Raw genomic sequence first — 57,671 nt, 5'->3', positions numbered from 1 at the left:
TTTCTACAAGAGGATTTGCATTGGGTTATATTGGAAGTACGATTCCTTTTATCGGGTGTATTGCTCTTATTATTCTTTCTCAAAAAGGAACTATTCCCTTATCAGTCGGCATTGCTAGTCAAATTTCCTTTGCGATAACAGCTCTTTGGTGGGGGTTATTTACAATTCCAATGCTTAAAAACGTAGAGCAAACACACTATATTGAGCGTCATCCAAGACCGATTAGAATGAGCTTCAAACGTCTTGCTGCTACTTTTAAAAATATTAAAGAATATAAAACTGTATTTATGTTTCTAATCGCTTACTTTTTCTATATTGACGGAGTCGATACAATTATTACGATGTCTACAGCTTACGGAACCGATCTCGGTATCAGTGCAACTAATCTATTAATCATATTATTTGTAACACAAATTGTCGCTTGTCCATTTGCTTTACTATATGGAAAACTATCCGAAACATTTACTGGTAAAAAAATGCTATATGTCGGTATCATTATTTATATCATAATTTGCACATATGCCTATTTCTTAAAAACGACACTTGATTTTTGGATTTTAGCAATGCTAGTTGCTACATCTCAAGGTGGTATTCAAGCACTAAGTCGCTCATACTTTGCAAAACTAGTACCAAAAGAATCTGCTAATGAATTCTTCGGATTTTATAATATCTTTGGCAAGTTCGCCGCAATTATGGGCCCAGTATTAGTCGGTGTTACAACGCAATTAACAGGAAAAACGAACGCTGGTGTTCTTAGTATTATTGTATTGTTTATTATCGGTGGATTTTTATTAACTAAAGTCCCTGAAAATGCTACATCCGTTACATCACCTACTCCAAAAACTAAAACGCTATAAGAAAAAGATCCTCTTCATACGAGAAGGGGATCTTTTTCTTATAGCGATAACGCCTTACAATTAAAGACTCTACAGCTTATATAAAAATAGTTTATCAACAGTTGTTCCTAATACTTCAGCCAAACGGAATGCTAACGCTAAGCTTGGATCATATTTATTATTCTCAATTGCATTTATCGTCTGTCTAGAAACCCTACATTTATCAGCTAATGCGCCTTGTGAAATATTATTTTCAGTGCGTAATTCATAGATTTGATTTTTCACACTATTTCTCCTAACCTGTAAAATCATTTTTACATCATCAGTATATAGTTGGGACATTTTATTGTCAAAAGATTGCCATGAAAAAAGGGAGCAGTTCTGCCCCCTTACAATAGCTATTTCGAAACCAATGAATTCGTCATTTCCTCTCGATTCACAACATCTTCTTTCTTTATTTGCATACGTAAAACCGGTCCTATTGCTAATAAAATAAGTGACATTGCTATACAAAATACAGTAACTAGTGAAGTTAATTCCTTTAATCCTCCAGCTAGTGAAGTTCCAATTAGCATTGCCCCCATAAACAGTGGTAAAATCGTCCCATTTACTCTTCCAATCATATTTTCTGGTACAAGTTGAATCATAAGCGTACCGACAACGATATTAACACAAGCTAAACAAATACCTGTTCCAAATCTCATGAAACTAGTAATCCAAAATGATGTAGATAGCCCTTCTACTAAAAACGACATCGCTAATATGCCCATACCGAATACAAACATCTTTTTCGGATTCACTTTTGAAGCGAAAACTGCAGCAACAATACCACCGATTAACATACCTATTCCGTCAGCTGCTGCTAAATATTGAACAGCTTCTTTGTCCATGCCTAAACGTTCAATTACAAGGAATACTTCTAATGGATTCGTTAATCCAACAGCTAAACCCATAATTGTAAAAGTGATTGTAATCATGCGTAAATTTTTCGTGTGAAGAACGTATTTCCATCCTTCTTTTATATCATTTTTTAATGAATCTCTTGTCACTTCTTCTTGTTCAACCCATTTCGGTAAAAATGAAAGAGCGATAGCAGATAACAAAAATAAAATGATTAAGCTATATAGTGATGTAAATAAGCCGAGTTGTGTATACACAATTGATCCTACAACTGGCCCAAAAATCATAAATAAGGACTGTAATGTTTGATTAAATGCAATAGCACTTGCTACCTGTTCTTCCTTTACATAGCGCTTAAATATACGGGACGATGACGGCTGAGAGAACTGACCTACAATTGCGGAAACAAGTGTTGCAAAAAATATTGCCTGCCAGTAATCAACCTTTAACAATAAGACAATTCCTATAATAGACAGTACACTTAACACATCTCCAGCAACCATTGTTCTTTTCGGATTCCAACGATCTGCTAATGCACCACCAATGAACGAGAATATAAAGATAGGTGCATATTCCATGACAGATAATAGCGACACTGAAACTGGATCATTATTCGTTCGCTCCATGATGAAATACAAAAGAGCCATATTTCTAATCCAGATTGCAAATTGTTGTAAAATATCAGATGCCATAACGAGCATAAATGCTCTGTTTTTAAATAAAGCGTTCATTTTCATTCCCCTTTCACAAACCGACCGTTCGGTCTAATTTGTTTTGTAAGAAAAGCAACTGACTTATTATTCAGCTGCCATTCCATTTAACAATACATCTATTGCCTTTTTATAAATACGTTTTAACTCTTTATAATCTAATTCGTAGTAAAGCACTCCAAGCCCTGATAATAATCCGTTCACAATATACATAAGATCACGAGTATTATCTTCACGGAACTCTCCAGATTGTATACCTGTTTCAATTAATTTCTCAAAAATAACATATGATTCTCTTGTTAAAGCTAGCATTTCATTCAAAATCTCTTTGCTTACAACTTGGCTCATAGAAAATTCTTCTATTGCATTAGAAATAGGTTGTTGTATATCCTCTACATGATATTCTGCAAAGCCATATAATTTCTCAGTACTAGTACTATACAACTTCTCTTTTTCATTCCATTTCTCAATCCAATCATACGTATGCTGTTTCACTACAAATAAAAATAATTCTTCTTTACTTTTAAAGTGGTAATAAATACTTCCTTTACTTCGCTCTGTAATTTCACATATGTCTTCCATGGATGTAGCTGCATAGCCTTTTTGTGAAAACAGACTTTCTGCTTTATATGCAATTTCTTTCTTTATTTCTTCTGCGCTTCTTCTCATATTTACACCTCACTAAACCGACCGTTCAGTCTAATAATAACAAATAAAAAACCTCTATCGCAAGAGGCTATATTCTTTATTTACGAAAACGTATTTTCAAACCAAGTTCGAATCATATGTATTGTTCCAAATTTAAATCCTAGTTTGACGAGAAACATCCCTCCCGCAACCAATAAAAATAATACTACTTTCCCTTTGTTTTTCACTTTCGGTTCCCTTCCCATTTCCATTCCCCTTAGTATGTTCAAAACATTAATCAAACGTTTGTTTAACTGTTTTTATGCATATGTAAGCCAACTAATCAAACGTTTGTTTAAAAAGAAATACGCCTATATAAGGCGCATTTTCATCAATCACCGCCACCGCAGCTGCCTCCACTATCTCCACCAAAAGATCCTCCACAATCATGTGAACCGCCATCATGCGAGCTATCATTATCCGATCCAGCAAAGAAAAATAATGGCGATGAGCTATTAGATGAATTATGTATGTTATTTTGTTTCGTCAAGTTTACTTTCTTTTTGTTCGATCGAGCTGCTGTTACAATTGTCCCAATTACAACAAATACTAGTATTATAATAATAAATTCCATATAGAGCCCTCCCTTAATCTTCGAATAATTGGATGATTTTTTCTAGATTCTTCAGTGAAATAAAGCGCGATTCGCGAAGAATCTCTTTTCCATTATGAAATAATAAAATTGTCGGTCCTGTAAATACTGCATATCGTCCCGCAACCTCCTGCATGTCTTGTAGTAATATCTCAATTTTCTCTACGTAATCATAATTCTCTAATACGTAATTTACTTTCCTTAACATGACATCACAAACACCACAATTTTCCGTTTTAATAAACAGAAGTACTAATGGTTGTTCTTCAATATATGTCGCTAATTCTTCTATCGTTTCAAATTTATTCATCTTATCCCTCTTAACGCAATTTATGAAATACTCTATCTTGATACATACGAAATGCTGAACTATCTTTCATTTTTCTCTTTTCCATTAACTGCTGAAAACGCAATGTTTTTGTTGTTAACTCTTCTTGTAATTTTTTCTCTCTTCTCCATCATAACAGCAAGCAATTAGATCCTCTATTTTTAATATATCCTTTTGTAATTCCATTTCTAGTGGAATCATTCCCGCATTTTTTAAAATTTTATAACTCATCCTTAGCTCTGGAGGTACCATTGAAAGATCTTCTAATTGTAGTGGTTTTCCTTGTCCCGGAATATTATCGAGATCCCCATTCCGTATTGCTTGTCGAATTTTTTCTTCAGCAATGCTCAAAAACACATCCACACTATCCCCTCCTTTACATATTTTTACTATTATTTTACATGATATTTTCTCATCTTGCTACGTCATTAATGATTGGCTTCATACAATTTTTTCTCAAATTTATTTATAATGAGCTATTTCCTCCCTTACCGATCTTTCGCTTTCATATGTAGTTTGTATTCAAGCCTTTTTGTATTGAGAAAGTCTTTTTTAACTCAATAAAGCGTTTACACTAAATCTTACATTTGTTACGATTTAATCACCCCCAGCTCCCTTGTATAGACTTCGTGATGTCTGATCATTTTATCTAGACGTTTCATACGTCTAGATTCATTTTGATTTATTGGCGTATGCCTTTAAATATATCTTTTATTTTGAAAGGAGAAATGGCTATGAGGTCTAAAAAATTCACACTGCTATTACTATCTCTACTACTGTTCTTACCTCTTTTTCTCACAAATTTTATTACTCCAAATCTCGCATTAGCAGATTCACCAAAACAAAGTCAAAAAATTGTTGGGTACTTTCCTTCGTGGGGCATTTACGGACGTAATTACCAAGTTGCAGACATTGATGCATCAAAACTTACTCACCTTAACTATGCTTTCGCGGATATTTGTTGGAATGGAAAACACGGAAACCCTTCTACTCATCCTGATAATCCAAATAAACAAACGTGGAACTGTAAAGAATCTGGTGTACCACTGCAAAATAAAGAGGTTCCTAATGGTACTCTCGTACTCGGTGAACCATGGGCTGATGTTACCAAATCTTATCCTGGCTCAGGGACAACTTGGGAAGATTGCGATAAATATGCCCGCTGCGGAAATTTCGGGGAACTGAAACGATTAAAAGCTAAATCTCCTCACTTAAAAACAATTATTTCCGTTGGTGGCTGGACTTGGTCTAACCGCTTTTCTGATATGGCCGCTGATGAAAAAACAAGAAAAGTATTTGCTAAATCTACAGTAGCTTTTCTTCGCGAATATGGGTTTGATGGTGTGGATTTAGACTGGGAATATCCAGGCGTTGAAACGATTCCTGGTGGTAGTTATCGTCCTGAAGATAAGCAAAACTTCACCCTACTCCTTCAAGATGTTCGAAATGCATTAACTAAAGCTGGTGCAGAAGATGGTAAACAATATTTACTAACAATTGCGTCAGGCGCAAGCCAACGCTACGCTGATCATACAGAGCTAAAGAAAATTTCTCAAATACTCGATTGGATTAATATTATGACATATGATTTCCACGGCGGATGGGAAGCTACTTCTAATCATAATGCAGCTCTATACAAGGATCCAAATGACCCAGCAGCAGATACGAAATTCTACGTAGATGGTGCTATAGACGTTTATACAAATGAAGGTGTTCCAGTGGATAAACTAGTATTAGGCGTACCTTTTTACGGACGTGGTTGGAAAAGTTGCGGCAAAGAAAATAACGGACAATATCAACCTTGCAAACCAGGTAGTGACGGAAAACTTGCTTCTAAGGGTACTTGGGATGATTATTCTACCGGTGACACAGGTGTGTATGATTACGGCGATTTAGCAGCCAATTACGTTAATAAAAATGGTTTTGTACGCTACTGGAATGACACAGCTAAAGTACCTTATTTATATAATGCGACTACAGGCACATTTATTAGCTACGATGACAACGAATCTATGAAATATAAAACAGACTATATAAAGACGAAAGGTTTAAGTGGAGCAATGTTTTGGGAACTAAGCGGGGATTGCCGTACAAGTCCAAAATATAGTTGTAGTGGTCCAAAATTACTTGATACGCTAGTAAAAGAACTACTTGGTGGACCTATTAGTCAAAAAGATACTGAGCCACCAACGAACGTTAAAAACATTGTAGTTACGAATAAAACTTCAAGCTCAGTTCAATTAAACTGGACTGTATCCACTGATAACGTAGGCGTTACTGAATACGAAATTACTGCCGGAGAAGAGAAATGGAGTACAACAACAAATAGCATTACAATTAAAAACTTAAAGCCTAATACGGAATACACATTTTCAGTAATTGCCAAAGATGCTGCTGGAAATAAATCAAAACCTACTGCTCTTACTGTCAAAACGGATGAAGCTAATACGACACCTCCTAACGGAAATGGCACTGCTACATTTTCAGTCACTTCGAATTGGGGCAGCGGTTATAACTTCTCAATTATAATCAAAAATAATGGAACGGCTCCTATTAAAAATTGGAAATTAGAATTTGATTATAGCGGCAATTTAACACAAGTTTGGGATTCTAAAATTAGTAGTAAAACAAATAATCATTATGTAATTACGAACGCAGGATGGAATGGCGAAATTCCTCCTGGTGGATCTATTACAATTGGTGGTGCAGGAACAGGCAATCCTGCCGAACTTTTAAATGCCGTCATTAGCGAAAACTAGACGTAATATCAATTAATTATTTCACTAAAGTTTGAATTTAGGTTTGAACAATACCTCCTAAATTCAAACTTTTAATTTTGCGAAAAATCATAAATATAATAATAACTTATTATATTTATATTTAATATTTAATTTCTAATATGAAGTTTATATGAAGTTCATTTGAAGTTTACATGAATTTCCTTTAATTTCTATTGTCTTCCTATAATATCCAGATTATCCTTTACATATAGGAATTGTTTTTATTCCATTTCAAACTATCTATATATACAAAGAAAGATAGTTTCCTATTAGGGAAAGGCTTTAATATTACTATAAATATAAACATAATAAAAGAAAAAGCACGCTTATAAGCGCACCATAAGAGTGCTTCTTCATACAATTCTCATGTAAGAGTTCTCGAAAATCATGTTAATTATAAAGAAAAGGCATNNATGCCTTTTCTTTATAATTATTGCTCAGCGTTCCAATCTTCTATATTCCATACTTTTGTTATCCACGATTCATAGAAAGAAGGTTCATGTGAGACAATTAAAACTGTTCCCTTGTATTGTTGTAAAGCTTCCTGTAAAGCCATCTTAGTTTCTACATCCAAATGATTAGTCGGTTCGTCTAAAATTAAAACATTGCTTTTCGTTACGATAAGTTCACATAAGCGCACTTTCGTTTGTTCTCCACCGCTTAATAAACGAATAGGTTTTAACACGTGTTCTTCTTTCAATCCACACTTCGCTAATGCTTGGCGCACTTCTTTCTTTGTCATATCTGGTCGTTCTGTCCAAACTTTCTCTAATGGTGTTATTTCTGGAGCAAACTCTTCCTGTGCAAAATAAGCAGGACTTACTCGTTCCCCAATAAAAATTGAACCGCTTAGCGGATTTATTTGACCTAATAACGTTTTTAACATCGTCGTTTTTCCGATACCATTATGACCAACAATAGCTATCTTTTCTCCTTTTTTCACTTGTAAATTCAATTCTGGAAATAACGGATCACTATAGCCTACTCTTAGTTTCTCAGCTTGTAATATACGACTTACTGGCTCATTATAAACAGTAAAAATAAAACGAGACCGAGGTACATTGTTAACCTTTTCAACCCTTTGCATTTTCTCCAATACTTTCTCTCGACTTTTTGCCTGTTTTGCTTTTCGAATTTTATTTTTTTGAATAAATGTTTCTAACTGAGCAATTTCTTTTTGTTGTTTCACATACGCCGATTGTAATTGTTTCCTTTGCAATTGATAACTTTGTAAAAACTTTTCATAATCTCCTACATACCGCTTAACTTTCCGTTCTTCTAGATGGTAAATGACATTCGTAATATTGTTCAAAAATACTTCGTCATGCGAAATGATAATATAGGCTTTTTCATACAGTTTCAAGTACGATTGCAACCATTCTATATGTGCTGTATCTAAATAATTTGTTGGTTCGTCTAGCAATAAAACATCAGCTTTTTCTAGAAGAAGCTTTCCTAATAATAACTTTGTCCGCTGTCCTCCACTTAACTTTGAAACATCCTTTTCCAATCCTATTTCAAACAACCCTAAACCAATTGCCACTTCTTCAATTTCTGTATGAATTTGATAAAAATTGGAGTTTTCCAATATAGTTTGTAACTCTCCATACCTTACTAACAATTTTTCTACTTCTACTGCTCCAGCCATCTCTTCTGCAATTTTTAACATTTCGTATTCAATCACATACAAGCTAGAAAATGCACTTTGCAAGTATCCTTCAATTGTTATCCCTTCTTGTAAATCTATATGCTGCTGTAAAAATCCAACCTTCACATGTGGAAACCATTCAATGTTCCCATCATCATGTATAAGTTCTCCTGTTAAAATTTTTAACAGTGTTGATTTTCCAATCCCATTTTTCCCTACTAACCCAACATGCTCCCCCTTTAATAATCGAAAGCATGCATTATATAAGATGGTTTTCTCACCATACGAATGACTTAAATTTTCTACTGTTAATATACTCATTTTTTTCTCTCCTTTACTTATCGTCCATAAGCTAAATAGAGAGACCAACAGTATGAAACCTTATTTAATTGTGCATATAAAAATGGGTAAGGTGAATACACCTTACCCATTACATATTATCGTAAAAAAGGATTAAGGTTCTTTACCTGCTGTCTTCAATTTAGCTTAATCTTAAAAAATGGGCAGACTTCTCCCGTATCAAGCTAAAACCATTTGAAGAACAGTTGATAAAGTCATTTTATCCTTTCACTCCTTTAACATTTGTTATATTAAGAGTATAAACTACTCTGTTATATTCTATTCTCTATTTTTTCTTTTGTTCCTTCTCCGTTTTTTCATATTCTAAAAAAAGTCTCTTAACAGCAATTATAATACAAACTGTTAAGAGACTTTTTCTATTTCTTCATATAAGGAGCTAATACACTTAAAATCTCTTCCTTATCCTTTTTTAATTCGAGTGATGTTAACATATCCATCGTTCGTGGCCGAGGCAATTTCACTTGTACCTCTCCCACTATCGAGGCTGGCCTTTGAGATAAAATAAATACACGGTCCGAAAGTAAAATCGCTTCATCTAAGTCATGTGTAACCATAACAATTGTTTGCTTTTCTTGATGCCAAGAATTTAAAAGCCAACTGTGTACTTCCATTTTCGTAAATGCATCTAACTTTCCAAAAGGCTCATCAAGCAGCATAATTGGCTTTTCACATAAGTATGTGCGAAGAAAACTAATTCTTTGGCGCATCCCACCAGACAATTCATCTGGATAATGATTTGCATATTCATCTAACTCAAACTGCTTTAATGCTTCCATTCCTTCTGTTAACCTTTGTTTTTTCGGTTTCCCTTCAATCTCCAATGGTAGAACGATATTTTGCAAAGCCGATCGCCACGGTAGTAATAAATCTTGTTGCGGCATATAACTGACAACATCTTGCTCTTGTACTTGCTTATCGTTATATGTTACGTTCCCACTTGTTGGATTTTCAACATTTGCAATCATATTTAATAATGTGCTTTTCCCGCAACCACTCGGGCCTACAAAGGAAACAAACTCTCCCTCTTGTATAGAAGCACTAATATTCTCTAATACATTCTTTCCATCGAAAGATTTCACTATATTTTTTATTTGTAATCCGCTCATTTTTCACTTGGAAGGAATTCATTTGTAAAAGCGTCTTTTACATCAATTTTCTTTTTAATAACTTTGTTGTCATATAAGAAATTCATGTAATTTGTCCAAATTTCTTCCTTCTGTACTCCCCATGCTTTAGCATCATCTTGATACTTCGTACTTAACCATTTTTGACTTTCTTGAACTAAATCTTTATTTACATCTGGAACAGCTTTAATTAAAATATCAGCAGCTTCTTTCGGTTCCTTAATTGCAAAATTATAACCTTCTGTCGTTGCACTCATAAACTTTTTCACAAAGTCTTTATCTTGCTTCGTATGTTTTTCACTCGTAATAATAACAGGACTATAGAAATCAAGCGCTGGATCTAAGTCCTTCACCATAATCGTATTTAACTCTTTTCCTTGACGCTTCGCTTCAATACCATCCCAACCGTAATAAATCCATTCGAAATCTGCATCACGGCCGATCGATTTAAAGAAATCTGTTTGTCCTAAGATGATTTTTTCAACTTTATTAAAATCAGCTTGATGTTTATCCATAATAGTCTTTAATGTCGCTTCTTCTGCTGGTCCTCCCCAGCCGCCGTAACGTTTACCTTCAAACTCTTTCGGTGACGTCATATTATCTTTCTTAAGCGATGCAAACGCTGAAGTGTTATGCTGAATAATCGCTCCTACAGACACAACAGGAATCCCTTCCACACGAGCTAACGTTACATTTTCTTGTGCGCTTATTGCGAAGTCAGCTTTTCCTGATGCTATCATTTGCTCTGCTGTTACATTGTCACCTGGTTGAATAATTTCTACATCTAATCCTTGCTTTTTGTAATAATCTTTCGTTTGTGCTACATATAAGCCAGTATGATTCGTATTTGGAAACCAATCTAATACTACTTTTACTTTTTGATCTTTACTTGCACTTTCTTCTTTCTTCGCCGGATTACATCCAGCCACACCTACTGCTAATAAGGCAGCTAACATAACTTTTAAACCTTTTTTCATTTTCTGCCGTCCTTTCTATATATCCATGGTGCTGTTATTCTTGCCATAAACTCTACGATAAAATACAGGCATAATGTCACCATGACGATGATGGCTGCAACACCAAATACTCGGGCAGTCAAAAAGGATTTTGTAGCCCTCGTAAGCATAACCCCTAACCCTTCACTTGCACCGAGCCATTCTCCGATAATTGCCCCCATTACGCTATATGTAACTGCAATTTTTAAACCTGAGAAAAAGTATGGGAGCACTGCTGGAAACTTTACTTTCTGGTAAACTTGCCATTTCGTCGCCTTCATTGTTTGTAACAGCTTCAACATGTTTTTATCTACTGTTTGAAAACCTTCTAAAATACTAAGCGCAATTGGGAAGAAACAAACGAGGATGACTACCATTACTTTCGGCAACATCCCATATCCAAACCAAATAATAAATAGCGGTGCAAGTACAACGATTGGAATTGTTTGCGAAATAACGAGCAATGGATTTATTAAAATACGAAATAAAGGTATAACGTCCATAATAATTGCGATGCTCGTCCCCAGTAAAATTGCAAAGAATAGTCCAATTATAACTTCCTGCAGCGTTTGCATCGTATTTGGTAATAGTAAGTCTTTCATCCCAATTAACTCTTGAACAATGGCAGAAGGCTTTGGTAAAATCCACGGTTCGATTTTAAATAATGAAACAGATCCTTCCCATATCGCAATGAGAAGGATAAGCCAAATAGTTGTAATAAGTTTAGATTGCTTCTGGTTTTTCATATTCATCACGGTACTTCCAAACCTTTTCATCTATCGTTACACCAGTGCTTGGGCGATAATGGATTTTAATAGAAGTAATCACTTCTTCTGCTCCAGCATCGACGCAAGCTTGTTGCGCACGTTTAACGACATCAAGAAGTACATCTAATTCTCCTTCCAGCGTTGTTTCCATTGCCCCTACTTCATAACGAACTCCCGATTGTTGTACAACCTCAATTGCTTTATCGACAACAGAATATACATCTTTCGTTTTCGCTTGTGGTACTACTGAAAATGACATTGTAACTTGTTGTGACATAATAAAATCCCCCTTATAAAATTAAATTTCAAAAACAAGAAAAGGCTTTCCTACTGCGTAGGAAAGCCTTGTATGCAAGTTATTATAGAATAACATATGCTACATCACTTTAAGTAACTCCCTACGCTGGCATTATCCAGATCAGGTTGAGGGTCGATGTTTACTTACATCCTCTCAGCCAATTGGCTCCCCGGTCCTTAATTCGTTTTCATTGTAGCATGATTTATTTTATTGAACAAACAAAAGCATGCATAATCATTTCATTACTTTTGGAAAATATCCAACTTTTTCACCATGAGCTAATAACTGCTGTATAAATTCTTTATTAATCGCTGGTACTACCAATTCTTTTTTCTTAATCCATTCATTCGTTCTACGCGTACCCATTACAATTTCAGATTGCTGCGCTCCATCTCCCGCAACTTGAGAAGCAATTAATTCTGCTACTACTTCATCTTCCTTCGCTAACATAAGACCCTTATTTATATATTGTGAAAGTGGAACTATTTCAAGATTGTATCCACATTCCTCAATTAGCTGTATAAATTGTTCAAACTCAATTTGATGTGGATGACAGATATGCAACGTTTCTCCATCTATTTGTGAATCTTGTACATACGTTACAATTGATTTACTAGCAAAATCAATTGGTGTGAAATCGATTCCCCATTTCACATTAGGAGCTTGTCCAATGAGTAGCATCGCTTTAATAAGACGATAGAATGCGTTTCCTTCGATATTTTGTTGGAATACACCTGTCTCTGAATGACACGCTAAGTTACCTGCACGATAAATATTTCCACGGACACCCTCTTGTATCGCTTTACGAACAAGGTTTTCTGCCTGTAATTTGCTATCAGAGTACACATTCTCTAACTCTACATCGTAATTAAAATCACCTGTTTCTACATATGTTTCCCATTGCTCTATTGCTAATTCTATTGGAATACCAATTGTTGAAATAAAGTGGAATGTCGCTCCCTCTTCCGCTAGGGCTAACATACGACTCGTTCCTTGCACATTCACATTTTCAAACTGGGCTACATCTCCAAAATGTCTTACATCTGCACCGCAATGAATCACCGTATCAACTTTGGAGCGAATAAATTTAAATTTATCCTCATCCATACCAAGATACTCTGCCCCAAGATCACCAGGTACTGCTGTTATGCGTTGCAACCATTCTTGACTTATATCTTTAAAGTAATTTGTTAATGTATTAACAATTCTTTGTTGTATATCTTGCGTCGGTCTTACTAAGCAATAAATATGTGCTGTTGTATCTTTTAATAATTCGTACAATATATGTGAACCTAAATAGCCTGTAGCTCCCGTTAAAAAGATATTTGAAACTTTTCTGTTTGTCACTTCATTTATACGGGAAATTGGCTCTGGCTCATGAATTACTTTATATTCACGGAATACTTCTTCTTCCTCAATTTTTAATTCTCTTTGAATTTGCGCTAACCCATATATCGTTCGTTCCTGGAAGAAGTCTTGAATTGTTAAATATGGGAAGTCTTCTTTCAATAAAGTTAAAACTCGTAATACTTTCAATGAATGCCCACCAATTGTAAAGAAATCATCATGAACGCCAATTTTCGAGATTCCTAATACATCAATCCAAGCTTTCGCTATTTTTTTTTCCATTTCAGTAGATGGTGCAATATATTCTTGTAAACGAATTGGTTCATAGTCTGCTTCTAGTTGTGCTAATCGCTTCAAATCAACCTTTTTATTCGGTGTAAGTGGCAGTTCATTAATATAAATTAATTTAGAAGGTACCATATAATCTGGTAATTGTTCTCTTAAATCATGTATTAAATTTTCCATAGCAACTTCATTACTAGTTGTATAGAAAGCAACTAAGTAATGACTACCTTCTTCACTTTTCTTCGTAAATACAGCTGCATCTTTTACCATTTCATATTTTGCAATTGTATTTTGGATTTCACCCAGTTCAATTCGATGTCCTCTAATTTTTACTTGATTGTCTTTACGATGTAAAAACTCAATATTTCCGTCTTCCAATATTTTAACAATATCACCTGTTTTATATATCTTACTATTGTGTTTTTTATGATGTGGAATAAATACTTCTTCTGTTTTTTCCGGCTTATTAAAGTAACCTTTTGCTAAACCTACTGACTCTATATATAATTCTCCTGGAATACCAATTGGACAAAGCTTCATATTGTCATTTAATATCCAAACTTTATAATTATCCGCTGGCTTCCCGATTGGGATACTAGCAAGTTTATCATTTAACTCCACTGGAATTGGATATGTCGTTGTTGTAATTGTACATTCTGTCGGGCCATACGCGTTATTTAACTGAACGTGAGTTCCAATTCTCTCACGCCATAGTTTCACCACTTCAGCAGTAAGCATTTCTCCACCAACTGCAATCCTCTTTAATGAATCGAGCTTGTACTTACTTTCATCTGGAAGATATGTTGCTACTTGTTGTAGAAAAATTGTAGCTAAGCCTAAAATAGATGTTGCCTTTGCTTTATAAATTACATTTGCAAAAGCTTCTACCGAAAGTCTTTGTTCATCCAATAACACATATATATTTCCACCACAGAATAATGACGCGAATAACTCCCAAATAGATGCGTCGAAACTAAATGAAGGAAACTGTGCGAAAATATCTTCTTCACTTAATTCATAATGCCTTTGCATCCATGTACATAAATTTACTACTCCGCGGTGTGCAAGCATTGTTCCTTTCGGATTTCCCGTAGAACCAGATGTATAGATCATATATGCGATATCATCAAGATCAATTGCCACGTTCACATCTGTTTCTGAAAACTGTTCAATATCGTAAAGAGATAATTCTCGAATATCCTCAAACGGTACTTTCGCTTCTTTCGTTAAAACTAATTTTGCTTGGCTATCTTCAAGAATATATTGCACGCGATTTGCTGGATAATCTGGGTCAATCGGAATATATGCTGCACCTGTTTTTAAAACTGCTAATATACTGACTACCGTATCAATACTTCGCTTCATAAAGATACCGACATAATCACCTTGTTTCACCCCATGATGTAGTAACATGTGAGCAATTTTATTACTTTTTTTATTTAGTTGTTCATATGTTAATGTTCCCTCCACCGAAGATAAAGCTATACGCTTTGAAAATTCCCTTACTGTTTCATAAAACATATCCGCAATACTTTTATTCGGGTATAGCACTTCTGTGTCATTTATTTCTTTATATATCACTAATTCTTCTTCTGTAATAATATTCATATCTACAACACATTGCGTCTCTTTTTTTATACCTTGCTGAATTACATACTGAATTTGCTTTATATAGCGACGTGCTGTTTCCTCTTTCAATTGCTTTTCATTATAAAAAACTTCAAAACAACTATCCTTTAATTCAATAAAGTTTAATTGACTATTTCTATTTTCTTTTCCTACTGTAACTGCAGGTTTCCCCCATTTTTCTTCATCATATTGTAACAATATCTTTCGTACTTCTTCCATACTTTCTAACTGCAGGATTTGATCATTAATCTCTATCCTTAGCTCTTCATAAGAAAGTTCTTGTTCAATTGTAATACATAACGGATAACTATCATGTCCCATGTAATAAGGAATCACTATACGCTTTTCATTACTAACATGATATATCCATACAAAAGTAGCTGCGATTAAATCTAATTTATTTTGTTCAAATGATTGTATATCCTTAATTTTCATTTGACTATATTCATTTACTTGAATATCTTTTGGTATCATAAATGGTTCATAATTTTGTTGCGAAAATTGTTCATACCTCTCCACATATGAACGTTTTAAAAAAATACTCATACTAAATCCTCTCACTCTCCATAATATAAAAATGAAATTTTAATCATTGGAGGACATATTCCCCCGATGATTAAAATCACACTACAACATCCTTAAATATAGATATATAATTATCAATTAAAGAGATAAAGGTGCAGATTAACTCTGCACCTTATATTACTCTATTAACTTTTAAATTCTCCGATTAACTCTTGCAGCTCCTGTGCAAGCCAGCTTAAAGAAGTAGCTAATTCTGCAATATCTTGTACTGACATTTCCTGTTCTTTCATACTCTCTTCAATATTACCACTACTATTCGCATACGTATTTGCAATATGTGATAGTTCATTTACAACTTGGACAATATTTTGGCTATTTTGCAAAATATCACCTGAGTTGCTAGAAACCGCCTTAACTTGGTCCGTAACAGAATGTGCTGATTTTGAAATTTTCTCGAAGAACGCACCACTACTTTGAACAAGAGTAATTCCAGATTCTACTTCTTTTGAACCTTTTTGCATTGAAACTACAGCCTCTTCAGCTTCAGCTTGTGTTTCCCCAATTAATTTAGCTATATCTTTCGCTGATGTTTCAGTTTGCTCCGCTAATTTGCGTACTTCATCAGCAACAACTGCAAACCCTCTTCCAGCAGCTCCAGCACGTGAAGCTTCAATAGAAGCATTTAACGCAAGTAAATTGGTTTGATTTGAAATACCTGTAATTACGGTTACGATATCACTAATTTCCTTCGATCTTGTTTCCAAGGAATAAATAATCGAAGATAAATCTTTTACTGCATTTTGGATTAAATTCATTTGATTAATAATTTGTCCAATTACTTCATTACCTTCAATTGAATGTTGCTCCATACCTTCTGAGGCAACCGCAACCAGTTTCGCAGCCCCAGTTATCTCTTCCACCTTATTTTCCATTCCGTGCACAATTCCTAAGCATTGTTGTACTGAAGTTTCTTGAGACTGTGCTCCTACTCTTAAACCTTCCATGGAACCTGCAATTTCTTGAACTGCCATACTGTTTTCCTCAGTGCTTGCCGATAATTCTTGTGATGAAGAAGAAACTTGCTCTGCAGTTTGTTTTACTTTATCTATAATTCCTTTAAATTTCTCAATCGTTGCATTGAAATAAGTATTAATAATACCAATGTCATCTGGTCTTTCTTTTAATTTAATACTTAAATCACCCTCACCAACTTTACGTAATCCCTCTCTTAGGTCTTTTAATGGGGCTAACGAATTACGAACAATAAAGAATTGAATAACAGTCGCAATAGCTAATGAAATACAAATGAATAGTAAACCTTGCATCATAAATTTCTTCTTTGTATCTGGAATAACAGAAGCATCTACATCTGCCGCAACAATTGCGACTATATTTTTTTCTCCATCCGTAATGGGCTCTAATATTGTCACCCATGAGCCTAGTTCATCTTCATATACTTCTGTCATTTGTGCCTTTTTCGTATCTATCACTTTATCGTATGCCTTCATCCAATGAGCTGGTTGTTCATAATAGTCACCTGGCTTTACAGGTACTGCATTTGTTAACTCTGTAGTCAAACCAACGATTTGCAATTCTCGTTTGTCATTGGGTTTTGCTCCCGTAATATACGTTTGTCCAACACTTTTTAAATCTTTTGTCACTTCATCTAATTGCTCTTTTAACTTTTCCTTCTTCTCCCTTTGGGCTGTAGGATCTTTCGCAAGATCTTTCACTAATTCTGCGTCTAATTGATTTATTACCGTATCTCCTGTTTCAATAGACTGTCTTTCAAATAAAGACATCATACTATTTTGAAACATGTTGAAACTTAACGCGCCCATACTTCCAACAAGCGTCAAAATAACCAATACAGTTAATAAGACGTTCTTTTGAAGGAACGATAACTTATGCCAATATTTTTTCATTAATATCCACCTTCCTTAATGATTCTAAACAAAAAAACAAAATATATGAATATTTTGTTTAAAAATGTTTCTCAATATGTTCGAGAACAAAAAAAGACCAATGAAAAACGCATTGGTCAAGACCAACCCTATCCGTCCGGTAACTGGCTAGCATAGCCTTTCGACCTTAGCTCCTGTAGTTTTGCGTCCTCATGTTTCCATCAGTTTGCCTTTCTCGCTGAACGAGTTGAACGATATGGGAGTTCTATGAGAATCATATATTCTCTATCAAAGGTTACAACATAAATATTAAAATGTCTACTTATTTAGAGATATAAATACAAATTTCCAATGTATTATTTTTTCGAAATAATTTTAAAAAGTACGTGAATGTTACTTTTTTTGTGTTATATAATAAAAAATGTATAAATAATAGGGATTTTTTCGGATACCCATTTAATTTTCAAACAAATTAAACTATTCGAATATATCTTAACTAATGAATTTCGGAGGTAGTTTATCATGTTTTGGCTACAATTTCTTACCCTGTTACTCTGTATTTTTATTGGTGCACGCCTAGGCGGAGTTGGTTTAGGAGTAATGGGTGGAGTTGGTATGGCAATACTCGTTTTTGTCTTCCACTTACAACCGACCGCGCCTCCTATCGATGTAATGCTTATGATTTTAGCAGTAATTACAGCTGCTGGTGCTTTGCAAGCTGCTGGGGGAATGGATTATCTTGTTCATCTAGCTGAAAAAGCATTACGAAAAAACCCAAAGCGTATTACTTTTTTTGCTCCAATTGTTACTTATTTATTCACACTATGTGCAGGTACTGGTCACGTTGCCTATTCTGTACTTCCTGTTATTGCAGAGGTCTCTCGTGAATCAGGGATTAGACCGGAACGCCCAATGTCGATTGCCGTAATCGCTTCTCAACAAGCAATTACAGCTAGCCCGATTTCAGCTGCAACAGTTGCTCTTTTAGCAATGTTAGCTGACTATAAAATCACTTTATTAGATATTTTAAAAGTGAGTATTCCTTCTACTTTCATTGCTTGTATGTTAGCAGCATTCGTTGCTAGTAAAATGGGAAAAGAATTAAATGAAGACCCTGAATACTTGAAACGATTAAAAGAAGGAATGATTCCTAAGCTTGAAGAGAAAAAAGAATTTGTAGGTGTAAAGGGTGCTAAATTATCAGTTATCCTTTTCCTAATAGGAACTTTCCTTGTCGTACTTCTTGGTTCATTTGAAGCACTTCGTCCAGGATGGATAGTTGATGGGAAGTTAGCTCGTCTTTCCATGCCGAACACAATTGAAATGGTTATGTTAACTATCGCGGCTCTTATTATTATTTTCTGTAAACCAAATGTAGAAAGCATTGTGTCTGGTAACGTCTTTAAAGCAGGTGCAACAGCAGTTGTTGCTATTTTCGGTATCGCTTGGATGGGAGATACTTTCTTTAATGGAAACTTAAATATGATTCAAGGATCCATTCAGCATTTAGTGACAAGTGCACCATGGCTATTTGCTATTGCATTATTCATTCTATCTATTTTACTATACAGCCAAGCAGCAACAGTACGTGCTTTAATGCCACTTGGACTATCTCTTGGTATTCCACCAGCATTACTAATCGCGATGTTCCCTGCAGTAAATGGATATTTCTTCATTCCAAACTATGGAACAATCGTTGCTGCAATTAACTTTGACCGCACTGGTACAACTGGCATTGGTAAATATGTTTTAAATCATAGCTTTATGATTCCAGGCCTAATTGCAACATTCACTTCTATCGGAATTGGAATGCTCTTAATTTCCATTATGTTTTAATGAAAAAGCACAAACCTTTATTTAAAAAGGTTTGTGCTTTTTTAATCAAACGTTTGTTTAAATTTTTAGGCAGTCTATTTCTCCTACAGCATTTAAATTACTACATGGTCTTTTTCTACAAACATTTATTTACTTCTTCAGCTAATTTTCTCGTACTTTCATAAGCAGATTTCGCTAAACTAATAGCTGAAATAACTGAAACACCGTCTGCACCCGCTTCTATAACTGAAGCTGTATTTTCAATTGTAATCCCGCCAATACCGACGATCGGTATTGTAATTCCTTGCTCTCTAAAATGAGCTAAACCTTTCGTACCTTGCACAGCTTTCGTATCTTTTTTTGTACTCGTTGGGAAAATAGGGCCCACACCTAAATAATCAGCTCCATTTTCAATTGCCCAGCGTGCTTCTTCCATTGTATGTGTAGATACACCAATAATTTTGTCACCCATTTTTTCACGAACAGATGTAATTCCCTCATCATCCTGTCCAACGTGAACACCATCTGCATCTAATTCAATAGCTAGTTCAACATCGTCATTTACAATAAACGGTACACCATACTCCCTGCAAAGTGCTTGCATCTCCTTTGCAAAACGCACTCTCTCCTCTCCGATTAAAGCACCTTCTCCCTTCTCACGAAATTGAAAAAGTGTCAGCCCACCATCTAACGCTTCTTTCAATACAGATAATGGATCCTTCGTGCAGTTATTACTTCCCATAATAAAATACACTTGTAATAACTTAGACATTTCCTTTGTTTCAATGCGCATCGTATGTTTCATCCTCCTTACTTTAACTCCTCTATCTTCCCGTACTTCTCAATATCATCTGAAGTTGTATTCGCTAATTGATTTAAAAATTCAGTTTGGAAACTACCCGGTCCTTTTTCTACTGTTTTAGCTGCTGCCAGTTCCGCAGCTACCCCATAAAATGTTAATGCGGCTACTGCTGCTTTTACATAATCTTTTTCAACTGCTACAAATGCTCCTATTATCGAAGTTAGTAAACAACCTGTTCCCGTCACCTTTGTTAAAATAGGATGACCATTTCGAATAAGAACAGTTCGCTCTCCATCTGTAACAACATCTTCTTTTCCAGTAATGACCGCAACTGTATTCAATTCGTCTGCTGCCTGCCTTGCAATACTTACGACATCGCCATTTCCAGTACCAGCGTCTACCCCTTTAATTTCCCATCTCTCATTAATAACGTTAGCTACTTCAGCTGCATTCCCGCGAATTATCGCTAGATCTATTTCAGCTGGAATATGTCTAGCAACTTCTGTTCGGTAAGATGTTGCTCCTGCACCAACTGGATCAAATAATACTGGTACATTGTTCACATTTGCCGATTTTCCAGCAAGTAACATCGCTTCTACTTCTTCAGGACGAAGTGTACCCATATTTAAAACAAGAGCTCCAGCAATGCTAGCCATTTCTGCTACTTCTTCTTTTGCATATGCCATTACAGGCGATGCTCCGAGTGCCAACAAACCGTTAGCAGTAAAATTTGTTACAACAACATTTGTAATATTATGAACGAGCGGATTAGATTCCCTCACCAAATCCACTACTTTACTAATTTCTTTCATATTCATCCTTTTCATCTCCTAACTATAATGATGGGAGATACACAAAAAGGCACTTCGCGCGTACGCAAAGTGCCTGAACATGTGCTTTTACACTCTCCCTACGCTGGCATTATCCAACAGGTTCAAATGGTCAATGACGGACTAGTAGTCATACTCTCAGTTTGCATCCACAAACTCCCATGTGTTTATTATTCATCTACTTCAAAGTCTACCCTTATTCTATTAAAATAACAAGTTCTTTACTTTTCAATACGGAAAACAAAGAGTGATAGGAAGCTCGTCCTATCACTCTTTTACATTATTATTTTAGACCTTTTGATATTTCTTTAACCATTTCTGATACAGAGTCAAGTCCGCCAACAACAGCGCCTCTATCTACTACGAAGATGTAATCAGGATTTTTCTCAAGAATGTACTCGAATGAAACTTTATTACCATGTGTATCTGCTTTAAGGTCTGCTTCAACGCATACACTTAAAAATCGGAAATTTATATCAATCTTATTTTTATATTTGTAAAACCCCTGTTGTTAATTGAAGCAAGAAGCATACAAACCTTGAGGACAACTGAATCTCAAGAAGATGTATGCTATATTTAACGTATGGAAATTTGAAAGGATGTTTTTAATATGTCAAAAAGCATTGTAATCGCTGAAAAACCTTCTGTTGCAAGAGATATCGCTCGCGTACTGAAGTGTGATAAAAAAGGAAACGGCTATCTTGAGGGCAATAAATATATTGTAACTTGGGCTTTAGGCCATCTCGTTACATTAGCAGATCCAGAAAGCTATGATGTGAAATATAAACAGTGGAATTTAGAAGATTTACCGATGCTACCGGAGCGTTTGAAATTAACGGTTATTAAACAAACTGGTAAACAGTTTAATGCTGTAAAAAGTCAGCTACTTAGAAAAGATGTAAATGAAATTATTGTCGCTACAGACGCTGGTCGTGAAGGCGAATTAGTCGCACGCTGGATTATCGATAAAGTTAAACTGAATAAGCCTATTAAGCGTTTATGGATTTCATCTGTTACTGATAAAGCCATTAAAGATGGCTTTGCAAATTTAAAACCAGGCAAAGCATATGACAATTTATATGCTTCGGCGGTTGCACGTTCAGAAGCTGACTGGTATATCGGTCTTAATGCTACTCGAGCTTTAACAACTCGCTTTAATGCCCAGTTAAATTGCGGCCGTGTGCAAACTCCTACTGTTGCTATGATCGCTAGTCGTGAGGATGAAATAAAGAACTTCAAAGCACAAACTTACTACGGCATCGAAGCTCAAACAATGGAGAAACTCAAACTTACTTGGCAAGATACAAATGGCAATAGCCGTAGTTTTAATAAAGAAAAAATTGATGGTATTGTAAAAAGTTTAGATAAACAAAATGCTACTGTTGTGGAAATTGATAAGAAACAGAAGAAATCATTCTCTCCTGGTCTTTACGATTTAACTGAATTGCAACGTGATGCAAATAAAAAGTTCGGTTACTCTGCCAAAGAAACATTAAATATTATGCAGAAATTGTATGAACAGCATAAAGTGCTAACGTACCCTCGTACAGATTCACGCTACATTTCATCTGATATCGTTGGAACACTTCCAGAACGTCTAAAAGCATGTGGTGTTGGAGAATACCGTCCCTTCGCACATAAAGTATTACAAAAGCCTATCAAACCTAACAAATCATTTGTTGATGATAGTAAAGTAAGCGATCATCATGCGATTATTCCAACAGAAGGATACGTTAACTTCTCAGCATTCACAGATAAAGAACGCAAAATTTATGATTTAGTTGTAAAACGTTTCTTAGCTGTTTTATTCCCAGCATTCGAATACGAGCAACTAACATTACGTACTAAAGTTGGTAGTGAAACGTTCATTGCACGCGGAAAAACAATTTTACATGCTGGTTGGAAGGAAGTATACGAAAATCGATTTGAAGACGATGATGTAACTGATGACGTAAAGGAGCAGCTTCTACCTCGCATTGAAAAGGGCGATACATTAACTGTAAAGTTAATTATGCAAACATCAGGTCAAACGAAAGCACCTGCACGCTTTAATGAAGCAACTTTACTTTCAGCAATGGAGAATCCTACAAAATATATGGATACTCAAAATAAACAACTTGCTGATACGTTAAAGTCAACTGGTGGATTAGGTACTGTAGCGACACGTGCAGATATTATCGACAAACTTTTCAACTCTTTCTTAATTGAAAAACGTGGTAAAGATATTCACATTACATCAAAAGGTCGTCAATTACTTGATTTAGTACCAGAAGAATTAAAATCACCTACACTAACTGGTGAGTGGGAACAAAAACTTGAGGCAATTGCAAAAGGAAAACTCAAGAAAGAAGTATTCATTTCGGAAATGAAGAACTATACGAAAGAAATTGTTTCTGAAATTAAATCGAGTGATAAAAAATATAAACATGACAACATTTCAACGAAGTCTTGTCCAGACTGCGGCAAACCAATGCTAGAAGTAAACGGCAAAAAGGGAAAAATGCTCGTATGCCAAGATCGTGAATGTGGTCATCGTAAAAATGTATCTCGTACAACAAACGCTCGCTGTCCGCAATGTAAGAAGAAATTAGAATTACGTGGTGAAGGTGCAGGTCAAATCTTTGCATGTAAATGTGGCTATCGCGAGAAATTATCAACATTCCAAGAGCGACGTAAAAAAGAATCTGGAAACAAAGCTGATAAACGTGACGTTCAAAAATATATGAAACAACAGAAAAAAGAAGAAGAACCATTAAACAACCCGTTCGCAGACGCATTAAAAAAATTAAAGTTCGATTAAACAAAAAGGTTCCTACCGCTCTCGGTAGGAACCTTTTTCTTAATGAATAATTTTACTTCCTTTTGCATTCTCAACAAATTTTTCACTTGATTTGTTAATTGGTGTTTTCAGTAATAACGCAGCAACGATCATAACTACTACGAAAACACTTAACACAAGTAAGTCTCTTATTACGATATCCCAAAGCATTCCGCCAACCGTTTCACGAATTGCACTAATTGCGTATGTGAACGGTAAGAACGGATAAATTGCTTGGAAGAATTTCGGTGTCATTTGAATTGGGAATGTTCCGCCCGACCCTGCTACTTGCAATACAAGTAAAATGATCGCCATCGATTTCCCAACGTTTCCGAAAATAGAAACGAGTGAGTATACGATACAAACGAAGACTCCACCAATAAATAAACTAAATAATACAAACCAGAACTTATCGACTACGTACGTACCGAGTAAGAATATATCTCCCATCGATACGATAAACGCTTGTGAAAGACCTATCGTTAAGAATGTTAATAAACGTCCGAAGTAAATTTCATGGCTCTTATAATTCGCGCCCTCTTCATGCACTTCTACCGTTAATAATGAAACCATTAATAATGCGCCTACCCATAGTGCAAGCACTGTATAGAATGGTGACATCGCTGAACCGTAGTTCGGCATCGCAAATAATTTATTCTCTTTTAAATTTACTGGATTCGCAAAGTAATCACTTTGCTTTTCAACATCATTTTTCAATAAGCGTATGATGTCTTTTATATCTTCTTCAGATTCAAAATCACGAATTTTATTTGCTAAGTCTTTAATCTTTTTCTCAGTCTCCGGCATTTCAGCTTTAATGTCTACTAATTTCTTTCTACCGTCTACTAAGCCTTTTGATGAATCTTCTAGTAATTTTTTAACATCTGGAAGCTTTTTGTCTGCATCATTTAAAATTTGAGTTGTATTTTTCGACATCTCTTTTGTACGAGCAATTGCTGTATTGAAATTAGGTACAATTTCTGAATCATACGTCGATAATACATCTGTTAATTGAGCTGATCCGCCCTTCGCAGCATTGTTAATACTTTCAATTACATCTTTTGTAGGTTTCTGGCCATTGTTAAGAAGTGTAATTCCCTTATTCGTTGCCTCTACACCTTTTTGTAAGCTGCTTTTCGCTTTGTTTAATTTTGCGATTCCATTATTAAGGTTTTTATCACTATTTACATCCGCTAAAACCTTATTTGTACTTTCTAGAACTGGAATCATATCATCAATTAAACCGATTCCAGATTGGAATTGACCATTTAAGCTATTTAAAGCTACTTTCGTTGAATCTAAACCGTTAATACCTCTATTTTGTACATCTTCTTTTGCTTTCTGTATATCTGCTTTTGCACCCTCAATACCATTTTTTACTTTATCGTAATCTGCTTTTGCATTATCATATACTGCATTTGCATCAACTTTGGCTTGATCGACTGTGCTAACTGCTTTTTTATAATCTGCTACAAACGTTTCATTATAATCTTTTTCAGCTTGATCAATTAATCCATTTGCTGCATCTAATTTTTGATTCGCTACATCTGTTACATCTTTCTTTACTTCTTGTCCTTTGCCAATAACATTTACAATATCTTTAATACCGTTATTTGCATTTTCCATACCTTTTTTAACATTAGTTAAGTGATTCACTCGCCCTTGGAAAAAGCTTTGACCAAAATCAGTAGTCGCCGATTTTTGAAGTTCAGTAAAGAAATTAATAAGATATGAAATACCATCTGTACCAGTTTGTAATCGTTCTGATACCGCATTTAAATCTTTCTTTGCTTGTTCTGGATCAAACTGACCATTTTGCAATCCATTTAAAACACTTTTCCCATAAGCTGTTCCTGCACGTGATGAACTTAAAACATTATTTACTGTTTGATTAATATTTTGCGCTATACTCTTATAACCATCACTATTCAACTTAGAAAGATCTGGTCTCGCTGGGAATTCAGGTAATCCATTCATTCCAGACAAGTCAGGAATATTTAGTTCTACACCTGGATTCATTAAAAAGTCAGTAAATGCAGCTGCACTATCCATAACGCCTTTTGCTGCCACTAAATCATTTCTTATCGTCCCTGGAGCATTTTTTAATGTTTGATCTTGTCTTGCAAAGAACTTATCTAAATTCGCCAATGCTTCCTGCCCATCATTTATTACACTCTCTACAACAGGTAAATCTTTTTGCGCTACTTTCACAACATCTTCTGCTCGAGTTGCATCATCTAATGCCTTATCCATGAGTGTATTCATTTCTGGGAACTGCGCTTCTAACTTAAATACAAGATCTTTTACTTTTTCGATACTTGGTAAATTTGTTTCTAAATCGATTCCAAGGTCATTGAAAATTTTAAAAATCTCACCGTTTGCTGTTTTTACAAAGTTTTTACTAATTTCTTCTGTAATACCTGATGCACCTTTTGCTGTAATCTTCGGTGCAATCGCGTTTACTTTTTCATTCACATAGTAATCCAGCTCTGGTTTTTTAGGATTTTCATCCAGAACAGTTGCAATTTTTTCAGAGAAGTCTTTTGGAATCGTAATACTTGCATAATAATCCCCACGCTCAACTCCGTAAATCGCTTGTTTTTCATCTACAAATTTCCAGCCAAGATTTTTGTTTTTCTTAAGGGAGTCTACAATCTCTTTCCCGATATTAATATCTTTCCCTCTTAAATTAGAACCTGCATCTTGGTTAGAAACTGCAATGGGAACCTCTTTTGTATTTCCATATGGATCCCAAGAAGCTTTAATGTTAAACCATGCATATAACGATGGTAAAATCATTAATCCTAAAACAATAACAATTGCAGCCCAATGTTTGGCTACATTCCGTAAATCTGTCTTATAAATACGCCAAATTTGTTTCATAGAAGTTATCACCTAATTATATATTTTTCCTTCTTTAGAAAATGATACATGCATTTTGCAATTATATCACTTTCTACATCGTGTATTAACCAAAAACGTACTATTTTTTCCCATTAACTTTCACTTACTTTATTATATAACGAAGTGAGTCAAAGTATGAATACAAAATGACCAAATCGGTTTTACATTCAATAATAACAAATATATATGAAATGTCATAAAAAATACAAGTATTTTCTCTTGGAAATACTTGTATTCCTAAAAAAAATCCTCACAGCTTTTATTCTCTGTGAGGATTTCTTCTATTATATATCCAATTGAACCTCTACACCGAAATGATCTGAAATTACATTTCTGTTTGTACCATTAAAAATAACTTTTGAAGAATGAACTTTTTTACTTTGGTTACACAATATTAGATCGATTCGCAAATTATGTTTATTTTCATCCCAACCAGCAATCTCGCCTTGGACAGTCGTTCCTTCATCCTTCTCTATTGCTAATTCATATGTGTCATACAACCCTTTTTGCATCATATGCTCATAACCTTCGCCTTCCAAGCGAGCATTGTTATTAAAATCCCCCATTAAGAAGGCGAGCTTATTGCTATCTACACGCTCCATCAAACGATCGACTTGACCTTTGAATGACTCTTCTTCATCATTCCACCAACCGAGATGGCAAGAATAAAACGTTATATCCTTACCATTATAAGCAATTGTTGTACTTACAATTTTACGCGTTTTCCAATACGTTGTATCCTCGTTTTCTGAAATAAAGAACGTATCTTCTTTTATAATATTATGCTTCGTTATAATCGCTAATCCTTCTTCGTACACGTCATAACCAATATGAGAGAAATCCCAAGTAATATTGTAATCTTTTACATGTAGCGCTTTTAACTCTTCTAATAGTAAAAGTCCAAAATTATCTTTTTTCTTGTTACCGCATACATTTTCAGCTTGTATGGACTGACTTACTTCTTGCAATGCGATGACATCGTACTCTTCTTCTTGAATTACTTTAGCAAGGTATTTTATCTTTTCTATTTGATTCTCTTCTTGCCAAGAATGACAGTTTAAAGTTAGCAATTTCATATTATTACGCACCTAACATATCTTGAATGTCTGACTTTAATACGTCAGCTTTCGGACCATATACCGCTTGTACACCTTTATCTTTTACAATAAGCCCTAAAGCACCATTTTGTTTCCACTGTGCTTCTGGTGCAACAACATCTAAGTCTTTTACTGTTACACGTAAGCGTGTCATACAAGCATCTACGTCAGCAATATTTTCTTTTCCACCTAATAAATCGATAACTTTTGTTGCTAATGAACCATCTTGTACATTTCCTGTTCCTTCTGATGCCTCATCTTCATTATCAATATAGTTACCTGCACGTCCTGGTGTTGGTAAATTGAATTTTTTAATTAAGAAATTGAATAACGTAAAGTTAAGACCGAAGAACACTAATGAAACAATAACAAAGTTGATTAAGTCTCTTGTTAAACCTGCGTTAACCATCATTGGTGTACGAGTAATTAACTCAATAAATCCAAATGCATGAACACGTAAGTTAATTAAATCCGCTAATGCGAATGCAAGTCCTGTTGTAATAGCATATACAACATATAATACTGGTGCAATAAACATGAACATGAATTCAATTGGTTCTGTTACACCTGTTAAGAATACTGCTAATGCTGCTGATAAGAACATTGGTTTATATTTTGCACGCTTTTCTTTATCAACGTTACGGAACATCGCAAATGCAATCCCCATTAACGCTGCTGTTGAGCCGATAACTTGTCCAGCTTTGAAACGAGCTGGTACAACATTATTTAATAAATCGTTATATGCTTTCGTATCCCCGTTTGCTAATAAGTTATTTAAATCTGTAATCCATGCAAGCCATAATGGATCTTGTCCTGCTACAACTTGTCCAACCTTTGAACCAGTTAGCATCGTATATGTTCCGCCTAACTCTGTGTAGTTCATCGGAATCGTTAACATATGGTGTAAGCCAAATGGTAATAGTAAACGCTCTAACGTTCCATATACAAACGGTGCAACAACTGGTGCACTATCTTTAGATGCTGCAATCCATCGACCAAATTCATTTAATCCACTTTGGATGAATGGCCATAGAAGTGATAATACAATCGCAGTAACTGTAGACCAAAGAATTACAACGAATGGTACAAATCGTTTTCCATTAAAGAATGCTAATGCCTGTGGCAATTTATTATAGTTATAATATTTGTTATATAGATTAGCTCCTAAGAAACCTGTGATAATCCCCACGAAAACTCCCATGTTTAATGCCGGTGCACCAAGTACAGAAGTAAAGTAATCTTTTACAAGTAAATCTCCTGCTACTACTGAAGAAACTGTCGCTTTTGAATCCGCTAACATTTGAGCGTTTACGCCAAATATAGCTCCTGTAATTCGGTTTGTTAAGACGAATGCTAATAGTGCTGCAAATGCACCACCTGCGCGATCCTTCGCCCAAGATCCCCCAATTGCTACTGCGAATAAGATGTGTAGATTTGTAATAATTGCCCAACCGATGTCTTCCATTACGCGAGCGATTGTATGAACTGCGTTAATATCCCCAGCAGACATCCCAATTAACTTACCGATGGAAATCATTAAACCAGCTGCTGGCATTACAGCTACAACAACTAATAACGCTTTCCCGAACTTTTGCCAAAAATCAAAAGACGTAATTTTCATCTGTTCTTCCTCCCCTTTATTTATAACAACATAATGATTTAAATTATAATTTCTGTCCCTCTTATGAAAACGATTCCTTATGACACTTATTTTTTCTTTACGCAACCGTTTTCATAAATCTATTTTAATAAAAGCGTTTTCACATTGCAATAGAAATTTATTTTTTTTCATAAAAAAAGATGCTCAAAGAGCATCCTTTTTTATTATGAAATGCGATAAACCCTTGTTTCATAAGGTTTTAAAGCGATTGCTGTCACTTCTTCATGTTCCGCAACTTCATAGTTATTTAAAAGCAAACGTTTGCGTTCTAGTGCAAATGAACCCTCATTATACACAGCTTCGTCTTTTGAAATATTACTAATTACAATGACTTTTTCATCCTGTAACGTACGTGTATATGCATAAATTTGTGGGTCGTCTTCTAAAAGTAAATCGTACGTACCATAGTTCAGTACATCGTGTTCTTTTTTCAAGGCAATCATTTTCTTATAGAAATTAAAAATAGACTTTTCTTCATTTCTTTGCTTTTCAACATTAATTTCTTTGTAATTTGGATTCATACCAAACCAAGGTGTACTTGTTGTGAAACCAGCATTTATCTCGTCGTTCCACTGCATAGGTGTACGTGAATTATCACGGCAAGAAGCCCATATAATCTCCATCATATCTTGATGTGATACGCCCTCTGCTATTTTCTCGCGATATAAATTTTTAATTGCTACATCATCATAATCTTCAATATTTGGTAACTGAACATTTGTCATACCAATTTCTTGTCCTTGATAAATAAACGGTGTACCATGCATAAAGAAATACATCGCTCCTAGAGCTGTTGCACTTTCACGCCAATATTGTTTATCATCTCCCCACGTTGAAACGATACGTGGTTTATCGTGATTCTCAATATATAAAGCGTTCCATCCTTTATTTTCTAATCCTTTTTGCCATTTCGTTAATACTTTTTTCAAGCCTACAACATCAAGGTCTTTCTTCTTCTCTGCATCCCATAAACTTAAATGTTCAAACTGGAATACCATATTGAACTTACCTTGCTCTTCTCCAACCCAAAGCTCAGCATCTTCAATCTTAACGCCATTTGCTTCACCAACAGTCATAATATCATACTTAGAGAACGTATTTTCTTTTAGCTCTTCTAATAAAGGTTGAATACCATTCACATTCATATGTTTATCAAAAGATGGCACATATTTTAACTCTTTTGGATTTGGCATATCCTTGAGGCCTTCTTCTTTTTTAATATGACTGATCGCATCAACACGGAAACCATCAATACCTTTATCAAGCCACCAATTAACCGTATCATATAGTACTTCACGAACTTCTTTATTCTCCCAGTTTAAATCTGGTTGTTTACGTGAGAATAAATGTAAATAATATTGTTCTGTTTCTTCATCATATTCCCATGCCGAACCATTAAAAATACTTTCCCAGTTGTTTGGCTCCGCACCATCTTTACCATCATGCCAAATATACCAATCACGCTTCGGATTGTCTTTAGATGAACGTGATTCAATAAACCATGGATGTTCATCACTCGTATGATTAATAACTAAATCAATAATAAGCTTCATATCACGCTTATGAACTTCATCTAGTAAAGCATCAAAATCTGCCATTGTACCAAACTCATCCATAATATCTTGATAATCACTAATATCATAACCATTATCGTCATTAGGCGACTTATACATTGGACAAATCCAAATTACATCTATACCTAAATCTTTTAAATAATCCAGTTTTGCAATAATACCTTGTAAATCTCCAATACCATCACCATTTGAATCCATAAAGCTTCGTGGATAAATTTGATAAGCAACTGCTTCTTTCCACCATGTCTTATTCATAGTCCTTCTCTCCTTTTGCATCCCATCAGAATTTTTATGCAAACGTTTTCGTAACACTATCATAACAAAATATGAGTAGTTTGCAACTGTTTTCATTGAACTCTATGTAGATTCCTCATTCTTATGCTTTATCCCGCTATTGGCTGGGCAGTAAGAACCCCATCTCAAAATTCAGCGAAAGCAAAGAAGTTCGGTGGGGATCGGGCTGCCCCTAAAAGCCCGATTGGTGAAGGCTAATAATCAGTGGGGAGGAACAACCCCCCACTGATTAAAGTTTCACTTTATTTATTTCTCACAAAGGAAAATCTCATACCTCTCCTGCTCTTGTCCACACGCGTTACATACGCTTTTCATATATTAATAAAAAGCTCTGTTTATTTTAGAAAGGAGTGATAAATTGAAACAAACAAAATTAACAGGTCGTATCGTTGTTCCCTCAGATCCTGACTACGACGTAGCCCGAATGAATTTAAATTTAAGTATTCCAAAACTCCCTTGTATTATTGTTTTTTGCCAAAATAAAAATGATGTCTGTAACGCCTTAAAATGGGCACGTGAACGTCATATACCATTTCGCTTAAGAAGCGGACGTCATAGTTATGAAAATTTTTCTCTTTTAAATAGAGGACTTATTATTGATGTGAGTGAAATGCATCGCATTACTGTTAATACAGATAAATTAACAGCAACAATTGAGGCTGGTGCAAATCTTGGTACTGTTTATAAAGAGCTTTGGAATTACGGTGTTACAATTCCTGCTGGTACAAGTGCAAGCGTTGGAATTGTTGGATTAGCACTTGGCGGTGGCATCGGTATGCTTTCGCGCTTATTTGGATTAACATGTGATCAATTAGTGGAAGTGGAAATGGTACAAGCGTGTGGAAAATTTGGTGCAAAACTCATTCGTGCAAATGAACAAGAAAATGCTAATCTTTTTTGGGCATGTCAGGGTGGCGGTGGTGGAAACTTTGGAATTGTTACTTCCTTAACTTTTCGAGTCCATCCTATAAAAAATGTATCGATTTTTTCAATTACATGGGAATGGGAAGACTTTATTGCTGCATTTCAAGCGTGGCAAAATTGGGCACCTTATATAGATGAACGTCTCACTTCATCGATCGAATTATTTGCCAAGCAACGAAATAAAATCGAAGCACAAGGCGAGTTTGTTGGTTCTCCCTCTGAACTCCATTCCTTATTATCCCCTCTTCTTGAAACTGGTAGCCCCACTCTCTTTATAGAAGAAGTTCCTTATATAAAAGCTGTTGAATTTTTTAATAGCGGTAACATCCCTGAAAATTTCAAGCGCTCTGGTTCCTATGTATATAAACCTATTCCCCTTAAAGGCATTCAAATCATGCAATACTTTCTTTCTCATGCCCCAAATGAAGATGCTAGTATTTGGCACCAATCGCTCATAGGTGCTGTTGAAAATATTTCCCCGAATGAAACGGCTTATTTTCATCGTAAAGCAATTATTGCTCAAGAATACATTACCTCTTGGAAATGCGATGATGAGGAAAATCGAAATATACGCTGGGTTAAAGATTTACGAGAAAGCTTAGATCCTTATACATTAGGTGACTATGTCAACTGGCCCGATATCGATATAAAAAATTGGCAAACTAGTTATTATGGCTCTAACTTTCATAGATTGCGCAAAGTGAAAACCATGTATGATCCTTGTAATGTTTTTCACTTTCAACAAAGCATCCCTCCTTTTCATACGTAAAAAGGGGATAACATGAAAAATCATCCAATATGCCGTTACCTCGCAGCATGTTGGATGATTCAAGTTGATTTTCTATATCGTTTCAAATTATTGCTCCTACTCATAAACTTTCAATTACGCATTAATTGTATTTCTCATCATTTTCATGCAATGAATGTAATTTAATATTTGGTACTTTATCTTTTTCAATACCGCTATTATAAGAAACAGGAACTTGAAATTCGAATTGCTTTGTTTCATGTTTTTGTAAATATACTGGTTTCGGTACTGAATAACTTTTTGAATTCTCGTTTGCATTATCATATAAAACAACTTTTAATGCTTGTGAATGATTACGATAATTTTTCAAAGTAACAATGCACTTTGGTTCGATATCATCTCCATTTTTCTCCATTCTACACTGGCTATCTTCTTTTTTATATTCTATTGCTTCTACCCCTGTTTTTCCTGCGTAGTACCATGTTTTATTTAATGTTTGGAGGATGTTATTTAAAATAAACGGCATCATTAAAATCAAAATACTAATGCCTACTACTTTTATCTTATTCATTTTTCTAAATGTACTAGATTCCTTTTTTCCTAACCATCTTACAAATAATATAAATGCAATTACATGTAGTACGAAAGAAACAATCAATATATTTGAGACTTTATAATCCATATAAATATACGTATGTATCGGAACCTTGTAGACATTGAATAGTTTTTCCCCAATTAATTCATTATCATTTGGAATTTTTAATAATAACAAAACCCCTATACTGTAACAAATAGCTACTAATCGATCATACTCAATACGAATCATTCTTTCTCCCCTTCACTTTGTTTTTTATTATCGATTTTAGCTATTATTACCATACTATACAATCTTTTTATAGAGGATAACGTAAAAAAGTTCCTTATAAATATATAAAGAACCTTATTAATATACATTATGAATTACAAAATCAATATACAATTTTCACATAGAGATTTCTTCAAAATATGTTGGATCATGTATTGTAATTTTTTTATCTAAAATTGTAACAATGCTATCATTTTTTAATTGTTTTAATACGCTGCTAACTGTCTCTCGAGATGTTCCAGATATTTTGGATATTTCAATTGTTGTAAGTGGACATGAAATTACAATCTTTTCACCACTCTGTTCTCCTAAATCCTGCATTAAATAATTTAAGGTTTGGATAACACGATCTTGCGCATTAGGAATTGTAATATTTTGCACTCGATTTTCGTTCAATTTTAATATAGATGATAATTGCTGAACAACGTACATCAATTTCGTCCTGCTAGATTTTACTATATCCTCGAAAATTACCGTTGGAATATAATATACTTCCACATCCGTCATTGCTTCTGCTGTATAGTTATATCCTCTGTCTGTAAACATACCACCATAAGGAAAAATAGAATACCGCTTTACATAGTCATCGTATAATAAGTTCCCATTTTGATTAACCCGCTCTAACTTCACAAAACCATCTAACATGAAGTAAATTCTTTCCCTTGAATCCCCTTCTAAAAATAAAAATTGACCTTTTTTATAAGTTCGCCAATAAACAAACTCTGTTAAGCCTTTCAATTTTTTTTCTGTTAAATGAGCAAATAATTCGAACTGCTTTAAGTCCTTAACTACGTTCCGTCTATTCATAAAATTCCCTCTCTCTTGCTGTATGTAGGAGCGAAAAATCAAGAAAGCGTATTCAATTTGAATTTTATCATAATTAACTTATATATTCAGATTTCATCATGAAAACTTTATGAACAATGAGTACAAAAAATATTAATAAATAAAAAGAATGAAGTTACTAACTTCATTCTTTTTTACTAATAAGTAGCGTACATAATAATTTAAACATACATGCATACATTCTGTTTTGAAATAATAGTACCGGCTTTTTCTTCTAGTGCTTCATATACTTTTTCTAAAGACGTAATAATTGTTTTTCTTTTTGGATTTGTATTAACAAAATTAATAGCAGCTTCAATTTTTGGAAGCATGCTTCCCGCAGCAAATTGTTGTTCTTCAATATATTCTTCTAATTGATTCACTGTGACATGCTCTAATTTTTTTTGATTCGGTTGATTATAATTTACATACACATGATCAACTGCAGTTAAAATAACGAGCGTATCGGCATCTACTAATTCTGCCAATTTCTGCGCAGCGAAATCTTTATCGATAACCGCTTCAGTTCCTTTTAACCCTTCTTCGGAATCAATTACTGGAATTCCACCTCCGCCAACAGCTATTACTATATTTCCATCTTCGACCAAAGAATTAATCACTTTATGTTCATGAATACTTACAGGCTTCGGTGATGGAACAACACGTCTCCATCCTCTACCAGCATCTTCTTTAAACACTGCTTTTGTTTCATCCATTACTCTTCTGGCCTCTTCTTCTGTATAAAAAGGACCAATTGGTTTAGTTGGATTTTTAAATGCCTCATCTTTTTTATCTACAACAACGCGTGTTATAACCGTTGCTACATCTTTGTTTATATTCCGCTTTTTCAATGCCTTCTCAATCGCATTTTCCATCCAATATCCAATCATCCCTTGGCTCATTGCCCCACAAGTATCTAATGGCATTGCAGGTGTCTTTTCCGTTTCTGCAGCTTTTTGCTGTAATAAAATATTCCCCACTTGTGGGCCATTTCCATGTGCAATTACTATATCCACATCATTTTCCATTATTTTCACAAGTTGTTCCGCCGTTTTTTCCAACGCTTCTTGCTGCGCTCCCGCAGTAGCTTCTCCAGACTGTATCGCATTTCCCCCTAGTGCAACTACAATTTTTCTTCGTGCCATATTCCAGCCCTCCAGTTGATTTCGCTTTCACAGCGCTTTATAAGGTAATACTGCCTGTAATTAATCCATAAATCGCAAAGAATGCTAAAGCACCAATTGCTACGGATGATGCTAATTCCACTCGAGTAAATATTTGCTTCGAACTCTTTTGCTTTTGAACATTGTAAAAAATAAAAATACCTGGCGCATATAAAGTCATTGTTAATAATAAATACTCTAAACCAGCTGCATAAACTAACCACACGCCATAAATACTTGCTATCAAGCCAATTATTATATTTTTATTTCGATCTACTCCTTCAGAATTCAAGCTATGCTTCAGTTGATAAAATGCTGAAAAAGCATATGGAATTAAAATAGCTGAAGATGCTAAAGAGAATGCAAAGTTATACGCCTGATCAGAAACGACGAATGTTAACAAGAACATTTGAATTAAACCATTTGTTATCCATAATGAATTTACTGGAGCCTTATTTTTATTTTCTTTTGCGAACCATTTTGGAAATACTCCATCTTTAGCCGCTAAATATGGAATTTCAGAAGCGAGCAAAGTCCACCCTAACCAAGCACCTAATACAGAGATGACTAAACCTAAATTAATAAAAATAGCACCCCATTTTCCAACAACACTTTCAAATAAATAAGCCATAGCCGGATTTTTCAAACCAGCAATATCTGCTTGCTGCATAAGTCCAAGAGACAATAATGTGATTAAAATGTAAATAATGAGTGTACCAATTAAGCCAATAACGGTTGCTTTCCCTACATCACTTCTATTTTTTGCTCGACTGGATAAAACAACAGCCCCTTCTACCCCAATAAATACCCATAAAGTTACAAGCATTGTACTTTTAACTTGGCTACCAACTGCTCCCCATGAAAAAGAACCCGTTTGGCCCCAAAATCCATCTAAGAACGTATCAATATGAAACGCGAAGATTCCTATGACAATAAATACAAATACAGGTACTAATTTTGCGATTGTAGTTACTAAATTCACAAGTGCTGCTGATTGAACTCCACGTAAAATTAACATGTGAACACACCACAATAATACGCTTGCACCAATAATGGATTCTACATTTTGACCGCCTTCAAAGATCGGAAAGAAATATCCTAATGAAGAAAACAATAATGTACCGTAAGCTACATTCCCAAGCCAAGCTGATAACCAGTATCCCCACGCACTATTAAATCCCATAAAATTACCAAACCCTGCTTTTGCATAGCTAAAAATACCACCATCTAAATCTGGCCGTTTTACAGTTAGGTTTTGAAAAGATAATCCAAGTGCAATCATCCCAATTCCTGTTATAACCCAGCCAATCATAATGGCTCCAGCTCCAGCACCTTTTGCCATATCACTCGCTAAATTAAAGGCTCCACCGCCAATCATAGACCCAACTACAAGAGCCGTTAGTGTAAACAACCCTAATTTCTTATCTTCACCCATTCCACTCACCTCTCTTTAATTGCAATAACAATACAAAAGCAATAGTGAATGATAGTGTCTAAAGGAGGGGAAAGAAGAAAGGAAGACTCCCTTTCTTCTTTACTCCATGTTTCCTAAAGTAGCTGCCATAACCGCTTTAATTGTATGCATTCTATTTTCAGCTTGATCAAATACTTTTGAATGTTTACTGCGGAATACTTCGTCAGTTACCTCCATTTCTTTCAACCCATATTTCTCATAAACTTCTTCGCCATACATCGTTTCAACATCATGAAATGCAGGTAAACAATGTAAGAAAATCACGTTTTCATTCCCTGTTTCTTTAATCATTTTCATATTTACTTGATAAGGTTTCAATAACTCGACACGTTCAGCAAATTTTTCTTCTTCCCCCATAGACACCCATACATCTGTATAAATTACATCTGCATTCGCAACAGCTTCTTCCACATTACTTGTTATCATTACCTGTTCATTATATTTTTTTGCTAAATCAATTACTTCTTGTGCAGGCCATAAAGATTCCGGTGTACAAATACGTACATCCATTCCAACGATTGCTCCACCAACTAGTAAGCTATTAGCAACATTATTTCGTCCATCTCCAACGTAAACGAGCTTCACATTTTTCAATTTTCCTACATGTTCTCTAATTGTTAATAAATCTGCTAGTGTTTGTGTTGGATGCCACATGTCTGTTAATCCATTCCAAACCGGCACACCAGAATTTTGTGCTAAAGATTCTACAGTTTCATGATTAAATCCACGAAATTCAATTCCGTCAAACATACGCCCTAACACTTTTGCTGTATCCTCTACGGATTCTTTTTTCCCAAGCTGAATATCACCTTTCCCTAAATATTCAGGATTCGCCCCTAAATCTGTACATGCTACCGTAAATGCACAGCGCGTACGAGTGGAAGTTTTTTCAAATAAGAGCGCTACATTCTTATCTTCTAAATAATGATGCGGGATACCATTTTTCTTTTTCTCTTTTAATTCTGCTGCCAAATCTAGCAAATATAACAATTCTTCTTGTGTAAAATCTTTTTCTGCTAGAAAGCTTCTTCCTTTTAAATTTGGTCTAGTCATTAACATACTTCATCCCTACTTTCTCCGTTATTTATACTAAATATCTTTACGAACAATTGGCATACTCATGCAACGTGGACCCCCACGACCACGAGATAATTCCGAACTTAGCACTTCAATTACTTCTATACCGTGTTCCCGTAATAACGTATTGGATACATAGTTGCGATCATATGTAACAACTACACCTGGCGCGATTGCTAACGTGTTCGAGCCATCATTCCATTGTTCACGAGCAGAAGCAATTACATCTCCTCCTCCACATGGAATAAGAACTAAGTCACTTAAGCCTAATACCTCTTTTAATGCTTCCATTAAAGAAGTACGATGTGTAATTTTAAGAGTTTCCTCATCTGATCCTTTTTCTAAAATATAAATATTCATATTCCCTTTTGGCCCTTGAATGGCTGGATGAATTGTAAACTTGTCATAATCAACCATTGTAAATACTGTATCTAAATGCATAAATGCTCGGCATTTTGGAATTTCTATTGCTAACACTTTCTTAATTTTATTTTGTCGGCTAAAGAGATTTTTAGCTAAACGTTCAATTGCTTTAGCTGAAGTACGAGCAGATACTCCAATCGCAATTGTTTCTTCATTTAAAATTAGCTCGTCGCCACCTTCAATTGGAAATTTATAATCACGATCTAACCAGATTGGTACATTATGTTTTATAAATCTTGGATGATATTTAATGATGTACTCCATGAATAATGATTCACGTCTACGCGCTGGTTCTCTCATCTTATTTATCGTTAAGCCATCGCCCACGCTAGCTGCTGGATCACGAGTAAAATATAAATTAGGCATTGGATCTAAGTAAAACGGATAATGATCTTCCATTAATTCATATAAATGTGTCTTCTTACTTGTTTCAATTTCGTTTTTCCGTACACCGCCCATAATTTTTTGAATTAATTCTTCATTTGAAAAGGAAAGTAAATATTCTTTTAAAGTTTGATGTGCAACATTTACGTCAGCCTGTCCTTCTTTTAAAATACGATCAACAAATTCTTCTCGAAGTTTTTTATCTACTAACGCCTCAGCGGCTAGTTTTTCTAAATAAAGAACTTCAACACCCCGATTGCGTAACGTTTGTGCAAAATAATCATGCTCTTTTTGAATAATTGGTAAGTATGGAATATCGTCAAATAATAATTGCTGCAAATAATCTGGCGTCAAGTTTTCCACTTCTTTACCCGGTCGTTTTAATAAAACCGTTTGTAATTCCCCAATTTCTGAAGTAACATGTATCGGATGTTTCATTTGTTGTACCTCCTTTTAAATATGTTTGATGTCTTACAAGTACATAATAAATGCTCTGCACTTTCATCTTTGTGAAAGCATCCACATTATCATTGTGAAATATTAAACAAGTTATTTTTTTAAAATCATACGAATATGTATTTTTATAACAAACTATCTCGCTTTCTCAATAAAAAATACATATATTACGCATATATGTTGCATATTTAACTTCCGTATTTAAACAAAAATCCTGTTTTTAATTTTATTAAAAACAGGATTTTTGCATCTAAATAATTAAATTTAATCTTTCTTCTATAATCTCCCTATCTGATTTCGACTGTGAAATTATAAGGCATGTATCATTTCCACATATACATCCTATTTTTTCTTTCCAATCTAATTCATCAAATAAAACACCAATAACATGTGCATTACCAGGTAATGTTTTAATAACCATTAATTGATCTACACAATCAATTTTTACAACAACTTCTCGTAATTTTTTCTTTAACTTTATATCAGTTTGTAAATGCTCTTCTGTGAAAACTTTATATATCATTAATCCTTCTTGAGAAGGTACCTTCGTTAAGTTTAACTCACGAATATCGCGAGAAACCGTAGCTTGTGTTACTAATACATCTTTTTTTGCTAACAATTCTACTAACCTTTCTTGCTTATCTATTTCATACTCCTTTACAAATTGTTTAATTAACCGTTGTCTTTTTTCTTTTTTCATAAAAGACACCCCTTTTAATATTATAGCTCGCTATAATTTTCATCCGAAAGGGACAGAAAAGAATGTTGCGGAAACGTTCATAGTTTAACTGTAAATATTAAATCAAACTAAATAAAAAAGAGAAGAACAGCATTCTGTTCTTCCTTTTACATTGAAAATCGTTCAATTGTTTGTTTCAAATCAGTTGCTTGCTGCTCTAAATCCTTTAATAATTGATCGATTACTATCATATTTTTGGACTGTTGCAACGTCACACGCGCCACTTCTTGTGAACCAGCTGACGTTTCTTCAGCAATTGCTGCTACAGCTTTTGTTTGTGCTCCTGTTTGATGAATGTGGCTCACTTGTTCATTCATATAACTACTAATTTGCTGGGTTGCATCGGCTACTTCCATAACACTTGATGACATTTCTTTTAAAATTAATTCTGTAGCTTCTCCGCGTTTTGCCTCTTCTTTAGCTATTTTCACTTGTTCTGTCATTTTCATTGCAACCTGTTGTACTTCATCTTGCATATTTCGTAATAACTGCGATATGTTTCTTGCAGAATGATCACTTTCATCAGCAAGTTTCCGTACTTCTTCCGCAACAACCGCAAAGCCTCTTCCATGCTCTCCTGCGCGAGCTGCCTCAATAGAAGCATTTAGTGCTAATAAATTCGTTTGGCTAGCAATCGCACTCACAACAGAAACAATATGTTCTACTTGTTTCATTCGTTCTTCTAACTTCTGTACATTTTGCATCGAATCTTCATTTTCTTTTGCCAATGTTTGAATACCTTGAATTAAAGAAGTAAAGACGCGTGTACTTTGTCCTAAAGCTTGAACCATTTCTGAAGACAACGCATCAGACTGCTTCGCTTTTTCTTCTACTTCACTTGCAATAGACGTCGTTGTATCAACAGCAGAAACAATTGCTTGAATTGATGCCGCTGATTGCTCAGCGCCCGAAGAAATCTCTGCAAGTGTCTCAGATACACCTTGTGCTTGTCTCGTCGCTTCGCCTGTTTGCTTTCTAATCTGCTGTACTTGATTATTTGTATACGAAAATGTTGTATCAATATTTTTTACCATGCCCCTTAAGTTTCCTAACATCATATTAAATGCAACACTTAAAGATTTAATTTCATCATCTGTCTTCGGTAATGGAACATCTTCACGAATATCACCCTCAGCTGCTTTTCTTGCCGCCTCCTCTAACTTGCGAAGCGGTTTAATTAAAAACAGGGCTGCTCCATATGCTAAAATTCCAGACCATACTACCCCTAATAACATAACGATAATATTATATACAGTTTGACTTACATAACTTTGAAAATAATCGTATATCACGTAAATAAAAAATATACTTGTTGAATATGTAATGAAAGCTAAAACTGTAGTGAATAGCATAAGTTGTGTACGTAATCCAAAAGAAAATGTTTTCCTTTCTTTTTCCATCTTCCCTTTCCCCCTTTTTATAAGCAATATAAATACTACCTATATATTATTATCCATATTTTCATTATAGAAGGATATAGAGATTTTAAAAAAATTATTATTTCTTTGAATATCAAATTGCATGAAAAAATAAAGGATTCTGACAATTTATGACTAATAACAGAAATAAGGGGCAACATTTGTAAAATATATTTTTAACTGGGGGTTTTGTATGATTCAAGTTCGAAATCTAGTAAAATCATTCGGTTCACTTGATGTGTTAAAAGGAATTGATTTAGAAGTAAAAGAAAAAGAAGTTGTTGTTTTAATTGGTGCCAGTGGTTCTGGTAAAAGTACATTACTTCGCTGTCTTAACTTTTTAGAAATGTACGATGAAGGCGAAATTCACTTACAAGGTGAGCGGATTGATCCAAAGCATTCAAATTTAAATAAAATCCGTGAAAATGTCGGTATGGTTTTTCAGCACTTTAACCTCTTTCCTCATATGACCTCACTAGAAAACATCATAGAAGCACCTATTCACGTAAAAAAATTAGAGAAAGCAAATGCAAAGGATATTGGACATCAACTTCTCCAAAAAGTCGGCCTTCAAGATAAAGCGGATGTAACTCCTCATCTTCTTTCAGGTGGTCAAAAACAGCGCATTGCCATTGCACGAGCTCTTGCAATGAGCCCTAAGATTATGCTATTTGATGAGCCTACCTCAGCTTTAGACCCTGAACTTGTTGGAGAAGTATTGCAAGTTATGAAAGAACTTGCTGAAGAAGGGATGACAATGGTTATTGTTACTCATGAAATGAATTTCGCAAGAGATGTAGCTGATCGCGTCATCTTTATGGACGATGGAAAGATTGTAGAAGATGCTCCGCCAGCACAATTCTTTTCAGCTCCATCACATGAACGGGCAAAACAATTTTTACGCAACGTTTTATAATGTAACTTCTGTTTCAAACGAAAAGGAATACATTCATACGGTGCACAACTAATCATCCAAATAAAATATTTAAATAACATACTTAAAACCATCCGTATGATCAATATATAGGAGGGGTTTTATGAAAAGAAAACTATTAACCATTGTTGCGAGTATTACATTATGTACATCCTTCATATTAGGAGCCTGTAGCAAGGAAAGCACTACTACTTCATCAAACGGTAAAAAAGAATTTCGCTATGCGATGAGTGGATTATACAAACCTTTTAACTATAAAGAAAATGACGGTAAACTTGTCGGCTTTGATGTAGAAATCGGTGAAGCCCTCGCTAAAAAAATGAATATGAAGCCTTCTCCCGTTACAAACCCATGGGAAACGCTAATTCAAGGCCTTCAAGCGAAGAAATATGATGTAATACTAGGCAGTATGGCAATTACAGAGGAACGCTTAAAAGCCGTTAGTTTCTCAAATCCTTACTACCGCTCTGGCGCCCAAATTTTTGTGGCTAAAAAGAATACCGCTATCTCTTCTCCAGAAGATTTAAAAGGTAAGAAAATTGGTGTTGTAAAAGCTAGTACCTTTAAAAATCTTGTTGCAAAACATACAGATCAAATTACAGAATACGATAGCGATATTACTGCACTTATGGACTTAGAGCCTGGACGTATTGATGCAGTAGTCACTGATCAAATGGTCGGTTTACGCATGATCAAAGAAGGTAAATCAAATATAAAAGAAGCTGGAAAACCATTAAATCTCGATGAAATGGGAATTGCTATTCGTAAAGATGATAAAGAAATGGTTGAAAAAGTAAATAAAGCGTTAGATGAAATCATTAAAGATGGTACGTATGAAAAAATCAGCAAAAAATGGTTTGGTCGTAATATTCTCGGAGAAGAGGAAACAAAAAAGTAAGTTAGCCATTTGAAAATTTCATAAGCTATGCCCCACTTGATTACATGTTCATTTTATGTGGGGCATTTCATTCTCTACTAAAATCCATTCAATATGAGGTGAAACACATGTTTGAAATTTTTATCTCTACCTATCCCACACTCTTAAAAGCTACTATCGTCACATTACAATTAACATTAACCTCCCTAGTACTCGGTTCATTAATTGGATTACTATTCGCTTTCTTTCGAATTTCGAATAACAAAGTTTTAAATAGCATTGCTCATATCTATATTGCTATTATTCGTGGTACACCTTTAATTGTTCAAATCGCTATTCTCTATTTTGGGATTACATCGGTTGTTGTTTTTACTCCTTTTTGGGCAGGAGCAATCGCTTTAGCAATTCATAACGGGGCATATGTTACGGAAATTTTCCGAGGATCCATTCAATCCGTCGACCGTGGACAATTGGAAGCCGCTCGCTCCTTAGGTATGCCTTACCCTTTAGCTATGCGCCGGATTATATTACCACAAGCATTTCGTCTGTCTCTTCCTCCTCTAGGAAACCAATTTATTATCGGATTAAAAGACTCTTCACTTGTCGCTTACGTAGGACTGTCCGAATTATGGGGATCAGGTTTATCAATTGCAGCAGGTAACTTCCAACAATTAGATACTTACATGATTGTTGGTGTATACTACCTCGTAATTGTTCTTCTATTTACTTATTTTGTTAATCTTTTAGAAAAACGATTACAGCGAAAAGAAACAAACTCTGTCCAAGTGAGCAGAAAAAACAAGAAAGAAGTTTCTTTATAGCAAAAAAGCAAGCTCACTAAGAGCTTGCTTTTTCGCTATAAAATACATCTATTTTTACTGATTTACTTTTTTAATACTCTCTTTTTCTTCTATATGTTCCTCACGATATGAAATATTATGAGGATCTAGTCCATTTCCTAAAGAACCATAGAAATGCTCTCTATGCGGATCAACTAATTCACTTCCGTGATAATACACACGTGGTGTATTCCAAAGTGCTGCCAATGCTTTTGTCATCGGCATTTCGTGATAGCATTCCGGCCACATTTCTTTAATCTTCTCTTTTACTAACGGATAGTATTTTGAACTCATAGCAGGAAACAGATGATGTTCTGTATGATATGAGAAGTTGAAATGTAAAACGTCTACCCAGCGCGGCACTGTTACTGATAAACAGTTTGCTAATGGATCATTTACTGGAACAATTGGATTTAAGCGGTGATTTGTTGCGATATATGCCATTACAATAAAGTTAGCAATTAACAACGGAATGACATATGCAAATAACCATTTTCCTGGTCCCATAATAAACAATAAACTAATCCAAACTGTCCAAGGCAAAAGAAGTTGAAGCCATACAGATTTTTGATTGGATGACTTAAATTCTTTTATAAAATGAAAGAACATTCGAGTCGAATGCAATGTAAATTGAATTGTTAGTGACAGAAAACTAAAGAATGAACGTACATGAAGGGGCATACGATATACCCAACTCAAAAACTTACTCTTCTTAAGTTTCTCAAGTGTCGGCCATGCATCTGGATCATTTTCTTCATGCTGTGTATGAACATGATGCGTTGCATTATGCCACTTTCTCCAAAGTTTTGGTCCTGTTGACAATGGCATAAATGCAATCGCGCCTAAGAAGTCACGAAGCCATGCCTTTCTTACAACCGTTCCATGTAAAATTTCATGCCCTAAAAACCCAAGTGAAGCAAAACATAGTCCGAGAACAATTGCAATTCCTAGATTTGCCCACACATTCAATTCAAATATACCAATCGCTATTAAACCCGCTAATGCCACAAGTAAATAAGCCAGTCCACCAAATAAACGAGTAGGAACTGGTTTAAATGCTTTTTTTGGCAAATGTGGTGATACACGTGCTGCATACCACCCAAACGTATGAAGCTCCTTCATCCTTTTGCCCCTTTCTTATGCCGCGCTCTGCGCAACTTGCATATATTAATTCTTGCTTCCAGATTGATTTTACTAGGTGATCCAAAAAGCATTTATTATAAGGAAAATATACTCACTCTATCGTCACTTATTTTTCGCTTTTATTATCAATGAAAAACATTTCTCTTTTACTCTCTATCAACCTTTCCACATGATGAATCATAACAATAGAATTTCTACATTGTCAACAACTTTTATGACCTAGTAATAAAAGTTGGTTATACTTTTATAATCATACTTTATTTCACTAAAGAAAAAGTATAGATTTCATAAGGATTTATCCACTATATACTTAAACACCATGGACTCTATATCATTCAAGAACTCTCAATGTAATCAACAAATGGAATCACTTAAATTTAGCTTTATATAAATCCTACTTCTTCATAATGCCCTATCAAATTAATTATATTAAGATAATTTACTCCCCTTTTAATAAAAATGGGTTCCTTCAAAAACAGCACACATGAATTTCATATAATATGGAAATATTAAAAGGAAAATTGTTCTAAATAAGGAGGTTTCCGTAATGACAAGTGATACGTTTCCACAATTACCACTATCTTATTGGATTGAATCTACTCAGTTCCCTACTTTCCCTCGTTTATCTGAAAATATAAAAACAAAAGTTGCTATTATCGGTGCCGGTATTACAGGCATTACTACTGCCTATTTACTTGCAAAAGAAGGTATCGATGTTGTTTTAATTGATTCTGGTCTTATTTTAAACGGGACGACTGGGCATACAACAGCGAAAGTAACAGCACAACATGATCTTATTTATGATGAATTAATAAATCATTTCGGTGTAGAAAAGGCCGGGCTTTACTATGAATCAAATAATCATGCTCTACAATTCATAAATGAAACTGTTCAAACATATAAAATCGACTGTAATTTCTCAAATGAAGATTCATATTTATATACAACTACTGATAACGGATTAAGAAATTTATCGAAAGAATATGAAGCTTATCAAAAATTAAATATACATTGCGACTATGTTCAATCCCTAGCGATTCCTATTCCAGTACAATCTGCACTTGTAATGAAAAATCAAGCACAATTCCATCCCCTCCTTTATTTGAAAACACTTTTAGAAAAGTTTGTGGAGATGGGCGGAAAGATCTATGAACAAACAACAGCTATGGATGTGGAAAAGGGAGATTATCCACAAGTAATTACAAAGGAGGGCCATCGCATCACTTGTGAATATGTCGTCTCTTGTTCACATTTTCCTTTTTATGATGCTAATAGCTTTTTCTTTACGCGAATGTACGCAGAACGCTCCTACGCTCTTGCAATAAAAGCAAAAACAGATTATCCAGGTGGCATGTATTTAAGTATTGATGATCCAAAACGCTCCTTACGCTATATAACAAATAATGGAGAAAAATTGATTTTGATTGGCGGAGAAAGTCATAAAACAGGACAAGGAATAAATACGATGCTTCATTATGAAGCACTCTACTCTTTTGCTGAAGCAACTTTTGGAGTAGATGAAGTTCCCTATAGATGGTCAGCACAAGATTTAATTACTTTAGACAAACTCCCTTATATCGGACATATTAACGAAAGGAATCCAAATATATTTGTTGCAACTGGATACCGTAAATGGGGAATGACAACTGGAACTGCTGCCGCTCATTTACTGAAAGATTCCATTCTAAAAGTCCACAGTCCATATAAAGAACTGTATGCACCATCACGCTTTCATGCAAATCCAGATATAAAAACTTTCTTCTCTCAGAACATAGATGTTGCCAAGCATTTAATTGAAGGGAAAATTGAAACCGCATTACGTAAACCAGAAGATCTTGAAGTTGGCGAAGGATCTGTTGTACATGTTAACGGTAAACGAGCAGGTGCTTATAAAGACAAAGAAGGAAAATTGCATATCGTCGATACAACTTGTACACACCTCGGCTGCGAAGTTGAATGGAATAATGGTGATTGTACTTGGGATTGCCCTTGCCACGGTTCTCGTTTTTCTATTGAGGGCGACGTTATTGAAGGTCCAGCAGATCAACCATTAAAGCGAGTTGATAATGAGTAAAAAATAAAGAAGTTCAACNNGTTGAACTTCTTTATTTTTTTATGATGCCTTTTCAGATAAAATTCGACACAAGAAGGAAAATATTAACATGAAATAAAATAATATATTCATCCACAAATAAAAGAGGTGAATACTATGCAACCTTCTGCTCCACCTCATCTAGAATCTACAGAAACTATCTTTTCTAGTTCTATTACAAAACTTGTTGTTTTTATTTGTTGGCTAGCCATTCTAGCCGACGGATATGATTTAGGTATTTACGGTGCCGTTCTGCCAAAGCTCCTAGAAGACAACAACTGGGCGCTATCACCGGCTCATGCTGGTACAATTGCCAGCTATGCTTTGTTTGGGATGTTTATTGGCGCTATTCTAGTTGGAACGATTACAGATAAAATTGGACGAAAATGGACGCTTATATGCTGTTTAGCACTTTTTTCTATCACAATGGGTTTAGCAGCTATCGCTCCTTCTCCTGAGTTGTTTGGGTTATCTCGATTTATAGGAGGAATCGGATTAGGCGGTGTTATCCCAACAGCTTCAGCACTTACTGTTGAATATTCACCCCAAAAAAGGCAATCTTTTATTTATGCCCTTATGTTTACTGGCTATCCTTTAGGTATCGTGTTAGGTGCTATTTTGTCCATGGTTATGTTAGAAGATTTCGGATGGCGAATTATGTTTGGCATCGGAATGATCCCACTACTCCTCATTCCTTTCATTATTCGTTATTTACCTGAGTCCATTCAATTTTTATTATCACGTAATCGCCAAGAAGAAGTGCAACAAATTCTTAATCGTTTTCAAATTAAATTTCATGTAAAAGATGAAACTCATCGAGCCCCATCTAATATAAAAAAGAAAAATGGATTTATTACGTTATTCTCAAAAGAATACATAAAAGCAACGCTACTTTTTTGGACTACTTATATAATGGGCATGTTTTTAATATACGGCTTAAATACTTGGTTACCACAGATGATGCGCCAAGCAGGATACCCTCTTGGGTCTAGTCTGTCATTTCTACTTATGCTAAACATTACCGCAGCTATCGGCGCATTATTCGCTGGAGCAATTGCCGATCGTATAGGAGCAAAAATTGTTATTAGCATCTCCTATCTTATGGCAGCTATATGTATCGGACTATTAACAATCAAACCATCTGTTACAATCATTTATCTTTTAATTGGGCTTGCTGGTATTGGATCGGTCGGTATTACTCAAATATTAAATGCATATGTAACACAATACTTCCCATCACATATCCGCGCTACCTCCTTAGGCTGGGGACTTGGACTTGGTCGAGTTGGTGCAATTGCTGGCCCTATTCTTGTAGGTATTATTATGACAATGCAATATGACTTAACATGGAATTTTTACTTATTCTCTTTTGCAGGTCTTATTGCAGCTATATCTGTTTTCTTTATTCCTACAAAATAAAAAGAGCACAAACTTACTTGTGCTCTTTTTCATATGCTTCAAACAGCATGTCTCGAAATAGTATATTTAAAATCTCAATATCGATCCCTAATCCCTTTTCAACACCTTTTACGTATTGCCCATAGTAATGAATTTGTTCTTCTAAAAATTGATTTAGCACCTTAATTTTCAATCCAACATCTAATTCAGTACCTGCTTTTTTCTTTATTAACAACTTTTCAATTTCATCTAATACACTACGCTCTAATGATAATTCTGTAATCAATCGATCAAATTCTACAGGAGGTAAAGTCGCTTTCTCTTCTAGCCACTTACAAGCTAAAATGGGACGTAATACATAAAAGTACTTTTTCAGCTTTACATTCTCACCTTGCAAAAATTCACGATAATTTTTCGACGCCATATGTAAATAATGATATATCGTTGCTTTGGGATCAAAATTCTTTTCACTCATCTGTTGAAGTAGTTCTGGAAAATTAGAGTTTTTCGAATAAAAAATTGGTGATCGAACCCACTCAAGTAAAGCTGGATTCGACTTCGCGAATAGTTGCAACGCCTTTTTAATATCCCAGCCACTTATATCTAAATCATCACTAATAGGATATTCAATTACATCTCGTTTATCATGAATTGATAAATACCATTCTACCGGATGTATATAAACAAACCTAACATCATAATCGCTATCTTTCGATGGAAATCCCCAAGCACGACTCCCTGATTCCACCGCAAATAAAATTTTTACTTCATTCTCTTTTTCAATTCTTTCTAACTCCAACTCGATTTTCTCTCTCATTTCATACCATCTCCATTTTTTGATTATTTCCTTGGAAATTCGACAAATACACTACTAATTTTACTACATACTAAAAAACTGTCAGAAATTACTGACAGCCAAACGAAACATCTATTGTTGATTTTCGATTACAGTAGTAGCAATTCGCTCAAACTCTTTTTGAATCTCTTCTTTATATGCATCCACTTTCGAAAAATCCATAGCAGCAATATAAATTCTTTCTAATTTATCACGAACCGATTTTGCTTTCGCCAAGAAAGACATCGCCTCACTCATTTTTGCTTTATATTTAATGGAAACATCACGAATTTCCTTCGCATATTTCTCATCCGTCCCTGGCGTAACAATAAGAGCATACATATCAATAATTGCATCACCCTCACGACTTGGAAAATATTCATGCGGCGCAGTGCTATCAAAAATTGCAAAACCTAACTCTCTTACAATAATCATATCCAGACTATTTGGATCAAATCCGCAATGATATACTTCAACTTCAAAGCCCTTTTCTTCTGCTGCTTTAGCCAACTTTTTAAGCATTGTTGATTTTCCAGAGCCTGGGCGCCCCTTTATAAAATAACGATGTGGTAACCCTTCTGTTAAATTAGGAACAAAATCAACTGCTCCTTTCGGTGTAGCGGCTCCTAAGAAACGATGTTTTACAAGCGATTTCTTCCCGCCTTTCTCTGCGAATAATTTCTGAATTAGCTGATCTGTTAGTTCATTTGCCTTATTAAAATCTATATTATCAATATAGATTTTCTCCCACTCATCATGTATAACTAAGGCCTCGTTAAAACATCCATACGCAGATTGGAAAGCCTTGCTTGCTTCTGATGCAAACCGTTCAATTTCTACCTTCTTCTTTTTTAATTTATTTGAGTCCCAAGCAATCCCTAAATTTATATACTCTTCGACAACTCCCGGCATTTTCGGCTCAATAACATGCGGCGATGTTCCATCGACAATCCCTGCTTTTAATTTCGGGATAATCACACCATCCACTGATTTATTGTCAGAAGAACAATGTAAAAATTCGATATCATATCCTTTTTCCATCCATTCACGACCGATTGCCTTTATTAAAGAAGATTTCCCCGTTCCTGGGCCACCCTTTAAGATAAATAATCTGTCTAATCCTTTTAAATTCTCTTCGTATAAATTATGAAATCCTCTAGCTGTATTGCCACCAGCATAATAATTTAATACATTTCCTGTCACTGCACTCACTCCTTCGCAGCATTCTATTTACATAAGCTACAATATGCGAGCAGCTTTATTTGGGTGAATACCTATTTTGTATTGCACGAAAAAAGGAAATGAATTATAATTTAACTATCGAAAAATTTTGAATTTTAAAACTGAATACTTCTTTATCAAGAGAGGCAGAGGGACCGGCCCTTTGAAGCCCAGCAACCTCAGTTTATACAAACTGAATAGGTGCTAATTCCTGCAAAATGCATTGCATTTTGGAAGATAAAACTCAACTAGCATGCAAAGCTCATCTTTCTTGATATTGGAGGATGAGCTTTTTATTATTTGAAAAATATATATTGGAGGTATGTAAAATGAAAGTAATTGATCTATCGCAAACATTTGAAAATAATATGTCTCAATTTCCTGGAACACCGAAAATCCAACTAGAAGCTGTTACAAGCGTTGAAGAAGCAGGCTATCAAGTGACAGATTTTCATTCCGTCGTTCATGTGGGCACGCACTGTGATGCTCCTGCGCATTTTATTTCAGGCGCAACGACCATCGATCAATTACCCCTTGATCAATTTGTAGGCGAAGCCGTTCTTATCGATGTAACTCACATTAAAGAGCGAAAATTACCTAAGGCAGTATTGCATAATGCTGACATAAACGAAGGTGATATTGTTATTTTTCATTCAAATCTATCCACTAAATGGAATACAGAAGCTTATGAGAAAGAAGCATTTTATCTTTCTGAAGAGTTAGCTGAAGAATTAGTTCAATTAAAAGTAAAATCTATCGGTTTAGATTTCATTTCTCCTGATGAAGTAACGACAGAAACATCACCGATCCATCACATATTGCTAGGGAATAATATTTATTTAATTGAAAACTTAACAAACCTAGATGCTATCGAAGCGAAACGTTTCTTTTTCTCGGCAGCACCTTTAAAAATTAAAGATAGTGACGGTGCTTTCGCAAGAGCATTCGCTGTTATTTTTTAAACGGGCTACAAAAAAAGCAAAGGTCATTATTGACCTTTGCTTCTATATTTTCTATTTAAATTAAGAAAGAATTGTTCCACACGAGGACGTACCCAAGCTAAACAATCAATCTCTTTCTTCTTTGTGCAAGCTATCTCTTCACCATCTACCATTTCAACAAGTTCCAGCTCTAACAGTTGCCTCGTGAACGCTAACATATTTACTTCTTCAGCTGGATACTCTTCTTTTAATTTCTCCTCAATTTCCCCCAATAAAAAACCGTCACGCATCATTGCTAGTGCATCAATCCAAAGTGGCGGCATTTCATATTTTTCTCCTGTAATTGTATCTTTTACAATATAATTCTTTTGCTCTTTTCGAAATTGAATTGTATGTAAACATACAGTCGAATTTAATGTTAATTCCATCATACCACCTCTTTCATAATATCTGCATAGAAAAAAGGATGCGCGTGCACCCCTTCTTATCTTTTCGTAACACTACTGAACCGTTACATGAGCAATCAATCTCATGTCGATATTTTCCTCCATTATAAACGAAGTATTTTATAAAAAAAACCCTTCTTGAAACATTTTATAAAATGTTTATATTTACACAACAAGAACACTTTTCTGAAAAATCTTTTCTCCCAATACATTAGACGGTCGGCAGAAAAATTTCTACTTTCGTTCCTACTCCTATACTACTTTGGATTGTGATACTCCCTTGATGCTCCTTAATGATTTTATATGTAATCATTAATCCAAGTCCTGTACCATTCTCCTTTGTTGTGTAAAAAGCCTTGCCGATTTTTCCTAATTTCTCATTCTCTATACCAAATCCTTGGTCTTCGACAGAAATACACAAATGTCCTTGTGTTTTTTGATATGCACGGATATGAATTTCTCCACCCTCTGGCATTGATTCTATTCCATTTTTAATGATATTTAATAACACTTGTTTTAATTGCTTATCATCACCGTTTATAGTCGGTAAATTCCCATCTACTTGTAAATGGCATTTAACTCTATATTGCGTTGCATAACTTTCCATTAGCTGCACAACATATAGAAGGATGTCTCGTATATTACATCTTTCATAATTTGTTGGCTTTGGTTTTCCTAACAACATCAATTCACTAACAAATCCATTAATCCTTTCAATTTCTTGTAGCATAATGTTGTAACTCATCGTATCAGTTGGATTTCTTTCTTTTTGCATTTGCGTAAACCCTTTTAACGCTGTTAGCGGATTTCGAATTTCATGGGCAATTGTTGTAGACATGGTCCCAATCACAGCTAAATTTTCCGTCTCTTTCATATTGTTCATCATTTCAACCACTGTTCTTACATAAGATTGAAATCGTTTTAATAAGGAATGTGAAATAATAAAAAAGAATATACATAAAACAAGTGGAATCACAACTTTAATATCTTGTAATATCAAAGTGAAAAATACATACTTTCCAATTACACTAAAAGAAACTAAGTAAAAATATTTTTTATTCACAAATATCGGCGCAAATAAAATTAACAATATTTCAACCATATTTCCATTTTCAAAAACACGATTACTGTTTAAATAAATCATTAAATTATTTATGATATCAATAAACATATACCCAATTAAAATCAAATATTTCACAAAATATACATAACCTTTTTTTTGAAGATATACTGAAATAGGAAATAAAGATATTACTAATATATACACCCCTATCCCCATACCACCTTCTGGCCATCCTACCCTTGCACCATTAATGTCCATAGCCGGATACACAAAATAATAAATAACGTCATATAAAAAAAATATAATGTAGAATAACAATAAAAATACTTTTAAAGCTTCTCTTTCCTCATAAATTAAGCTTTTAAATTTGTTCATATGAATACTCCTCATGATCAATACAAAAAATAACGTTTTATATGTTATCTCCTTAAATTATAAGTATGAAATTGCTTTCAGGGCAATATTTAACCTTATAATACTAAAAGGAAGGAGATCTCTCCTTCCTTTTGGTAACAACTTACATCCATCTTACCCTATCATGTAACAACCCATCCGTAAAATTATTATGCCCCATTACAAAATCCTTCATATATAAATTTAAATATGCACCGTACTTACTTTCTGTGTTTAATAACAACTCCTCAACGTAATAAGCACCTTGTTCAAATGGATCTAAAAGTATACTGCACAAGCCTGCATAAATCCCGCACCCTACCTGAAAATAGGTTGCATTCGTTTTATATTTACGAAAAGCTTGGCTACTATTCATCACATTATACATATATGTCTCACTATTTTCATACACGAGTAAAACACCGACCAGGTCCTCTCCAGCAACCTCTTCTTCCGCTGGATTAAATACTTTACGGTTCCAGTTCCATAAATCTTCTACTTGATCTAAGTTCTGTCTAATTACATTTGTTGTATACTCATTAATTCGGTAAAGAAAACCCACTTCCATGTTGAAGTTTTTCCCTAAAATTAATACTTCCTCATGTGGCATTAAACAGCCATAAAATTCTTTTTCTCCTAACTTCACTTTATACTCTGAAGCATATACATCTTCATAAAAATAGAGAGGACGATGATGACTCATATACATTGGATAACTCCAGATTGCTTCATCTAAAAATCTCTCGACTGCCCATGAAGTATAAAGTGTATGAGGCTTTATAAGTGCTGTATCATTCAAAAATGACGTATCATGTTCTACAATATAACATGCTCTTGGCCTTTCATTTGGTCGCTCCTTCATAAGCTCAACAACCATCCATTGAACAACACCTGGATTCATCCCTGAACCTATAATCGCTTTTGTATTTGTAAATTTCTCTTTCTCCTTCTCAAACCTTGTATATCTTTCCGTAAGCTGAAAACCAATTAAACTATCGTCCTGATCTACCGCTTCATTTTCCAAGGCTGAATTAATATAACAAATTCCAAGTTCATTACAGCAGCTTAATACTCTAATTGTATCCGCACCTGAAACATCAATAACAACACTCGTTCTTTTTTCTTTTACATGCTGTTTAAATTTCACTACATCTTGAAGGTCTATTTCGTATAAAAACAATTGATTTTTCAAATTTGGAAACAACTCATCATAATAAGTCCTATCTTTTTGTTTTATATCAACCAAATGAAATTTGACATTCTTTATCGATTCATAAATTGGATCTTTTTCATTTACTATCGCTTGATTTAAAATCGCTAAAACTGCTTTTGCTGCTCCACCAGCACTACCCAGTAATGTAATCGATAATGAATTTGGAAACTGCTCCACAAACAAAACCCCTTTAATAAATTAGTTGAGCAGCTCCTCCTCCAAAAAATAAATTGAATACATAAAAAGATAGCTCGTACACAATTCTTATAAGTTAGTACAAAGTTATCTTTTAAAAGATCACACTATAATGTATTTATATTCAATTCATTTTTCCCCTCATCTCCAAATTAAGCTAAAACAAATAGGCTCGACCTTTTCTTCTCCATATAAAAGAAAAAGCCAGCCCTTCCAACTCATCTACGGACAGTGGACAGATTTTACATGTTGAATATTCACATACATTTTTGCATCACGTGCTTTTAATATTTCAATATGGCCTTCATCAATTTTTGCCATTTTCCCAATTTTATTGGACTCCTCACCTAAATCAAACACCATAATTTTCCCAGTCATTTTAATAAGCTGTTCTTCAAACGTTCTAGCTAGCGTAATATTTAACGGATTTACGGGGAGTTCATTTTTGTTGAGGGCATACGGTACTTGGTTTTCTTTATACGGAATTAACCATTTTAAATGCTTTAAAGATATATATACCGTTTTATAAACCGGACTATAAAAAACAATATAATCGTTCATCACACTTGTAACATAACCATGTATTGGAGCATTTCCTGCTACATAAACTTCTGTAAAAATCCCTTTAGAAGTACTTAATACTTTTCTCAAAGAAATCGAAGGTGATTCCCTCTTAATTACAGAATCGACATCTGGTTTTGATATGTCTTCATCATGTGGTCTTAAAAATTTATAATATTGTACATGATATAAAGATATATATACGTAATCTTGTCCATTGTAAAGAACAACGATATCATTTCCTACATCAATTAATACACCTTTAAATCTTTGTTCACCGATTAATTTAACATATATATTTTCTCCAATACTTTTGTTTAACTCATTCATCTATATCCCCCTTCCTATGAATTTCTTCTTTCTTGTCTTCCATTTCTAAAAAAATAATCAGGGCAAAGTTCTGTTTTAATAGTAAGTAATTCCTTTTCATACTATCGAAATAAGAAATTGTTCTTCTCTTTCCCTCATAATGCCCCTCTTATTTATTAAACATTATTCATCTTCATTCTTTTTACATTTAACTACCTGACTCACACTCTTAATATGATAATTAATTATATAAATGACTTCATCGCAGTTTACTAGTGTAATACATTCTTCATGCACTTCACTTAATAATCCTTCCACACACTCTGGGCCGCCACGATTAATCTTTACCCACTTATACTTCAAGTCACGCAATACATCGACAAAAGTATCATCTTCAGAGCAGAAACATGAAACATAGCAATCGCCACATTTACTTTCTTTCACTTTCTTAACTAGACTCTTCACATGTTTCAATTGGTAATATACTAATTCACCAAGAGGAAGTTGTAATGTAAGGTAATCTCTACCTAACGATACAAGTACCCCCACTCGACTCTCTGGTCCACGAAGATTTACTTTTACAGTCTCACCAACTAAGCATTTAATTTGCTCACAGCATAATATACTTTCCAAATTTGTATCCTCCTTTCTTATTATCTTCCTCTACTTGACTGTCTTTGTGCGCGATCTCGACCTGAACAATTGCTTTCACTAGTACTTTCTTCCTTCTCTACGCAACCTACTGAGACACTCTTAATATGAGATACTGCAACTAATATAATTTCTTCTTTGACAATTAATGTCACAAATTCACAAGAAACATCTTGTAAAATACCTTCAACTTTCTCTGGGCCACCACGATTAATTTTCACCCAGCAATATTTGAAGCTTTGAAGTAGCTTTTCAAAGTCATCTTCACATTCACATTCCAACCATCTGCAATCATCTGCTTTACAATCTTTCGCATTTTTTGTAACACTTTTCAAATGACGAGTTTGATAGTAATAGAGCTCTCCTTTTTCATTCTTTAATACAAAGTAATCCGAACATACTGCGACTATTGTCCCTTTTTGAGATTCTGGACCACCCCTGTTTACTCTCACAAAAGATCCAATTAAGTCTTTCAGAAAATCACAATGAAATAAACTCACGAGAAAACCCCTTCCATTAATTTATAAGCTTTTGCACTGATAGTATATGTATCTG

At 34.6% G+C, this 57,671-nt stretch carries 46 protein-coding genes, 4 pseudogenes and 4 riboswitches (1 of these 54 only partly in view); of the genes and pseudogenes, 11 read left to right on the top strand and 39 right to left on the bottom strand.

Features of this window, described 5'->3' with window-relative positions; translation table 11 throughout:
* Nucleotides 1–857 carry the 3' portion of an MFS transporter gene (locus COK05_RS10525; RefSeq protein ID WP_098612537.1) on the top strand. Its footprint begins 427 nt before the window's first position, so the window shows 857 of its 1,284 coding nt (coding positions 428–1,284); its start codon lies off the left edge, out of view; the stop codon is at nt 855–857.
* Between the two features lie 69 nt (nt 858–926).
* Here COK05_RS10525 and COK05_RS10520 read toward each other — a convergent pair whose 3' ends face one another.
* From COK05_RS10520 to COK05_RS10490, 7 genes and pseudogenes are all read right to left on the bottom strand, one after another.
* Nucleotides 927–1,178: a helix-turn-helix transcriptional regulator gene (locus tag COK05_RS10520; RefSeq protein ID WP_098612536.1), complete on the bottom strand. Its 252-nt coding sequence runs from the start codon at nt 1,176–1,178 to the stop codon at nt 927–929.
* A 56-nt stretch (nt 1,179–1,234) separates the two neighbouring features.
* The gene (locus COK05_RS10515) at nt 1,235–2,467 is read right to left on the bottom strand and encodes an MFS transporter (RefSeq protein ID WP_098612535.1); all 1,233 of its coding nucleotides are present in this window, start codon (nt 2,465–2,467) and stop codon (nt 1,235–1,237) included.
* A gap of 66 nt (nt 2,468–2,533) precedes the next feature.
* The gene (locus COK05_RS10510; protein ID WP_098612534.1) at nt 2,534–3,115 is read right to left on the bottom strand and encodes a TetR/AcrR family transcriptional regulator; all 582 of its coding nucleotides are present in this window, start codon (nt 3,113–3,115) and stop codon (nt 2,534–2,536) included.
* Nucleotides 3,116–3,195: 80 nt separating this feature from the next.
* A complete protein-coding gene (locus COK05_RS10505) occupies nt 3,196–3,339 on the bottom strand; it encodes a histidine kinase (protein WP_098612533.1) in 144 nt (47 codons plus the stop codon).
* 125 nt (nt 3,340–3,464) lie between these two features.
* Nucleotides 3,465–3,707, bottom strand: a complete 243-nt coding sequence (locus tag COK05_RS10500; protein WP_098612532.1) for a hypothetical protein — start codon at nt 3,705–3,707, stop codon at nt 3,465–3,467.
* Nucleotides 3,708–3,720: 13 nt separating this feature from the next.
* On the bottom strand, nt 3,721–4,035 hold the full coding sequence (locus tag COK05_RS10495) for a thioredoxin family protein (RefSeq protein ID WP_098612531.1): 315 nt from the start codon (nt 4,033–4,035) through the stop codon (nt 3,721–3,723).
* 10 nt (nt 4,036–4,045) lie between these two features.
* Nucleotides 4,046–4,416: pseudogene (locus COK05_RS10490) on the bottom strand (DUF1992 domain-containing protein).
* Between the two features lie 371 nt (nt 4,417–4,787).
* Between COK05_RS10490 and COK05_RS10480 the strand changes: the two are divergent.
* Complete coding sequence (locus COK05_RS10480; RefSeq protein WP_098612530.1) at nt 4,788–6,812, top strand: glycosyl hydrolase family 18 protein; 2,025 nt, start codon at nt 4,788–4,790, stop codon at nt 6,810–6,812.
* A gap of 451 nt (nt 6,813–7,263) precedes the next feature.
* Here COK05_RS10480 and COK05_RS10475 read toward each other — a convergent pair whose 3' ends face one another.
* The 7 genes from COK05_RS10475 to COK05_RS10445 form a co-directional block, all read right to left on the bottom strand.
* Nucleotides 7,264–8,802, bottom strand: a complete 1,539-nt coding sequence (locus COK05_RS10475; protein ID WP_098612529.1) for an ABC-F family ATP-binding cassette domain-containing protein — start codon at nt 8,800–8,802, stop codon at nt 7,264–7,266.
* A 395-nt stretch (nt 8,803–9,197) separates the two neighbouring features.
* Complete coding sequence (locus COK05_RS10470; protein ID WP_016083669.1) at nt 9,198–9,947, bottom strand: ABC transporter ATP-binding protein; 750 nt, start codon at nt 9,945–9,947, stop codon at nt 9,198–9,200.
* On the bottom strand, nt 9,944–10,942 hold the full coding sequence (locus tag COK05_RS10465) for an ABC transporter substrate-binding protein (protein WP_098612528.1): 999 nt from the start codon (nt 10,940–10,942) through the stop codon (nt 9,944–9,946). Before COK05_RS10465 ends, COK05_RS10470 begins: the two co-directional genes overlap by 4 nt.
* Nucleotides 10,939–11,712, bottom strand: coding sequence for an ABC transporter permease (locus COK05_RS10460; RefSeq protein ID WP_016083671.1), 774 nt, complete (start codon nt 11,710–11,712; stop codon nt 10,939–10,941). The genes COK05_RS10465 and COK05_RS10460 overlap by 4 nt, the downstream gene beginning before the upstream one ends.
* On the bottom strand, nt 11,684–12,004 hold the full coding sequence (locus COK05_RS10455) for an MTH1187 family thiamine-binding protein (protein WP_016083672.1): 321 nt from the start codon (nt 12,002–12,004) through the stop codon (nt 11,684–11,686). The genes COK05_RS10460 and COK05_RS10455 overlap by 29 nt, the downstream gene beginning before the upstream one ends.
* A 101-nt stretch (nt 12,005–12,105) precedes the next feature.
* A riboswitch (TPP riboswitch) is annotated at nt 12,106–12,207 on the bottom strand.
* 52 nt (nt 12,208–12,259) lie between these two features.
* On the bottom strand, nt 12,260–15,832 hold the full coding sequence (locus tag COK05_RS10450; protein ID WP_098612527.1) for a non-ribosomal peptide synthetase: 3,573 nt from the start codon (nt 15,830–15,832) through the stop codon (nt 12,260–12,262).
* A 164-nt stretch (nt 15,833–15,996) separates the two neighbouring features.
* Complete coding sequence (locus COK05_RS10445) at nt 15,997–17,736, bottom strand: methyl-accepting chemotaxis protein (protein ID WP_098612526.1); 1,740 nt, start codon at nt 17,734–17,736, stop codon at nt 15,997–15,999.
* Between the two features lie 135 nt (nt 17,737–17,871).
* Nucleotides 17,872–17,956: riboswitch (cyclic di-GMP riboswitch) on the bottom strand.
* A 281-nt stretch (nt 17,957–18,237) separates the two neighbouring features.
* Between COK05_RS10445 and COK05_RS10440 the strand changes: the two genes are divergently transcribed.
* Nucleotides 18,238–19,551, top strand: a complete 1,314-nt coding sequence (locus COK05_RS10440) for an anaerobic C4-dicarboxylate transporter family protein (protein ID WP_098612525.1) — start codon at nt 18,238–18,240, stop codon at nt 19,549–19,551.
* Between the two features lie 115 nt (nt 19,552–19,666).
* Here COK05_RS10440 and thiE read toward each other — a convergent pair whose 3' ends face one another.
* The 3 genes and pseudogenes from thiE to COK05_RS31705 form a co-directional block, all read right to left on the bottom strand.
* Entirely contained in the window at nt 19,667–20,335 is a 669-nt protein-coding gene (gene thiE / locus COK05_RS10435; protein WP_098612524.1) for a thiamine phosphate synthase, read from the bottom strand.
* A 5-nt stretch (nt 20,336–20,340) separates the two neighbouring features.
* Nucleotides 20,341–21,150, bottom strand: coding sequence for a hydroxyethylthiazole kinase (thiM, locus tag COK05_RS10430; protein ID WP_098612523.1), 810 nt, complete (start codon nt 21,148–21,150; stop codon nt 20,341–20,343).
* 72 nt (nt 21,151–21,222) lie between these two features.
* Nucleotides 21,223–21,335, bottom strand: a riboswitch (TPP riboswitch).
* A 110-nt stretch (nt 21,336–21,445) separates the two neighbouring features.
* Nucleotides 21,446–21,610: pseudogene (locus tag COK05_RS31705) on the bottom strand (ABC transporter); the annotation flags it as partial.
* A gap of 162 nt (nt 21,611–21,772) precedes the next feature.
* On the opposite strand from COK05_RS31705, the gene topB reads away from it, so the two are divergent.
* A complete protein-coding gene (topB, locus tag COK05_RS10420; protein WP_098612522.1) occupies nt 21,773–23,962 on the top strand; it encodes a DNA topoisomerase III in 2,190 nt (729 codons plus the stop codon).
* 39 nt (nt 23,963–24,001) lie between these two features.
* Here the strand turns inward: topB and COK05_RS10415 are convergent, their stop codons facing one another.
* The 4 genes from COK05_RS10415 to COK05_RS10400 form a co-directional block, all read right to left on the bottom strand.
* Nucleotides 24,002–26,863 (bottom strand): YhgE/Pip domain-containing protein, encoded by a 2,862-nt coding sequence (locus COK05_RS10415; RefSeq protein ID WP_098612521.1) that lies wholly within the window; start codon nt 26,861–26,863, stop codon nt 24,002–24,004.
* A 305-nt stretch (nt 26,864–27,168) separates the two neighbouring features.
* A complete protein-coding gene (locus COK05_RS10410) occupies nt 27,169–27,960 on the bottom strand; it encodes an endonuclease/exonuclease/phosphatase family protein (protein ID WP_048564637.1) in 792 nt (263 codons plus the stop codon).
* Between the two features lie 4 nt (nt 27,961–27,964).
* Complete coding sequence (locus COK05_RS10405) at nt 27,965–29,602, bottom strand: PTS transporter subunit IIBC (RefSeq protein ID WP_098612520.1); 1,638 nt, start codon at nt 29,600–29,602, stop codon at nt 27,965–27,967.
* A gap of 203 nt (nt 29,603–29,805) precedes the next feature.
* Entirely contained in the window at nt 29,806–31,470 is a 1,665-nt protein-coding gene (locus tag COK05_RS10400) for a glycoside hydrolase family 13 protein (protein ID WP_098612519.1), read from the bottom strand.
* Between the two features lie 397 nt (nt 31,471–31,867).
* On the opposite strand from COK05_RS10400, the gene COK05_RS10395 reads away from it, so the two are divergent.
* The gene (locus COK05_RS10395; protein ID WP_098612518.1) at nt 31,868–33,202 is read left to right on the top strand and encodes an FAD-dependent oxidoreductase; all 1,335 of its coding nucleotides are present in this window, start codon (nt 31,868–31,870) and stop codon (nt 33,200–33,202) included.
* Nucleotides 33,203–33,323: 121 nt separating this feature from the next.
* Here COK05_RS10395 and COK05_RS10390 read toward each other — a convergent pair whose 3' ends face one another.
* The 9 genes and pseudogenes from COK05_RS10390 to COK05_RS32150 all read right to left on the bottom strand — a co-directional run.
* Nucleotides 33,324–34,007: an ABC transporter permease gene (locus COK05_RS10390; protein WP_098612517.1), complete on the bottom strand. Its 684-nt coding sequence runs from the start codon at nt 34,005–34,007 to the stop codon at nt 33,324–33,326.
* A gap of 156 nt (nt 34,008–34,163) precedes the next feature.
* Entirely contained in the window at nt 34,164–34,853 is a 690-nt protein-coding gene (locus COK05_RS10385; protein WP_098612516.1) for a Crp/Fnr family transcriptional regulator, read from the bottom strand.
* A gap of 200 nt (nt 34,854–35,053) precedes the next feature.
* A complete protein-coding gene (gene arcC / locus COK05_RS10380) occupies nt 35,054–36,016 on the bottom strand; it encodes a carbamate kinase (protein ID WP_098612515.1) in 963 nt (320 codons plus the stop codon).
* Nucleotides 36,017–36,053: 37 nt separating this feature from the next.
* Entirely contained in the window at nt 36,054–37,469 is a 1,416-nt protein-coding gene (gene arcD / locus COK05_RS10375; protein WP_098612514.1) for an arginine-ornithine antiporter, read from the bottom strand.
* A gap of 99 nt (nt 37,470–37,568) precedes the next feature.
* Nucleotides 37,569–38,567 (bottom strand): ornithine carbamoyltransferase, encoded by a 999-nt coding sequence (gene argF, locus COK05_RS10370; protein ID WP_098612513.1) that lies wholly within the window; start codon nt 38,565–38,567, stop codon nt 37,569–37,571.
* 30 nt (nt 38,568–38,597) lie between these two features.
* Nucleotides 38,598–39,830: an arginine deiminase gene (gene arcA, locus COK05_RS10365; protein WP_098612512.1), complete on the bottom strand. Its 1,233-nt coding sequence runs from the start codon at nt 39,828–39,830 to the stop codon at nt 38,598–38,600.
* Between the two features lie 268 nt (nt 39,831–40,098).
* Nucleotides 40,099–40,548, bottom strand: a complete 450-nt coding sequence (gene argR / locus COK05_RS10360; RefSeq protein WP_000711828.1) for an arginine repressor — start codon at nt 40,546–40,548, stop codon at nt 40,099–40,101.
* Nucleotides 40,549–40,694: 146 nt separating this feature from the next.
* A pseudogene (locus COK05_RS32155) lies at nt 40,695–41,267 on the bottom strand (methyl-accepting chemotaxis protein); the annotation flags it as partial.
* 369 nt (nt 41,268–41,636) lie between these two features.
* A pseudogene (locus tag COK05_RS32150) lies at nt 41,637–41,822 on the bottom strand (HAMP domain-containing protein); the annotation flags it as partial.
* Between the two features lie 376 nt (nt 41,823–42,198).
* On the opposite strand from COK05_RS32150, the gene COK05_RS10345 reads away from it, so the two are divergent.
* The 3 genes from COK05_RS10345 to COK05_RS10335 all read left to right on the top strand — a co-directional run bounded on the left by COK05_RS10345 (nt 42,199) and on the right by COK05_RS10335 (nt 44,637).
* Nucleotides 42,199–42,921, top strand: coding sequence for an amino acid ABC transporter ATP-binding protein (locus tag COK05_RS10345; RefSeq protein ID WP_098612510.1), 723 nt, complete (start codon nt 42,199–42,201; stop codon nt 42,919–42,921).
* Nucleotides 42,922–43,042: 121 nt separating this feature from the next.
* On the top strand, nt 43,043–43,837 hold the full coding sequence (locus COK05_RS10340; protein ID WP_098612509.1) for an ABC transporter substrate-binding protein: 795 nt from the start codon (nt 43,043–43,045) through the stop codon (nt 43,835–43,837).
* Between the two features lie 44 nt (nt 43,838–43,881).
* Complete coding sequence (locus COK05_RS10335; RefSeq protein ID WP_141539007.1) at nt 43,882–44,637, top strand: amino acid ABC transporter permease; 756 nt, start codon at nt 43,882–43,884, stop codon at nt 44,635–44,637.
* A gap of 54 nt (nt 44,638–44,691) precedes the next feature.
* On the opposite strand, the gene COK05_RS10330 is transcribed toward COK05_RS10335, so the two are convergent.
* Nucleotides 44,692–45,777 (bottom strand): fatty acid desaturase family protein, encoded by a 1,086-nt coding sequence (locus COK05_RS10330; protein ID WP_098612508.1) that lies wholly within the window; start codon nt 45,775–45,777, stop codon nt 44,692–44,694.
* A gap of 568 nt (nt 45,778–46,345) precedes the next feature.
* On the opposite strand from COK05_RS10330, the gene COK05_RS10325 reads away from it, so the two are divergent.
* Together COK05_RS10325 and COK05_RS10320 are read left to right on the top strand one after the other, a co-directional pair.
* Nucleotides 46,346–47,872, top strand: coding sequence for an FAD-dependent oxidoreductase (locus COK05_RS10325; protein WP_098612507.1), 1,527 nt, complete (start codon nt 46,346–46,348; stop codon nt 47,870–47,872).
* 135 nt (nt 47,873–48,007) lie between these two features.
* The gene (locus tag COK05_RS10320; RefSeq protein ID WP_098612506.1) at nt 48,008–49,309 is read left to right on the top strand and encodes an MFS transporter; all 1,302 of its coding nucleotides are present in this window, start codon (nt 48,008–48,010) and stop codon (nt 49,307–49,309) included.
* Between the two features lie 13 nt (nt 49,310–49,322).
* Here COK05_RS10320 and COK05_RS10315 read toward each other — a convergent pair whose 3' ends face one another.
* Nucleotides 49,323–50,105, bottom strand: a complete 783-nt coding sequence (locus COK05_RS10315) for a nucleotidyltransferase domain-containing protein (RefSeq protein ID WP_098612505.1) — start codon at nt 50,103–50,105, stop codon at nt 49,323–49,325.
* A 111-nt stretch (nt 50,106–50,216) separates the two neighbouring features.
* Nucleotides 50,217–51,326: a PRK06851 family protein gene (locus COK05_RS10310; protein ID WP_098612504.1), complete on the bottom strand. Its 1,110-nt coding sequence runs from the start codon at nt 51,324–51,326 to the stop codon at nt 50,217–50,219.
* A 149-nt stretch (nt 51,327–51,475) separates the two neighbouring features.
* A riboswitch (SAM riboswitch) is annotated at nt 51,476–51,588 on the top strand.
* Between the two features lie 85 nt (nt 51,589–51,673).
* Here COK05_RS10310 and COK05_RS10305 point away from each other — a divergent pair.
* Complete coding sequence (locus tag COK05_RS10305; RefSeq protein WP_090978202.1) at nt 51,674–52,306, top strand: cyclase family protein; 633 nt, start codon at nt 51,674–51,676, stop codon at nt 52,304–52,306.
* A 26-nt stretch (nt 52,307–52,332) separates the two neighbouring features.
* Here the strand turns inward: COK05_RS10305 and COK05_RS10300 are convergent, their stop codons facing one another.
* From COK05_RS10300 to COK05_RS10270, 6 genes are all read right to left on the bottom strand, one after another.
* A complete protein-coding gene (locus tag COK05_RS10300; RefSeq protein WP_016083694.1) occupies nt 52,333–52,713 on the bottom strand; it encodes a hypothetical protein in 381 nt (126 codons plus the stop codon).
* Between the two features lie 229 nt (nt 52,714–52,942).
* Entirely contained in the window at nt 52,943–54,169 is a 1,227-nt protein-coding gene (locus tag COK05_RS10295; protein WP_098612503.1) for an ATP-binding protein, read from the bottom strand.
* 142 nt (nt 54,170–54,311) lie between these two features.
* On the bottom strand, nt 54,312–55,577 hold the full coding sequence (locus COK05_RS10290; RefSeq protein ID WP_098612502.1) for an S-adenosylmethionine decarboxylase related protein: 1,266 nt from the start codon (nt 55,575–55,577) through the stop codon (nt 54,312–54,314).
* A gap of 240 nt (nt 55,578–55,817) precedes the next feature.
* Nucleotides 55,818–56,486: a DUF2642 domain-containing protein gene (locus tag COK05_RS10285; RefSeq protein ID WP_098612501.1), complete on the bottom strand. Its 669-nt coding sequence runs from the start codon at nt 56,484–56,486 to the stop codon at nt 55,818–55,820.
* Nucleotides 56,487–56,648: 162 nt separating this feature from the next.
* Nucleotides 56,649–57,098 (bottom strand): spore coat protein, encoded by a 450-nt coding sequence (locus tag COK05_RS10275; RefSeq protein WP_098612499.1) that lies wholly within the window; start codon nt 57,096–57,098, stop codon nt 56,649–56,651.
* A gap of 20 nt (nt 57,099–57,118) precedes the next feature.
* Entirely contained in the window at nt 57,119–57,616 is a 498-nt protein-coding gene (locus tag COK05_RS10270) for a spore coat protein (RefSeq protein WP_098612498.1), read from the bottom strand.
* Nucleotides 57,617–57,671 lie beyond the last annotated feature (55 nt).

The sequence above is a fragment of the Bacillus cereus genome, assembly GCF_002567495.1.
In the GTDB taxonomy this organism is placed as follows: Bacteria; Bacillota; Bacilli; order Bacillales; family Bacillaceae_G; genus Bacillus_A; species Bacillus_A cereus_AQ.
Note: the sequence above shows the minus strand (reverse complement) of the source record. Positions and strands in the feature narration are given on the sequence as shown.

Coding starts and splice junctions, on each gene's coding strand:
- thiM (WP_098612523.1), bottom strand. CDS start 21,150: ATGAATATGAAAGAAATTAGTAAAGTAGTGGATTTGGTGAGGGAATCT.
- COK05_RS10505 (WP_098612533.1), bottom strand. CDS start 3,339: ATGGGAAGGGAACCGAAAGTGAAAAACAAAGGGAAAGTAGTATTATTT.
- COK05_RS10335 (WP_141539007.1), top strand. CDS start 43,882: ATGTTCATTTTATGTGGGGCATTTCATTCTCTACTAAAATCCATTCAA.
- COK05_RS10345 (WP_098612510.1), top strand. CDS start 42,199: ATGATTCAAGTTCGAAATCTAGTAAAATCATTCGGTTCACTTGATGTG.
- COK05_RS10340 (WP_098612509.1), top strand. CDS start 43,043: ATGAAAAGAAAACTATTAACCATTGTTGCGAGTATTACATTATGTACA.
- COK05_RS10475 (WP_098612529.1), bottom strand. CDS start 8,802: ATGAGTATATTAACAGTAGAAAATTTAAGTCATTCGTATGGTGAGAAA.
- COK05_RS10445 (WP_098612526.1), bottom strand. CDS start 17,736: ATGAAAAAATATTGGCATAAGTTATCGTTCCTTCAAAAGAACGTCTTA.
- COK05_RS10465 (WP_098612528.1), bottom strand. CDS start 10,942: ATGAAAAAAGGTTTAAAAGTTATGTTAGCTGCCTTATTAGCAGTAGGT.
- COK05_RS10400 (WP_098612519.1), bottom strand. CDS start 31,470: ATGAATAAGACATGGTGGAAAGAAGCAGTTGCTTATCAAATTTATCCA.
- COK05_RS10410 (WP_048564637.1), bottom strand. CDS start 27,960: ATGAAATTGCTAACTTTAAACTGTCATTCTTGGCAAGAAGAGAATCAA.
- COK05_RS10330 (WP_098612508.1), bottom strand. CDS start 45,777: ATGAAGGAGCTTCATACGTTTGGGTGGTATGCAGCACGTGTATCACCA.
- COK05_RS10450 (WP_098612527.1), bottom strand. CDS start 15,832: ATGAGTATTTTTTTAAAACGTTCATATGTGGAGAGGTATGAACAATTT.
- COK05_RS10405 (WP_098612520.1), bottom strand. CDS start 29,602: ATGAAAATTACGTCTTTTGATTTTTGGCAAAAGTTCGGGAAAGCGTTA.
- COK05_RS10325 (WP_098612507.1), top strand. CDS start 46,346: ATGACAAGTGATACGTTTCCACAATTACCACTATCTTATTGGATTGAA.
- COK05_RS10500 (WP_098612532.1), bottom strand. CDS start 3,707: ATGGAATTTATTATTATAATACTAGTATTTGTTGTAATTGGGACAATT.
- COK05_RS10385 (WP_098612516.1), bottom strand. CDS start 34,853: ATGAATAGACGGAACGTAGTTAAGGACTTAAAGCAGTTCGAATTATTT.
- COK05_RS10315 (WP_098612505.1), bottom strand. CDS start 50,105: ATGAGAGAGAAAATCGAGTTGGAGTTAGAAAGAATTGAAAAAGAGAAT.
- argF (WP_098612513.1), bottom strand. CDS start 38,567: ATGTTAATGACTAGACCAAATTTAAAAGGAAGAAGCTTTCTAGCAGAA.
- COK05_RS10515 (WP_098612535.1), bottom strand. CDS start 2,467: ATGAACGCTTTATTTAAAAACAGAGCATTTATGCTCGTTATGGCATCT.
- COK05_RS10390 (WP_098612517.1), bottom strand. CDS start 34,007: ATGATTCGTATTGAGTATGATCGATTAGTAGCTATTTGTTACAGTATA.
- COK05_RS10305 (WP_090978202.1), top strand. CDS start 51,674: ATGAAAGTAATTGATCTATCGCAAACATTTGAAAATAATATGTCTCAA.
- COK05_RS10460 (WP_016083671.1), bottom strand. CDS start 11,712: ATGAATATGAAAAACCAGAAGCAATCTAAACTTATTACAACTATTTGG.
- COK05_RS10455 (WP_016083672.1), bottom strand. CDS start 12,004: ATGTCACAACAAGTTACAATGTCATTTTCAGTAGTACCACAAGCGAAA.
- COK05_RS10300 (WP_016083694.1), bottom strand. CDS start 52,713: ATGGAATTAACATTAAATTCGACTGTATGTTTACATACAATTCAATTT.
- arcC (WP_098612515.1), bottom strand. CDS start 36,016: ATGGCACGAAGAAAAATTGTAGTTGCACTAGGGGGAAATGCGATACAG.
- COK05_RS10480 (WP_098612530.1), top strand. CDS start 4,788: ATGAGGTCTAAAAAATTCACACTGCTATTACTATCTCTACTACTGTTC.
- COK05_RS10495 (WP_098612531.1), bottom strand. CDS start 4,035: ATGAATAAATTTGAAACGATAGAAGAATTAGCGACATATATTGAAGAA.
- COK05_RS10285 (WP_098612501.1), bottom strand. CDS start 56,486: ATGAATGAGTTAAACAAAAGTATTGGAGAAAATATATATGTTAAATTA.
- COK05_RS10520 (WP_098612536.1), bottom strand. CDS start 1,178: ATGTCCCAACTATATACTGATGATGTAAAAATGATTTTACAGGTTAGG.
- COK05_RS10440 (WP_098612525.1), top strand. CDS start 18,238: ATGTTTTGGCTACAATTTCTTACCCTGTTACTCTGTATTTTTATTGGT.
- COK05_RS10415 (WP_098612521.1), bottom strand. CDS start 26,863: ATGAAACAAATTTGGCGTATTTATAAGACAGATTTACGGAATGTAGCC.
- arcA (WP_098612512.1), bottom strand. CDS start 39,830: ATGAAACATCCGATACATGTTACTTCAGAAATTGGGGAATTACAAACG.
- COK05_RS10320 (WP_098612506.1), top strand. CDS start 48,008: ATGCAACCTTCTGCTCCACCTCATCTAGAATCTACAGAAACTATCTTT.
- arcD (WP_098612514.1), bottom strand. CDS start 37,469: ATGGGTGAAGATAAGAAATTAGGGTTGTTTACACTAACGGCTCTTGTA.
- thiE (WP_098612524.1), bottom strand. CDS start 20,335: ATGAAACATACGATGCGCATTGAAACAAAGGAAATGTCTAAGTTATTA.
- COK05_RS10470 (WP_016083669.1), bottom strand. CDS start 9,947: ATGAGCGGATTACAAATAAAAAATATAGTGAAATCTTTCGATGGAAAG.
- argR (WP_000711828.1), bottom strand. CDS start 40,548: ATGAAAAAAGAAAAAAGACAACGGTTAATTAAACAATTTGTAAAGGAG.
- COK05_RS10295 (WP_098612503.1), bottom strand. CDS start 54,169: ATGAACAAATTTAAAAGCTTAATTTATGAGGAAAGAGAAGCTTTAAAA.
- COK05_RS10510 (WP_098612534.1), bottom strand. CDS start 3,115: ATGAGAAGAAGCGCAGAAGAAATAAAGAAAGAAATTGCATATAAAGCA.
- topB (WP_098612522.1), top strand. CDS start 21,773: ATGTCAAAAAGCATTGTAATCGCTGAAAAACCTTCTGTTGCAAGAGAT.